The following is a 57,671-nucleotide window of genomic DNA, read 5'->3' on the forward strand; positions in this document are numbered from 1 at the left end:
CGGTGGTGTCGGCGAGTGCCACGAGCTCCACCGACTTCACGTTCAGCTCCTCGCGCAGGATGTCCTCGAACTGCCCCAGCGTCGAGGCGAGCGGCGACACGACGGTGAGGCGCGCGAGCGGAAGACGCACGCGCAGCTTCTCCTTCTTGCGCAGCGCGTTGCCGACGCTCGAGAGTTCGCGGACGGCGTCCATCGCGTCGCGGATCTCGTCGGCGGCGGGGAACGCCGCGGCATCCGGCCAGTCCTGCAGGTGAACGCTGCGCCCGCCCGTGAGTCCCTGCCAGACGCGCTCGCTGATCAGCGGCACGAGGGGCGCGGCGACGCGGGTGAGCGTCTCGAGCACGGTGTAGAGGGTGTCGAAGGCCTCGCGGCTCTTCGGGTCCTCGCTCACACCCACCCAGAAGCGGTCGCGCGAGCGGCGGATGTACCAGTTCGTCAGCACCTCGGCGAAGTCGCGCAGGCGACCGGCTGCGGTGGTCGAGTCGAGTCCTTCGAGGTCGGCGCGCACCTCGCGCACGAGGTCACCGAGGCGCGCGAGGATGTACCGGTCGAGCACGTCGGTCGAATCGGTGCGCCACGACGCCTCGTACCCGTCACCCGACGCATTCGCGTAGGTGGCGAAGAAGTACCACGAGTTCCACAGCGGCAGCAGGAACTCCCGCACGCCCGAGCGGATGCCCTCCTCCGTCACCGCGAGGTTGCCACCGCGCAGCACCGAGCTCGACATGAGGAACCAGCGCATCGCGTCGGAACCGTCTCGATCGAGCACCTCGGAGACGTCCGGGTAGTTGCGCAGCGACTTCGACATCTTGTAGCCGTCGCTGCCGAGCACGATGCCGTGGCAGCTGACGCCGGTGAAGGCCGGGCGGTCGAACAGCGCGGTCGACAGCACGTGCATCACGTAGAACCACCCGCGGGTCTGCCCGATGTACTCGACGATGAAGTCGGCGGGTGCGTGCGTGTCGAACCACTCCTGGTTCTCGAACGGGTAGTGCACCTGGGCGTACGGCATCGAGCCCGAGTCGAACCACACGTCGAACACGTCCTCGATGCGCCGCATCGTGCTCTTGCCGGTGGGGTCGTCGGGGTTCGGACGCGTCAGGTCATCGATGTACGGGCGGTGCAGGTCGATCTCACCCTCGGGATTGCGCGGCAGCGTACCGAAGTCGCGCTCGAGGTCCTCGAGCGAACCGTAGGCATCGACGCGCGGGTACTCGGGGTCGTCGCTCTTCCAGATCGGGATCGGCGATCCCCAGTAGCGGTTACGGCTGATCGACCAGTCGCGCGCGCCCTCGAGCCACTTGCCGAACTGTCCCTGCTTGACGTTCTCGGGCACCCAGGTGATCTGCTCGTTGTTCGCGAGCATGTCGTCCTTGATGTCCGTCACGCGGATGAACCAGCTCGACACGGCCTTGTAGATCAGGGGGTTCCGGCAGCGCCAGCAGTGCGGGTACGAGTGCTCGTAGCTCTGCAGACGCACGAGGCGGCCGTTCTCGCGCACCAGACGCACGAGCGGGGTGTTCGCGTCCATCCAGAGCTCACCGGCGACGTCGGTCACGCTCGGCAGGAAGCGCCCGCCGTCGTCGAGCGACAGGATCGTGGGGATGCCGGCGGCACCCGCGACCCGCTGGTCGTCCTCACCGTAGGCCGGGGCCTGGTGGACGATGCCGGTGCCGTCGCTCGTCGTCACGTAGTCGTCGACCAGGATGCGCCAGGAGTTCTCGGTGCCCCAGACCTCGGCATCCGCGTAGTAGTCGAAGAGCCGGTCGTACGTGACGTCCTGCAGCTCGGATCCGCGAACGGATGCCTCGACCGCGGCGAGCGCCTCCTCGGCGCTCTCGTAGCCGAGATCCTTCGCGTAGCCGCCGAGCAGTTCGCGGGCGAGAAGGTAGCGGTGGGCGGAGGCCTCGACCGCGGCATCCGCGGATCCTGCGACCTGGTGCACGTCGGCCGCGCCGTTCGGGCCGGCGGGCACGACGACGTACTCGATGTCGGGCCCCACGGCGAGCGCGAGGTTGGTCGGGAGGGTCCACGGCGTGGTCGTCCACGCGAGGGCGCGCACGGCGGTGAGGCCGAGTGCTTCCGCCTTCGCGCCCGTGAGCGGGAAGGTGACGGTGACGGACGGGTCCTGACGCATCTGGTACACGTCGTCGTCCATACGCAGCTCGTGGGCGCTGAGCGGGGTCTCGTCACGCCAGCAGTACGGGAGCACGCGATAGCCCTCGTAGGCGAGGCCCTTGTCGTACAGGGTCTTGAACGCCCAGAGCACGCTCTCCATGTACCCGAGGTCGAGCGTCTTGTACCCACGGTCGAAGTCGACCCAGCGGGCCTGGCGGGTGACGTAGTCCTGCCACTCGCGCGTGTAGGCGAGCACCGAGCTCTTTGCCTTGTCGTTGAAGACGTCGATGCCCATCGACTCGATCTCGCTCTTCTCGGTGATGCCGAGCTGCTTCATCGCCTCGAGCTCGGCGGGGAGCCCGTGGGTGTCCCACCCGAACACGCGGTCGACCTTGTGACCGGTCATCGTCTGGAAGCGCGGGAACACGTCCTTGGCGTAGCCGGTGAGCAGGTGGCCGTAGTGCGGCAGGCCGTTGGCGAACGGAGGGCCGTCGTAGAACACCCACTCGGGCGAGCCCTCACGCTGCTCGATCGAGGCACGGAAGGTGTCGTCCGTCTTCCAGAACTCGAGCACCTCCTCCTCGATCCGGGGGAAGCGGGGGCTGGGCGCGACGGAGGCGTCGGCGGCGGGGCCGAAGGAGGAACGCGGGTAGGTCATCGTGTCTCGCAGTGGTCGTCGTGGCGGATGCTCCTGCGAGGACGACCCTGCCGGGCCGCGGTACCACCTCGCGTGCGTTCCCGCCCCTCTCGGTGCGTTCACGCCACTCTCACTGCGGCTGTGACGGGCCTGCCCCGCTCGGTTCTACTGAGCCCGTCGCCGGGCCGTTCTTCCGAGAGCTCCCCGGTGATGCCGGATCGATGCTCGTGCTTCCAGTGTACGCGCCCCGGCGGGCCTGCGGGATCCCGTGAGTGTCGGCGCTCCGCCCTACGCTCGAGGAATGGCCCGCTCCCCCGAGACCCCCGTCGCACCTCGCGTCTCGCCTCCCGACCTCCCCGATCACCTCGACGCCGCCGTCGCCGCGCGCAACGCCGACCTCATCGCCGCACGTATCGAGCTCGCAGGCGACGCCGACCTCGCCTACGCCTCGCTCGAGCAGTGCGTCGTGACCGCGGATGCCGACACGATCGACCTCTCGGGGGCCACCGTGCTCGACGTCGACGTCACCGGCATCCGCGCCGCGTCGGTCAAGCTCCGCGGCGCCGGCATCCGCCGCCTGCGGGTGACCGGCGGCCGCATCGGCACGCTCGATCTCAGCACCACCCGGGTGTCCGAGCTCGAACTCCGCGATCTCCGCATCGACTACCTCAACCTGGGAGCGGCCCGCGTCGAAGACATCGACGTGATCGGATGCCGCATCCGCGCTCTCGACATGCCCCAGGCGGAGCTCACCCGGGTGCGCTTCACCGATTCGGCGAGCGACGAGGTCGACACCCGCGGCATGCGGGCGACCGATGTCGATCTGCGCGGACTCGACGCCCTCGCCTTCCTCGACGCGAACAGCCTGCGCGGCACGACGCTCACGGCTTTCCAGGTGCAGCAGCTCGCCCCCGTGTTCGCCGCGGGGCTCGGCATCCACGTCACCGACTGAGCGACCCGATCAGGGTCGGCGCACGCCGCTCGCCGCGAGCAGCTCCCGGGTGAACGGATGCTGCGGAGCCGCGAACACCTCGGCGACCGCCCCCTGCTCCACGATCCGGCCGCCCTGCATCACGAGGACGTCGTCGGCGACCGCTGCCACGACGTCGAGGTCGTGGGAGACGAAGACCATCGTCAACCGCCTTTCGCGCTGCAGCCGGTGGAGCAGACGCAGCACGCGCTCCCGCACCGAGGGATCGAGCGCCGAGACCGGCTCGTCGAGCACGAGCACGTCGGGATTCGCCGCGAGCGCGCGGGCGATCGCCGCGCGCTGCCTCTGCCCGCCGGAGAGCTCCGACGGGCGACGCCGGGCCAAGGACGGATCGAGATCGACTTCACCGAGAAGGGCCGAGACGCGCTCCCGACGTTCGGCACGCGGCACGCCGCCCGCCGCGAGCGCCTCGTGCAGGGAACGGCCGACGCTCCAGCGCGGATCGAAGGCGCCGAGCGGATTCTGGTGAACGAACTGCACCCGGTGCGTCCCGTTCCAGCGGATGCTCCCGGTATCCGGCGCCTGCACCCCCAACAGCACCCGTGCGAGCGTAGTCTTGCCCGATCCGGATTCCCCGACGATCCCGAGTGTCGTTCCCTGGCGCACGTCGAACGAGGCATCGACGACGGCTGGAACCCCCGCGAACGCCACCGAGACCCGCTCGACCGAGGCGACCGTTTCACCGCCGGCATCGCCCGCCTCACGGGGCTCGTGCAGGGTCGCGGCGATGAGTTGCCGGGTGTACGGATGCTGCGGATCCTCGAGCACCTCGGCGACGGCGCCCTCCTCCACGATCTCTCCGTCGCGCATCACCAGCACCCGGTCCGCGAGCAGGCGCACGGCGGCGAAGTCGTGGCTGATGAAGAGAACGGCGGTACCGGCATCCGCGATCTCCCTCAGCAGACCGAGGATCTTGGCCTGCACGGTGGCGTCGAGCGCCGTGGTCGGCTCATCGGCGATGAGTGCGGCGGGCCCGGCGGCGAGCGCCGAGGCGATGAGCGCTCGCTGGCGCAGACCGCCCGAGAGTTCGTGCGGATACTGGCGCACGCGACGCTCGGGGTCCGGCATCCAGACCCGGCGCAGCAGCGCGAGCACCCGATCCCGCAGGGCGCCGCCCGCCCGCGCGTGCAGGCGCAGAGGCTCCGCGATCTCCGATCCGATGCGCTGCAGCGGGTCGAGGGCCACGAGGGCGTCCTGCGCCACCAGGGCGACGCGCGCCCCGCGCACGCTTCGCCAGCCGCGCTCGTCGAGGCCGCGCACGTCCGTGCCGCCGACGCGCATCGCGTCGGCGGTGACGGCGGCTCGGCGGGGAGCGAGCCCGAGGAGCGCCCGGGCGGTGAGAGACTTCCCCGCTCCCGACTCGCCCACGATCGCGACGCACTCGCCGGGTGCCACGGTGAGCGACACCCCGTCCACGACGGCGGCACCGTCGATCGTGATGCGCAGGCTCTCCACCTCGATGACCGGCACTCTGTTCTCGCTCATCGCCCGCTCCCCTCCGCCCGCGCCCGCAGCACGCGACCGACGATCGTCGCCGCGACCACCGTGACGGTGATGGCGATACCGGGGAACACCGAGATCCACCAGGCCTGGCCGAGCACGTTCCGACCGCCCGCGAGCATGAGGCCCCACTCCGGTGTCGGCTCCGCCGGCCCGAGTCCGAGGAAGCTGAGTCCGGAGGCGGCGAGGATGCTCGACCCGATGCCGATCGTCGCCAGCACGCTCAGCGATCCGAGCACGCCGGGGAGGACATGCCGCCAGAACGCCACCAGACGCGGCACGCCGAGGATGCGGGCGGCCTCCACGTGCTCGGCGACGCGGAGGGTGCGCGTCTGCACGCGGGCGAGTCGGATGTACACGGGCCCGGCGGCGAGCGTCACGGCGATCGCGACGTTCACCGGCCCCGGCCCGAGCACGGCGATCACGACGAGCGCGACCAGGAACTCGGGGAATGCCATGAGCACGTCGTTCACCCGCATCAGCGACACGTCGACCCAACGGGGTGCGAGACCGGCGACCGCTCCGATGGCGAGCCCGGCCACCAGCGCGATCGCCGTGGCGAGCAGCCCGATACCGACCGAACGCGCGGCGCCGAACACGACCCGGGAGTACACGTCGCGGCCGCTCTGGTCCGTGCCGAAGAGGTGGTCGGCACTCGGCGGGAGCAATGCTCCCCGCACATCGGTGAGCACGGGGTCGTGCGTCGCGAGGACTCCGGGAAAGGCGGCGGCGAACGCGATGAGGCACAGCACCCCGACGGCCGCCCACAGCAGCCCCCGCTGCGCGCGGCTCATCGGCTCGCCCCACGGTCGACCGCGCGCACGCGCGGGTCGATGAGCGGATGCACCAGCTCCACCATGACGTTCACGATCACGAACACGAGCGCACTGAGCAGGATGATGCCCGAGATCACGGGGAGGTCGCGGTCGCTGATCGCGGCGAGCGTCACCCGTCCGAGTCCCGGCCGCGCGAAGACGGTCTCGACCAGCACCGCCCCGCCGAGCACCGATCCGGTGAGGTAGGCGGTCAGCGTCACGGCTCCCGCTGCCCCGTGGCGCAGACCGTGCCGGAGAGTGAACCACCCCGCACTCGCACCCCGAGCGCGCACGGTCTCGGCGAACGGCATCCGCTCGGCCTGCACGAGGCCGTCGCGCAGCACCTGCCCGAGCAGTGCCGCGACGGGCAGGGCGAGCGTGATCGCCGGAAGCACGATGGTGGCGGGGTTGCGCGCGCCCGACACGGGGAACCAACCGAGCCCGAACGCGAACACGCTCAACAGCACCAGCCCGATCCAGAACACCGGCGACGAGAGCACGACCAGCTCGACACCCGTCGCGACCGCACGCGCTGTCTCGCCGCGCACGAGCAGCGCGACGGAGAGGGCGAGCACGACGGCGATGAGCAATGCGAGCGCCGAGAGCTGCAGGGTCGCCCCGAGCTGCCGACCGATGACCTCCGCCACCGGCATCCGCAACTGATACGACTCCCCCAGGTCCCCGCGCACCAGCCGGCCGAGATAGTCGACGTACTGCTCGAACGGTGGACGGTTCAGACCGAGGTCTTCTCGAATGCCGTCCTTCACCGCTTCGCTGACCTGCGCCTGGGGGCCGAGCATCACCGACACCGGATCGCCGGGGATCACGCGGAAGGCCAGGAACGCCACCGTCGCGGCGCCCCACAGCACGACCACCACGGATGCGACGAGACCGGCGATCTTCGCGAGCGCAGCCTTCACCGCTCTCCTCTCACCGCCGTGCGTCGACCCGGGTCAGCCGACCGTCACATCGTAGAACAGCGGCCGACCGTAGAGGTCGTACGAGAGTCCGTCGATGCGCTCGCCGACCGCGGTGATCGCTGACGGGCTGTAGAGCGGCACGATCGCCGTGTAGGTCGCGTTCCATTCCTGCAGCTGGGTGTAGATCGCATTGCGCTGGTCCTGGTCGCTGGTGGCCACGGCCTGCTCGAGCAGCCCGTCGACCTCGGGATCGGTGACCTGCGAGGCGTTCTGGAATCCGTCGGTGTGCAGGTGCGCGCGCAGGAAGTCGGGGTCGACACCCGAGAAGCCCCAGTCGGTGAGGTCGAACGTCTTCGGTCCGTACTGCTCGTTGTAGGCGCCCGGCTCGAGCACCTCGCGCTCGATCTCGAAGCCGATCTTCTTCAGGTCGGACTGGATCGCGTTCGCGAGGGCCGCGCGGTCGTCGGGCACCGGCGTCCAGGCGATCCAGCGTGCGGAGAGACGCGCGCCGTCCTTCATGCGGATGCCGTCGGTGTCGCGCTCGGTCCAGCCGGCTTCGTCGAGAAGGCGGTTCGCCTCGTCGGGGTCGAACGCCCAGGTGCCCTCGATGGCGGCGTCGTAACCCGGCGTCGTCGAGCTCAACACGCTCCAGGCGCGGGGGAACTGGCCGAAGAAGATCTCCTCGACCGCGGGGTCGATGTCGATGCCGCGGGCGAACGCCTGGCGCACCTTCTCATCGGCGAACACGCCGTACTTCTCGTTGAGGTAGAGCGAGTACGGGAGGCCCGGGTACTCGACGGAGTCGACGCTCACACCGTCGCCGAGGTCTCCGGCGAGGTTCGGCGGGATGTTGCTCGCGAGGTCGGCCTCGCCGCTGGTCACGACGCCCGCACGGACGGATGCCTCGGGCTGGATCTCGACCCGCAGCGTCTCGAACTTCGGGGCCCCCTCGCCGTGCGGACCCCAGGCGTAGTCGTCGTTGCGCGTGTACACGAGCTCCTGGTCGGGCGTGTACTCGGTGAGCTCGAACGGCCCGGTGCCGACCGTGATCCCGGGGCCACCAGCCTTGAGCTGGTCGGCGGAGTCGGCGAGGACGGCCGGCGAGTAGAACCCGAGCTGGGGCGTGCTGGCCGCTTGCAGGAAGGGAGCGTAGGGCTGGGTGAAGCTCACCGTCACCGTGTGGTCGTCGACGACCTCGGTACCCGCGTAGAAGTCGGCGCCGAGCATGCTCGCCGCCTGCGCGGATGCGGTCTCCGGGTCGACGATGCGGTCGAAGTTCGCCTTGACCGCCGCCGCGTCGAAGGGCTCGCCGTCGGTGAAGGTGACGTCGTCGCGCAGCGTGAAGGTGTACTCCGTGCTGTCGTCCGACACGGTCCAGTCGGTCGCGAGCCACGGGGAGAACGTGCCGTCCTCCTCCTGGAAGACGAGCGAGTCGAGCACCGCGCGCTGCACCGTGCCCGACACGTCGAGCTGGCTGACCTGCGGGTCCATGTGACCGGCGGAGAGGTTCGCACCCTCGATCGACCACACCACCTCGCCGTCACCGTCCTGCCCACCGGGGGTGGCGCAGGCGCTGAGCGCCAGGGCGGTCACGGCGACGATCGCCGCGGCGGGGAGAAGACGGCGCACGGATGCTGCGGGCATGACGATTCCTCAGAACGAAAGATGGGGGTGAGATCAGTCTAGGACTGATTCTTGGACTGGGTCGATTTGCGACGGCATCCGCTCGCGTGTGCCCTCGCTAGACTGGTGGGCACACCCACACTCAGGCACGCTCACACAGTGCCGCATACATCGCTCGAGGAGACCCTTCATGCCTGCTTCCGAAATCGCGCAGAACCAGATTCCCGACAAGCCCGCACTCGAAGGTCTCGAAGCGAAGTGGGATGCCGCCTGGGCGGAGCAGGGCACCTACCTGTTCGACCGCCTGCGGGCGGCGCAGTCCGGCCGCGACGGCGTGTACTCGATCGACACCCCGCCGCCGACGGCATCCGGCAGCCTGCACATCGGTCACGTGTTCTCCTACACGCACACCGACGTCAAGGCGCGCTTCGAGCGCATGCGCGGCAAGACCGTGTTCTACCCGATGGGCTGGGACGACAATGGCCTCCCGACCGAGCGTCGCGTGCAGAACTACTACGGAGTGCGCTGCGACCCGTCGCTGCCGTACACCCCCGACTTCACTCCCCCGTTCGAGGGTGGCGACAACAAGTCCAGCCGCGCCGCCGACCAGCTGCCGATCAGCCGCCGCAACTTCATCGAGCTGTGCGAACGCCTCACCCTCGAGGACGAGAAGCAGTTCGAGGCGCTGTTCCGCCAGCTCGGCCTGAGCGTGGACTGGACGCAGACGTACCGCACGATCTCGGACGACACGATCCGCCAGAGCCAGCTCGCCTTCCTCCGCAACATCGAGCGCGGTGAGGCGTATCAGGCCCTCGCGCCGACGCTCTGGGACATCGACTTCCGATCCGCGATCGCGCAGGCCGAGCTCGAGGACCGCGAGCAGCAGGCCGCCTATCACACGATCGAGTTCCCCTTCGCGGACGGATCGGGGTCGATCGCCATCGACACCACCCGCCCGGAACTGCTCCCCGCATGCATCGCGATCGTGACGCACCCCGAGGGCCCGCACAAGCACCTGATCGGCACGAAGGTGCGCACGCCCTTCTTCGGCGCCGAGATCGAAATCCACGGTCACCACCTCGCTCAGCCCGACAAGGGCACGGGAGCCGCGATGGTCTGCACCTTCGGCGACGTGACCGACATCATCTGGTGGCGCGAACTGCGCACCGCCGCCGGCGAGTCGCTGCCGAACATGACCACGATCGGCCTGGACGGTCGCTTCCTGCCGGAGGCACCCTCGACCGTCGCCGACGCCGAGGCCCGCGCCTGGTACGCCGAGGAAGTCGCCGGCAAGACGGTCTTCAGCGCCCGCAAGGCGATCGTCGAGAAGCTGCAGGAGACCGGCGACATGACCGCGGTCGGCAAGCCGTTCAGCCACGCGGTGAAGTTCTTCGAGAAGGGCGACCGCCCGCTCGAGATCGTGTCGACGCGCCAGTGGTACATCCGCAACGGCGCCCGCGACGGCGACCTGCGCGAGCAGCTGCTCTCGCACGGCACTGAGCTGAACTGGTACCCGGACTTCATGCGCGTGCGCTACGAGAACTGGGTCGGCGGACTCACGGGCGACTGGCTCGTTTCGCGTCAGCGCTTCTTCGGCGTGCCGATCCCGCTCTGGTACGGACTCGACGAGAACGGCGAGCGCGACTACGAGCGCGTGATCGTGCCGGATGCCGCGTCGCTTCCGATCGACCCGACCACCGACGTGCCCGACGGTTACACCGAGGACCAGCGCGGCGTCGCGGGGGGCTTCGACGCCGAGGCCGACATCTTCGACACCTGGGCGACCTCGTCGCTCACCCCGCAGCTCGCCGGCGGCTGGCAGCGCGACGAGGAGCTGTGGAATCTCACGGCCCCGTTCGATCTGCGCCCGCAGGGCCAGGACATCATCCGCACCTGGCTCTTCTCCACCATGCTGCGATCCGTGCTCGAAGACGGCCGCTCGCCGTGGCGCAACGCCGCGATCAGCGGTTTCATCGTCGACCCCGACCGCAAGAAGATGTCGAAGTCCAAGGGCAATGTGGTCACGCCCGCCGACATCCTCGAGACGCACGGATCGGATGCCGTGCGCTACTGGTCCGCATCGAGCCGCCTCGGCGCCGATGCCGCCTTCGACCCGCAGAGCCCGACGCAGGTGAAGATCGGTCGTCGTCTCGCGATCAAGGTGCTGAACGCGGCGAAGTTCGTGCTGTCGTTCCCGGTGCCCGAAGGCGCTCAGGTCACGCACGCCCTCGACGCCTCGATGCTCAGCGCGCTCGACGGAGTGATCGCCGAGGCCACCGCCGCGTTCGAGAACTACGACCAGGCCCGTGCGCTCGAAATCACCGAGGCGTTCTTCTGGACGTTCTGCGATGACTACCTCGAGCTGGTGAAGGAACGTGCCTACAACCAGAACGACGTGGGACAGGCATCCGCCGCCCTCGCGCTGCGCCTCGCCCTGTCGACCCTGCTGCGGCTGCTCGCGCCCGTGCTGTCGTTCGCGACCGAAGAGGCGTGGTCGTGGTTCGAGGAGGGCTCGGTGCACACCGCAGCCTGGCCCGAGGCTCTCGGCATCGAGGGCGACACCGCCGTATTGTCGGCCGCGAGCGAGGCGCTGATCGGTATCCGCCGCGCGAAGACCGAGGCCAAGGCGTCGCAGAAGACTCCGGTGTCACGTGCGGTGATCGCCGCGCATGCCGCGAAGCTCGTCGCTCTCGAAGCCGCCGCCGACGACCTGCGGGCCGTGGGCCGGATCGCTGAGCTGGAGTTCGTGGAGGCGGATGCCTTCGCCGTCACCGCCATCGAGCTCGCACCGACCGAGGCTTCCTGATGCAGCTGGGCACGCGTTGGGCGACCGGTTCCGAGGCTCCCGCATCGGTTCCCGCGGCTCTGCGTCCCGCGATCGCCGAGGTCGAGTCGCGCGGAGTCACCGGTCACTGGACACTCACCTGGCTCGAGGGGCGTGCGATCGCCGAGCTCGACGCCGGCTGGGAGGTCCTGCAGTCGGCAACGGGTGAGGTCATCGCCCGCCCGTTCGAGGACTGACGCCCTGCAGTCATCGTGAGAGGCCCCTCCGCCCACCGGCGGAGGGGCCTCTTGCGGTTTCCGCGGGAAGCCCCGACGATGTGGGCATGACCGCCTTTCCTGACAGTCCGTTCGGCGCGATGGAGCGCCTCACCCTCGATCCCGCTCCTCTGGCGGTGATCCGGCACGAGGGCATCCGCATCGCTGACCTGCGCGACGCCTTCGACACCGGGTACGGGGCGATCGCCGCCTACTTCCACGACGGCACGCTCGTGCCGGCGGGGCCCGCCGTGGCGATCTACTACGGGGACCCGATGGGCGTCTTCGACCTGGAGCTCGGCTTCCCCGTCGCCACGGCGCCGACGGATCCACTGATCACCGCGAGCGGCGCGTCGGTGCAGGCGTCCACCCTTCCATCCGGCGCCGCCGCCGCGACGACGCACATCGGCTCATACGACGGTCTCGGGCGGGCGTGGATGGGTCTCGCCGAGAAAGCCGGCGCGAAGGGCCTGCACCACCGGGGGATCTGGATCGAGGTCTACGTCTCCGACCCGACCGAGGATCCCGAAGAGCTGCGCACCGACCTCATCCTGCCGGTCGCCTGAGGTCCCGTCGTCCGGAGGAACTCCTCCGCCTTGTACCAAGTGAGCTGGTGATAGCTCTGATGCAGGTGCTCGGCGAGGCCCTCGAACGGAACCACATGGACTCTGATGTCCTCGTTCTCGTCGAGCGACTGCTCGGACGTCGGTTGACAGCCGAGCGCCACGAAATGATGGACGCGGTTCGTGTGGTTGCCGAAGTTCGCCCACGTCGCACCGAGCGCGATCATCGACGCCGCCTCGTATCCGGTCTCCTCTCGGAGTTCGCGGGCGGCTGCGACGGCCACGTCTTCGCCCTCGGCTACGCCACCGCCGATCGTGCCCCACGCGACGATGCCGGCCCCGTGACGATACTCCTCGACGATGACGGCGTCGCCGGCGGTGTCGATGGCGAGCACGGACACCCAATCGCCGTATTCGAGAACGTAGTACGGCGCGATCGTCCGTCCTCGGGCATCGACGCAGTCATCGGCACGCACCGAGATCCACCGATCGGAGACGATGGTTTCGGACCGGCGGGTCTCCCAGGGTTCGGGCGACGACGCCCGCTCCGAGGTCACGCGCTCTTGCGCTTGCGCTCCATCACGATGGTGGGCGGCGCGCCTTCTTCGACGGCGGCGCGGGTCACGATCACCTTGGCGACGTCTTCGGCCGAGGGGATCTCGAACATGATCGGACCGAGCACGTCTTCGAGGATCGCGCGCAGGCCCCGAGCGCCGGTCTTGCGCTCGACGGCGAGGTCGGCGATCGAGCGGAGCGCGTCGTCTTCGAATTCGAGCTGCACGCCGTCGAGCTCGAACATGCGCTGGTACTGCTTCACGAGCGCGTTGCGCGGGCCGGTGAGGATGTCGATCAGGGCATCCTGGTCGAGCGGAGACACCGAGGCGATCACGGGCAGACGGCCGATGAACTCGGGGATCAGACCGAACTTGTGCAGGTCGTCGGGCAGCACCTCACTGAAGAGATCGAGGTCCTTGCCCTTGTCGTGCAGCGGGGCGCCGAAGCCGATGCCGTGCTTGCCGACGCGCGCGGAGACGATGTCTTCGAGACCCGCGAACGCTCCGGCGACGATGAACAGGACGTTCGTGGTGTCGATCTGCAGGAACTCCTGGTGAGGATGCTTGCGTCCACCCTGAGGCGGCACCGAGGCGACCGTGCCCTCGAGGATCTTGAGCAGCGCCTGCTGCACGCCCTCGCCCGAGACGTCGCGTGTGATCGACGGGTTCTCGGCCTTGCGGGCCACCTTGTCGATCTCGTCGATGTAGATGATGCCCTGCTCGGCGCGCTTGACGTCGTAGTCCGCCGCCTGGATGAGCTTGAGGAGGATGTTCTCGACGTCTTCACCGACGTAGCCGGCCTCGGTCAACGCGGTCGCATCGGCGACGGCGAACGGCACGTTGAGCCGCTTGGCGAGCGTCTGGGCGAGATAGGTCTTGCCGCACCCGGTCGGCCCGATGAGCATGATGTTGCTCTTCGCGATCTCGACCTCGTCGGCCTTCTGCTCCGCCGGCTGCAGCGTGCTGTGCGCGCGGGTGCGCTTGTAGTGGTTGTAGACGGCGACGGCGAGCGCCTTCTTGGCGGGCTCCTGGCCGACGACGTACTCCTCGAGGAAGGAGAAGATCTCGCGGGGCTTGGGCAGATCGAAGTCCGTCACTCCCTCGGCGGAGGACTCGGCCATCCGCTCCTCGATGATCTCGTTGCACAGCTCGACGCACTCGTCGCAGATGTACACACCGGGGCCAGCGATGAGCTGCTGCACCTGCTTCTGGCTCTTTCCGCAGAACGAGCACTTGAACAGGTCAGCGCTTTCACCGATACGGGCCATGCGCGTCCTCCTATGGGGGATCCAGAGATCGTGCTTCGAGCCTAACCTCTGCATCGGACACCGGGACGCATTGGGACAGGGGCCGTGTCAGACGACGTCAGAACTCACGGCCGGGCACGTGTCCTCTGGAAGTTCTCTGCCGTCTCGGGCGACAACAACCGGAGTTCCAGATCGCCGACGATGCTTGCATCCAGACGTCAGAACGCACCGCGTGTCCAGGTTCCCTCAGGAAGGGTGAAGCAAACCGAGCCTGACGCGATGCGAATCTCGTCAGGTCCAAAGCCCTCGGAGACGATGTAATTCTCCGCTGTGTCCGGCGACGTGAGCTGCACCTCGAAGTGATCCACGATGTCCTGCCGCGTCCCCAGATCGAAGCGACTCCCCTCATAGTGGACCTGAACCGCCCGAACGATCGCCTCGATGTCAGTCCCCTTCCGGACTGTGACCGTCGTCGCCCCCTTCCATCGCCATTCCGTCTCGCTGCAAGAGAACAGCGTTCCCTTCGGCATCTGATCCACCGACACCACCACTTCTGAGGGAACCAGACCGGCGATCTCCAGCTCCATCGCCTGCGCCGTCTCCTTCGCCTCGTCCAACGACACCTTAGACACCACCGTCGATGGCGCCCCGGCTGATGACGACGCTCCATCTGTGGGCGTTCCCGCGAGCGCGCCGACGCACCCCGTCAAGAGCACGGCACCGATAAAGACTCCAACACTCGACCGGATCGTGCTCGTGACATCAGAACGACCCACGGGTCCACGTGCCTTCCGGCAAGGTGAAACACGCAGATCCTGAATCGATCCGAATTTCCGTCGACACGAACCCCTCACCGACAAGGTAGTTCTCGGCCGTATCCGGAGACATCAACTGCACCTCGAAATGATCCGCGATATCCCGTCGCGTCCGCAGATCGAAGCGGCTTCCCTCGTAGTGAGCCTGGATCGACCGGACGATCGCCTCGATATCCGTCCCCTCGACGACGGTCACCGTCGTCGCCCCATACCATGTCCACTCGACGTCACTACAGGAAAAGAGTGTGCCCTTCGGCATCTGGTCCACCGACAACACCGACTCCGAAGGCACCAAACCCGCGATCTCCAGCTCCATCGTCTGCGCTTGCGCCTTCGCCTGTTCCAACGACACCTCTGAAACTGCCACTGGCGTCGTCCCCTTCTCGTCGTTCTTTACGTTTGCATCGTCGATCGGACCGCAAGCGCTCAGGAGCACTGCAGCGAACCCCGCGACTGCGAGTACACGCATGTTCCTTTCAAGGCTCCTCATCGCTCCACCAACTTCGTGAGGTCTTTCAGCAACTGCCGGTTGTCGTCCACGTTCTGCGAGATCAGGTTGTGGTTCTCGCCCAACACCTGCAGGTCGTTCGTCGTGAACTTCCCATCGTCAAGCACCGCATCATCGGGTCCGCGATAGAAGTCACCATGATCGAACGCGGGAATCACACGTGGATAGCGCCCCTCCCACACGGCGCCGCCCTCTTGAGCCCTCTGGAGCAGGTCGCGGTAGGAGAGATCGGTGTACTCGGTGTCGGGGTTCGCCCGCCATTCCTCGGGCACACCTGCGCCGGCGAGGGAGATCACCTGGTCGTATTCCGTGCCCGCAATTTCCGAGGCGGTGATGTGGGTCAGACCCCAGCTGTGCCCGATACCGATCTGCTCGGCGGTCGCGAACGAAGGATCGGTACGCATCCCCGCCTCGAACGCCGCGAGCTCCGTCCCCGCGACAGTGGCGCGGTCGGGATCATTGTCTTCGCCGATGCGCAGCATGTTCATCCCACCTCTGTCGAGGTTCTCGCCCGGGAACTCCCCCTCCTTGACGACGAACACAACGGTTCCGGGCGCACCCTCCGTGAGGTAGTCGGCGATCTGCTGCACTCCTCCCTGGTAGAAGTCGTTCATGCTCGTGAAGGTTCCGGGCGAGTACGTGACGACGTCGGTCGTGTCCGCCGAGGGCGTACCGACCATCTCGACGACCCGCGAGGCATCCCGGTCGTAGAGGTACAGCTGAACGTCCCCCGCGATCGAGTGTTCCAGATAGGCGATCTCGTTGAGGAGGAATGCGCGCTTCGCCGCATCCAGGTCCGGGTCTTGCAGATCTTCCCGTGCGGCGGTGATCCAGTCCGGCGCAGCCGTGCGGTTGGCCGTGACACGGTCGAGGGCCGGCACGCCGTTGAGCGAACCGATCAACGCGGGCACGGCCACCGTGAGCGCCGCAACCGGTCCGGATTCCCACGCTCCCGGTACGCCCTTCGACCGCGATGCCAGATCTGCCCACCACTGCGCGATCTGATCCGGATCGACCATCTCGACGTTGTTCCAGAAGTCCGGGTTGTCGTCGAGCCACTGTCTCGCCTCCGCGGCCGAGACCGAGAGCATCCAGTCCAACCGTTCGGTCACGGAGTCCGCGAGCAGGCGCTCCAGCACGTCGGTCGCCGATCCGGGCTCGCCTGCCGGTGACCATTGCGACACTCGCGCCGTGAACGGTGTGCCGTCGAGAGCGGGGATGACGTCGTCGACCGCGACACGGCTCAGGTCGGTCTCGAACGCGTCTTCGGCATCGTCGAGATCGCGATGGAACTTCGCGATATCGGCGAGAAGGTCATCCGCGGCCGATTGGGCTGCGAGCAGATCGGACTCCGCGACCATCCCGAACTCCGACGAGACCTGTGACGTGGCCGAACTCTCTTCTGCGTCAGCGAGCCGCTTTCGCATCGCTGCAACGCGTTCGACCAGCGCCTTCCGCCGACGGCTCAGCGCCTCGTACTCATCGGCGAGATAGCCCAGCGCGGTGCACCCACGACCGATGTTCGCCGCGAAGAGAGCGGTCGACAGCTCCGGCCCGGCCATGGCCTGATTCACCGTCTCCGCTCCGCTCACCGAGAAGACGAGGTCGACATTGCCCCAGAGACGCTTCACGCCGGTCATGGCAGCGAGAACTCCCGCCGCGCGCGCGTCGATCCGATCGCAGGCCTCGCGCAGCACGACGGCGTCCGGCACCTCCTCGATGCCCCAGGCGTAATCCGAGAACGTCATCCCTTCCCTCCGATCCGGCTCACGGCATCGTCGAGATTCCAGAACGACGCCATCTCCGCCGCTCGGGCATCCAGCGCCATCGTCGCGTCACCATCGTCGATCGTGGCGGTCGCAGCGCTGAGCGCCCCACTCGCGTCGGAGATGTAGGCGAGGAGGTTCTCCGGGATCTGCACGCGCACGTCGAAGAAGCCCGTGAGCAGTCGAGCGGCGCGAACACGCCCCGCGCCGTCCAGCTCTGCGACCGCCTCGTCGACCGCACTCGAGAGTCCCTCACCCTCGGTATCGGTCTCCACAGCATCCTGATCGACGAGGCGGAGCAGATCGCGCACCCCGACCACATCCACCGACCATGTGTCCATCCCCGCGCACCTTACCGTCGCATACGTCCGGAGAAGAATAGGACAGAACGCCGGAACCGCGTTCGAGTTATCCACAGGCCCTCGAACACGACGAAGGGCCGGCCCGCAGCATCCTGCGAACCGGCCCCTCGAAGAACAATCAGGTCAGATCATGCTCTTGGTGTGCCACACGGTCTTGACCTCGGTGAACGCCGCGATGCGCTCGGGCGAGGCGACGACCTCACCCGGTGCGATCACGCGCTTGAGCGTCTCGGCGGCCGCGATCTGCAGGTCGACCCACTCCAGCGCACCGGCACCCGCGAGGTCGAGCGCGTTCACGTCCTGATGCGAGGCGAGCCACGGCGCGATCTCGGCCGGCGAGCCGGTGAGCACGTTCACCACGCCCCCGGGCACGTCGCTGGTCGCGAGCACCTCGGCGAGGCTGATGGCAGAGAGCGGATGCCGTTCACTCGCGATCACGACGACCGTGTTGCCCGCGACGAGCGCCGGTGCCACGACCGAGACGAGACCGAGCAGTGCCGAGTCCTGCGGTGCGACGATCGCGACGACACCCGTCGGCTCGGGAACGGTGATGTTGAAGTACGGACCCGCCACGGGGTTCGCGTTGCCGGCGACCTGCGCGTACTTGTCGCACCATCCCGCGTACCAGACCCAGAGGTCGATCGCCTCGTCGACCTGCGAGGCTGCGGCCGATGCCGACAGCCCTTCCTGGGCGACGATCTCATCGATGAACTGCGCGCGACGTCCCTCGAGCACCTCGGCGACGCGGTAGAGCACCTGGCCGCGGTTGTACGCGGTGGCGCCCGACCAGCCCTTCACCGCGGAACGCGCCGCGACGACGGCATCCCTGGCGTCCTTGCGCGAACCCTGCGCCGCGTTCGCGAGGAAGGCTCCCTTGGGCGAGACGACCTCGTAGGTGCGTCCCGACTCGCTGCGCGGGAAGGCGCCGCCGATGGCCAGCTTGTACGTCTTCGGCACGGTCAGTCGCTTGCTCATGCTGCCGATCCCTTCAGGTAGGCGGTGAGACCCTGGCGGCCGCCCTCGCGGCCGTAACCGGACTCCTTGTATCCGCCGAACGGGCTCGACGGATCGAAACGGTTGAACGTGTTCGCCCACACCACTCCCGCGCGCAGGCGATCGGCGACGGCGAGGATGCGCGATCCCTTGTCCGACCAGATGCCCGCGGAGAGGCCGTAGGGGGTGTTGTTGGCCTTGGCGATCGCCTCGGCCGGCGTGCGGAAGGTCAGCACCGAGAGCACCGGGCCGAACACCTCGTCACGCGCGATGCGGTGCGAGGCCTCGACGCCGGTGAAGATCGTCGGGGCGAACCAGAAGCCCTTCTCCGGGATCGCGCAGTCCGCGGTCCAGCGCTCGGCGCCCTCCGCCTCGCCGATGTCGCTGAGCTCGCGGATGCGTGCCAGCTGGGCTGCGGAGTTGATGGCGCCGATGTCGGTGTTCTTGTCGAGCGGGTCACCCAGACGCAGCGTCGACAGGCGCGTCTTGAGCCGGTCGATGACCTCGTCGTGGATCGACTCCTGCACGAGCAGGCGGCTCCCGGCGCAGCACACGTGCCCCTGGTTGAAGAAGATGCCGTTGACGATCCCCTCGACCGCCTGGTCGATCGGCGCGTCGTCGAACACGATGTTCGCAGCCTTGCCGCCGAGCTCGAGCGTGAGCTTCTTGTTCGTGCCGGCCACCGCCTTCGCGATGTCGCGGCCGACGCCGGTCGAACCGGTGAAGGCGACCTTGTCGACGTCGGGGTGGCGCACGAGGGCCGCGCCCGTGGACCCGGCACCGGTGATGATGTTGACGACACCGGCGGGCAGATCCGCCTGCTGCAGGATCTCCGCGAAGATCAGCGCGGTGAGCGGCGTCGTCTCGGCGGGCTTCAGCACGACCGTGTTCCCGGCCGCAAGGGCAGGGGCGAGCTTCCACGCGAGCATCAGCAGCGGGAAGTTCCACGGGATGACCTGACCGGCCACGCCGAGCGCACGCGGGTTCGCACCGAGGCCGGCGTGATCGAGCTTGTCGGCCCATCCGGCGTAGTAGAAGAACCAGGCGGCGACCAGCGGGACGTCGACGTCGCGGCTCTCCTTGATCGGCTTGCCGTTGTCGAGGCTCTCGGCCACGGCGAGCTCGCGGGCGCGCTCCTGCACGAGGCGGGCGATGCGGAAGAGATACTTGCCGCGGTCGCGACCACTCATCCGCGACCACGTCTTCTCGTAGGCACGGCGTGCAGCGGCGACGGCGCGGTCGACGTCGTCATCGCTCGCGGTCGCGATCTCGGCGATGCGCTTCTCGGTCGCGGGCGAGATGGTGGTGAAGCTGTTGCCGGATCCATCGACGAACTCACCGTCGATGAAGAGGCCGTAGCTGTCCTTGAGGTTCAGCAGCGCCGTGGATTCCGGCGCGGGGGCGTATTCCAGAAATGACATTTTGCGTATCCCAGTCAGTCGATCGTGACGTAGTCGGGGCCGGAGTAGTGGCCGGTGGTGAGCTTCTGACGCTGCAGCAGCACGTCGTTGAGGAGGCTCGAGGCGCCGAAGCGGAACAGGTGCGGCTGGAGCCACTCCTCCCCCACGGTCTCGGCGACGGTGACGAGATACTTGATCGCGTCCTTCGAGGAGCGGATGCCGCCGGCCGGCTTCACACCGATCTTCTCGCCGGTCGCGCGGTGCCAATCGCGCACCGTCTCGAGCATGAGCAGCGTCGTCGGGAGAGTCGCCGCCGGCTGCACTTTTCCGGTCGAGGTTTTGATGAAGTCGCCTCCGGCGAGGATGCCGAGCCACGACGCCCGCTTGATGTTGTCGTACGTGTTCAGCTCACCGGTCTCGAGGATGACCTTGAGCGAGGCGTAGCTGCCGTCCTCGCGGCGGCAGGCTTTCTTCACGCGCGCGATCTGGTCGAACACGAGCCCGTAGCGCCCGGAGAGGAATGCTCCCCGGTCGATGACCATGTCGATCTCGTCGGCTCCGGCGGCGACGGCCTCGGCCGTGTCGGCGAGCTTGATCTCGAGCGACGAACGGCCGCTCGGGAACGCCGTCGCGACGGCAGCGACCGAGATCAGCCCCTCGTCGGGATCGCCGTGCAGGGCACCGAGTGCGGTCACCGCATCTCCGACCATGTCGCCGTAGACGCACACCGCTGCGACCTTCGGGGTCGTGGGGTCCGCAGCATCCGGGTTCTTGGCCTTGGCGACCAGAGAACGCACCTTGCCGGGGGTGTCGGCCCCCTCGAGAGTGGTGAGGTCGATCAGCTTGATGATGGTGTCGAGAGCCCAGGCCTTCGACGTCGTCTTGATCGATCGCGTGCCCAGGCCCGCGGCGCGCTGCTCGAGGCCGACGGCGTCGACGCCGGGGAGGCCGTGCAGGAAGCGGCGGAGCGTCGCGTCGTCGGGATCTCCGCCGAGCACGTCCACCGCCGTTCTGCGGGTCAGTTCATTGGTCGTCATCGTTCCTCCAACAATGCTCGTGCTGTGGTCTCATCTGTCACCAGTACCCCGCACAGGCCGCTGGTGACGACGGTGCGGGCGATGTCATGCTTCGCGGGGCCGGCGGTGACGAAGATCGCCTTCTTCGCTCCGCGCAGGCGGTCGAGGCTCACGCCGACCGTACGGGCGTCGAGCTGCGCGTCGACGATGTTGCCTTCGGCATCGACGTAGCGGCCGAGCACGTCTCCGACGGCTCCGCGTCGGGCGAGTTCATCGACGTCCTCGGCGCTGAGGTAGCCGTTCTCGACGTGCGCCGACGAGGCGTCGCACGGACCGGCCGTGAACAGGAAGGCCTGCGCGTCGGCGGCCTCCTCGAGGATGCCGGCGACGGTGCGATCGGACTCGATCGCCTGCTTGGTCTCGACGCGCTCGAGGATCGCGGGGCTCGGCAGCAGCGACACCTGCCCGTTCGCGCGCTGCGCGATCGTGACCGCGAGCCCCGCGGCACCGCCCGAGCGGCGGTTCAGGCTCACTCCCCCGTTGAGCTGGACGACGGTGACGCCGTTCGCCCACCCGTCGGGAAGAGCTTCGGCCACCGCGCGGAGAGTGCGCCCCCAGCTCACTCCGAGCGTGCGGGGAACGGGACGGAGCGCAGTCAGGAAGTCTGCCGCGGCTTGGGCGACGCGTTCCAGCGTGCCGTCATCGCCCTCGGGGGCGGGCACCACGACCGCGTCGCTCAATCCGAAGCGCTCGACGAGTTCCCGCTCGAGGCCGAGACGCCGGGCGCGCGGGTGGATGATCTCGATGCGAACGATGCCACGCTCGCGCGCCTGGGTCAGCAGACGGCCGACCTTCCAGCGCGAGATCTTGAGGAGTCCGCCGATCTCGTCTTGCGTCTTGTCCTCGTCGTAGTACAGCTCGGCGACCCGGACCATGAGCAGTTCGTCTTCCACGGCATCCTCCTTCCGTGATCCAGCGTACGACGCTTCCCGCGTTGGTGCACGCTCATGCTCATATGAGCAGCGAGAGGCATCCGTCCGCACATCTGCCGGGTACGACGAAGGGGTGTCGGTCAGATGACCGACACCCCTTCGAAGAGAGTGACTCAGGCGCGCTTGCGCGAGGTGAGCACCTGATCGACGATCCCGTACTCCCGAGCCTGCTCGGCCGAGAGGATGTTGTCGCGATCGATGTCGCGGTTGATCTGCTCGACCGGCTTGCCGGTGTGCTTCGCCATGGTCTCTTCGAGCCAGGTGCGCATGCGGAGGATCTCCGCCGCCTGGATCTCGATGTCGGATGCCTGCCCCTGACCCGCCTCGCCCATCGCGGGCTGGTGGATCAGAACGCGAGCGTTCGGAAGCGCGAGACGCTTGCCCGGCGCGCCGGCTGCGAGCAGCACGGATGCCGCGGAAGCCGCCTGGCCCAGGACGACGGTCTGGATCTGCGGGGCTACGTACTGCATCGTGTCGTAGATCGCCGTCATCGCGGTGAACGAGCCACCGGGCGAGTTGATGTACATCGTGATGTCGCGCTCGGAGTCCTGGCTCTCGAGAACGAGGAGCTGCGCCATCACGTCATCGGCGGATGCGTCGTCGACCTGCACGCCGAGGAAGATCACGCGATCTTCGAACAGCTTGTTGTACGGGTCCTGGCGCTTGAAGCCGTAGGCCGTGCGCTCCTCGAACTGCGGGAGCACGTAGCGGCTGGAGGGCAGGTTGCCTGCGGATTGGAAAGTGGGCGTGTACATGGTGTCCTTTCGAATCCGGATTACGCGGCGTCGTCGGCCGTGCCGCCGCCACCGGTGACGTCGCTGGCGTGCTCGCGGATGTGGTCGACGAAGCCGTACTCGAGCGCCTCCTCCGCCGTGAACCAGCGGTCGCGGTCGCCATCGGCGTTGATCTGCTCGACGGACTTGCCCGTCTGGCCGGCGGTGATCTCGGCGAGGCGCTTCTTCATCGAGAGGATGAGCTGCGCCTGGGTCTGGATGTCGCTCGAGGTTCCGCCGAAGCCGCCGTGCGGCTGGTGCAGCAGCACGCGTGCGTTCGGGGTGATGTAGCGCTTGCCCTTGGTGCCGCTGGTGAGCAGCAGCTGTCCCATGGAAGCGGCCATGCCGATGCCGACGGTGACGATGTCGTTCGGCACGAACTGCATCGTGTCGTAGATCGCCATTCCCGCGGTGATCGAGCCACCGGGCGAGTTGATGTAGAGGTAGATGTCCTTTTCCGAGTCCTCTGCGGCGAGAAGAAGGATCTTCGCGCAGATCTCGTTGGCGTTCTGGTCACGCACCTCTGAGCCCAGCCAGATGATGCGATCCTTCAGCAGCCTGTCGAAGACGCTCGTCGCGACAAGGGGTTCTGCAGCCATTTCAGCTCCTGTTTCCGTGTTCGTGCTTCGAATCTACCGGCGACCGCGCAGCCTCCAGGCCGTTGTTCGCCGTCGGCATATCAGCGTGGCGGATCGACCAGTTCGCGGGCATATCCGGTGACCGAGCGCGTGTACCGCGGCAGGTGCGGCGCGAGCGCCTCCAGCGCGATGGCGGCGCCGCGCACGGGATCGCCGCTCGACACCAGTGCGAGGGCGTAGAAGGCCGACGCCGCATCGCCGAACGCGCCGCCTCGCTCCCGCTCCGCCCGGAGCATGTCCAGCGCCTCGTCGGTGTGCCCGAGGTTCCGCAGCGTACTCGCGAGCTGGATGACGGCCTGGGGCCGATGCTCCTCATCGAGACCTTCGGCGAGAGCACGTCGGTAGAGCACCTCGGCCTCCGCCTCGATACCGGCGGAGTCACGGGCCCCCGCCCGCTCGAACAGAGCACGGGCATCGTCGTCGCTCCGCTCCGCCGCGAGGGCGTCGATGCGCACGATCCGCTCCGCATCGGTCAGGGCGTCGTCCGCCCACACGGCATCGATCCGCGTGTCCCAGTCATCCATCGGTTACTCCTTCGCTGATGAGAAAGGGGCGGATGCCGCAGCATCCGCCCCTTTCATCGTGATCGTGAGATCACTCGGCCTTGTCGGCCGCCTTCTTGGCCGGAGCCTTCTTGGCGGCGGGCTTCTTCGCAGCCGGCTTCTCGTCGGCGTCGGCGTCGGCCGCCTTCTTGGCGGGAGCCTTCTTCGCCGGAGCCTTCTTCGCCGGAGCCTTCTTCTCGGCGGGGGCCTCCTCGGCCTCCGCTGCCTCTGCCTCGTCATCGGTCACGATGAAGTCCGACAGATCGACCGGCTTGCCGTTGGTGTCGACGACCTTGACCTTGCCCAGGGCGACGGCCAGCGCCTTGTTGCGCGCGACCTCTCCGACGAGGGCGGGGAGCTGGTTCGACGACTGCAGAGCCTCGACGAACTCCTGCGGGGCCATGCCGTACTGCGCAGCGGACTGCACGAGGTACTGGCTGAGCTCCTCCTGCGAGACCTGCACGTCGGCCTGCTCGGCGATCGTGTCGAGCAGCACCTGCGTGCGGAACTGCTTCTCGCTCGCCTCGGTGACCTCGGCACGGTGGACGTCGTCCTCGAGGCGGTTCTCGCCCTCGAGGTGGTTGTGCACCTCATCCTCGATGAGCTGCGGCGGAACCGGGATCTCGATCTGCTCGAGCAGCGTCTCGACGAGCTTGTCGCGCGCGGCCGACCCTTGGGTGAAGACGCCCTGCTGCGACACGCGCTCGGCGAGGCTGGCACGCAGCTCGGCGATCGTGTCGAACTCGCTCGCGATCTGCGCGAAGTCGTCGTCGGCCTCGGGGAGCTCGCGCTCCTTGACGGCCTTGACGGTCACGGCGACCTCTGCCTCGGAACCGGCGTGGTCGCCGCCCACGAGAGCCGAACGGAAGGTGGTGTCCTCACCGGCGGTGAGCGACTCGATCGCGTCGTCGATGCCCTCGAGCAGCTCGCCCGAACCGACCTCGTAGGACACGCCCTCGGCGCGGTCGATCTCGGCGCCGTCGATGGTGGCGACCAGGTCGAGCTCGACGAAGTCGCCCTTCGCTGCGGGGCGGTCCACCGGGACCAGCGTGCCGAAGCGCGCGCGCATGTTCTCGAGCTCGGCATCGAGAGCGGCGTCATCCGCCTCGACGGCGTCGACCGTGAGGGTGATGCCCTCGTAGGAGGGGAGCTCGATCTCGGGGCGCACGTCGACCTCGACGTCGACGAGCAGGTCGCCGGAGAAGTCCTTCTCGCTCGGCCACTGGGTGATGTCGGCCGACGGACGACCGACGATGCGCAGCTTGTGCTCGGCGCTCGCCTCGCGGAAGAACTTGTCGAGACCCTCGTTGACCGCGTGCTCGATGACGGCACCGCGTCCGACGCGCTGGTCGATGATGGGAGCAGGGACCTTGCCCTTGCGGAAGCCGGGGATCTGGACGTCCTGAGCGATGTGCTCGTAGGCGTGAGCGATGCTCGGCTTGAGGTCGTCCGGGGTGACCGTGATGGTGAGCTTGACCCGGGTCGGGGTCAGCTTCTCGACGGTGCTGTTCGCCATGCTTGTGTGTCTCCTTGTGATTTCCGCGGTGCACCGCGGCCGTGAGCCTTGGGGGCCGTGTCGGGGCGACAGGAGTTGAACCTGCGACCTCCCGCTCCCAAAGCGGGCGCTCTACCAAACTGAGCTACGCCCCGGGGAATCCGCACGCAGATTCAGCCCCACCGAGTCTAACGGACAGGAGCATGCCTCAGAGTCCGGTATAGTCGATGAGTCGGCAACCGAGCTTCCGGGCTCGTTTTCCGGGGCTGTAGCTTAGTGGTAAAGCCTTAGTCTTCCAAACTAATGATGCGGGTTCGATTCCCGTCAGCCCCTCCATATCACGAAGGCCCTCGTCGCGAGACGAGGGCCTTCGTCGTCCGCGGCATCTCCTAGACTCGAGGGCATATCCACGTGGTGCCACGACGAGGGGGATGCCGGTGAGCGACGGGAATCGACCTCCGAACGGGCTTGCCCCCCTGAACGGCCACCACCATCTCCCGTTCCGGTTCTCCGGCGGAACCGAGGCGGTCGTCCGTCGCCGCCGCTCCGCACCGAAGGCCCTCGTCTTCGGAATCGTCGGAGCAGCCCTCGCCGTCGGGGCGTTCACGACGGTTCACATCGGCGCCAATCTCCGGTTCGATGATGCGGCCGATTCGTACCAGGCGATCCGCACCGACACGATCTCTGCGCGCACGGCGCTCGACTCGGGTGTCGACGGGCTGACCGCGACCACCACCTCCGCCGATCAGCTGCTCGCTGCCGACACCGGCGTGTTGATGGACGGCATCCCGCTCGACGATCTCACCACGGCGATCGCTGACGCGAAGGACGAGACCGCGACCGCCCAGGAGCTGACGGCGCAGGACCCGCCGCGACTCGGCGAGAAGCCGGGGTGGTTCTGGGAGCTGTTCGGCACCGCGGATCTTCTCGATGCGCAGGCCGACGACGCCGACGCGCTCCGGACCGACCTCGACGCGCAGCTCCCCGTGGTGGAGCAGGCCGACGCCGCGATGGTCGACGCCGCCAGCACGATCGTCACCGGTGCCGCCGCCGCCGTTCCCGCTTTCGAAGCCGCGCACCTCTCCGCGAAGAACCTCGACATCATCTCGATGCGCACGGCCGCCGAGGACATCGCTCCGCTCACGACGCTCGACGAGGATGCCGTGGCTCGCTTCACCGCTCTCCAGGCGTCCGCCGCCCAGGTCGTCGTCTCTCAGGATGCGGAGATGGCGGAGAAGGCCGGCCCGCTGCTCGGCGCCCGGCTCGAGATCGAGGCGTTCGCTCGTTCGCTCGCCCCGGGCGTGCTGCTCGAGTTCGACTGGGCCCCGATCGTGAACGGCGCGGGCGACAACGGGAGCATGGGCGGCTACACGACCTGGTGGTGGGACGAGCCCGACCGCTCCGTGATCCTGCTGTCGAACTCGGTCGCCGAGCAGTGGCCTGCCGATCGGAGCAAGGCGCTCGTCGCGCATGAGGTCGGCCACGCGATCAGCGTGAAGTGCGAGGACATGTACGACTCCTCCACCCAGGACAGCATCGAGAAGTGGGCGACCGCCTGGGCGATCAGCATGGGATTCTCCGATGATGCGAACGGCGTCTGGGCCTACGGCTACCCGCCGGAGAGCTACATCGCCGCGGCCGCCGGTTGCCGCTGACGCTGCGGCGCGGGGCGAGAGACGACGAAGCCCCCGCGATTCGATCGCGGGGGCTTCGTGATGTCTGTCTGCGGAACTACTGCCCGCGACGCTCGCGCAGCTGAGTGAGCGCATCGTCGAGGAGCTGGACGGCCTCCTCGTCGGTGCGACGCTCCTTCACGTAGGCGAGGTGCGTCTTGTACGGCTCCGTCTTCGCCAGCGCAGGCGGGTTCTCACGATCGCGCCCGGCCGGCAGACCGGACTGCGGGTGATCGATCGTGTCGGGAATCTCCTCTTCGGGCAGGCCTGCCGCAAAGTAGCGAACCGTCTCGTTGCCGAGGCCGTCCCAGTACGAGACCGCGATGCGGTCGGCGTGGTAACCGTGGTCCTGCTCGCCCATGGGGCCGGAGCCGACGCGGGTGCCACGAATGGCGTTGCCACCGGTAGCCATCAGATCACCTCGAACTTCGTGATGAGTCCCAGCGCGACGATCGCCACGAACCAGGCCAATGCCAGAACGACCGTGAAGCGGTTCAGGTTGCGCTCGGCGAGACCGGACGAGCCGACCGCCGAGGACATCCCTCCACCGAACATGTCGGAGAGGCCGCCACCGCGACCCTTGTGAAGAAGGATGAGAAGGGTCAGCAGAACGCTGGTGATGCCCAGCACGACCTGCAGGACGAACTCGAGAATTGCCACGAGGAAGAGCCTTTCGCTGGGGCAGGAGTGCCCCCGTAACGGTCAAGTATACGGTGCAGCGGGGCCGAAGCCCCGCTGCACTCACACTCCGACGTGCTTCTCGAAGCGGATGATCGCAGCGAACTCGTCCACGACGAGGCTCGCGCCGCCGACCAGTGCACCATCGACGTCGGGCTCGCGCATGAAGCTCGCGATGTTCGCGGACTTCACCGAACCGCCGTAGAGGATGCGCGTGCGGGCGGCCGCATCGTCGCCGAGGACCTTCGCGATGACACCGCGCAGCGCGGCGCAGACATCCTGCGCCTGCTGCGGCGTCGCGGCCTGTCCGGAGCCGATGGCCCAGACGGGCTCATATGCGACGACGATGTCGGCGGATGCCGGCACGTTCTGCAACGCGACCTCGAGCTGACCGGCCGGAACGGCGCTGGCCCCGAACTTCTCGAGGTCCTCCGCGGTCTCGCCGACGCAGATCACCGGCACGAGACCGTGCTTGAGCGTCGCCTGCACCTTCGCCGCGACGACCTCGTCGGTCTCAGCGTGGTACTCACGACGCTCCGAGTGGCCGAGGATGACGTACTTCGCATCCAGCTTGGCAAGGAACGCACCGGAGATCTCACCGGTGTACGCACCCGAGTCGTGCGCCGAGACGTCCTGCGCGCCCAGGGCGAACGGGATCTTGTCGGCGTCGATCAGCGTCTGCACGCTGCGGATGTCGGTGAAGGGCGGGAAGACCGCCACCTCCACGGAGCCATCCTCGTGCTTGGCGTCCTTCAGCGTCCAGTGCAGCTTCTGCACGAACGCGACCGCCTGCAGGTGGTCGAGGTTCATCTTCCAGTTTCCCGCGATCAGCGGGGTACGGGCGTTCAGGCCCATCCGAGCACCTCCAGGCCGGGTAGTTTCTTTCCCTCGAGGAACTCGAGGCTGGCGCCGCCGCCGGTCGAGATGTGGCCGAAGCGGTCATCGGCGAATCCGAGCTGCCGCACGGCCGCGGCGGAGTCTCCCCCACCGACCACGCTGAGCCCGTCCACCTCGGTCAACGCCTGCGCGACGGTCTTCGTACCGTTCGCGAAAGCGGGGAACTCGAACACGCCCATCGGGCCGTTCCAGAACACCGTCTTCGATCCACGGATGACCTCCGCGAACCGTGCGGCGGTCTCGGGACCGATGTCGAGGCCGATGCCCGACGAACCGAACGCCGTCGACTCGATCGCATCGGCGGCCGTGATCTCGTGCGCCGCGTCTGCGGAGAACGAGGCAGCCACCACCACGTCGGTCGGGAGCACGAGCTCCACGCCGCGCTTCTCGGCCTCGGCGATGTAGCCGCGCACGGTGTCGAGCTGATCTTCTTCCAGAAGACTCGAGGCCACGTCGTGGCCCTGCGCCTTGAGGAAGGTGAACAGCATGCCGCCACCGACGAGGATCCGATCGACGCGCGGCAGCAGGTGCGAGATGACGCCCAGCTTGTCGCTGACCTTCGACCCGCCGAGCACGACCGCGTACGGGCGCTCGGGGTTTTCCGTGAGGCGATCGAGCACGTCGAGCTCGGTCGCGATCAGCAGACCGGCGGCCGAGGGCAGGATCTCTGCGAGGTCGTAGACGCTCGCCTGCTTGCGGTGCACGACACCGAAGCCGTCGGAGACGAGGACGTCGCCCAGCTCCGCCAGCTCGGCCGCGAACGCAGCACGGGTCGCGTCGTCCTTCGAGGTCTCCCCCGGGTTGAAACGCAAGTTCTCGATCACGACGACGTCGCCGTTCTCGAGCGACTCCACGGCATCCTTCGCGGACTCGCCGACCGTGTCACGCGCGAAGGCGACCGGCTTGCCGAGCAGCTCGGACAGTCGCTGAGCGACCGGCTCGAGGCTGTACTGGGGGTCGGGCGCGCCGTCGGGGCGTCCGAGGTGCGAGCACACGACGACGCGGGCGCCGGCGTTGATGAGGGCGTTGAGGGTCGGCAACGAGGCGCGTACACGGCCATCGTCCGTTATGACCCCGTCCCGCAGGGGGACGTTCAGGTCACAACGGACGATGACGCGCTTGCCCTCGAGCGAACCCAGTGAGTCCAGGGTGCGCAGAGTCATGGGGCGATGCTCAGAGACGCTCTGCCACGTACTCGGTCAGGTCGACGAGACGGTTGGAGTAGCCCCACTCGTTGTCGTACCAGCTGGAGAGCTTGACCTGGTTGCCGATGACGCGGAGCAGGCCGGCGTCGAAGATCGACGAGTGCGGATCGGTGACGATGTCGCTCGAGACGATCTCGTCCTCCGTGTACTTGAGGATGCCCTTGAGGGGGCCCTCGGCGGCAGCCTTGTACGCGGCCTTGATCTCGTCGACCGTGACCGGGGTCTTGGTCGTGATCGTGAGGTCGGTGATCGAGCCGGTCGGCACCGGCACGCGCAGCGCGAAGCCGTCGAGCTTGCCCTTGAGCTCCGGGAGGACCAGGCCGATGGCCTTCGCCGCACCCGTGGAGGTCGGGACGATGTTGATCGCTGCCGCGCGAGCACGGCGCAGGTCGCTGTGCGGGCCGTCCTGCAGGTTCTGGTCGGCCGTGTAGGCGTGGACCGTCGTCATGAGGCCGGTCTCGATACCGAACGCGTCGTTGAACACCTTGGCGAGCGGCGCGAGGCAGTTCGTGGTGCAGGAGGCGTTCGAGATGATGTGGTCGGTCGCCGGGTTGTAGGTGTCCTCGTTCACGCCCATCACGATGGTCGCGTCGTCGCCCGTGGCGGGAGCCGAGATGAGAACCTTCTTGGCGCCGGCGTCGATGTGCTTCTTCGCGAGCTCCGCCTTGGTGAAGAAGCCGGTCGACTCGATGACGATGTCGACACCCAGCTCGCCCCACGGGAGGTTGGCGGGGTCGCGCTCGGCGAAAGCCTTGATGACGTTGCCGTTGACGGTGATGCTGTTCTCGTCGTAGCTCACCTCGGCGTCGAGGCGACCGGTGATCGAGTCGTACTTCAGCAGGTGCGCCAGGGTCTTGTTGTCGGTGAGGTCGTTGACCGCGACGATTTCGATGTCTGCTCCCTGCGCGAGAGCCGCGCGGAAGTAGTTGCGTCCGATACGGCCGAAGCCGTTGATACCGATCTTGACAGACACTCAGGTCTCCTGATTTCTCGTGCGCTTGCGCGCGGTTTCTACTAGAGAAGCGTGGACAACGGCGTCCCGACGGGCGAATCGTCCGTCGGGACGCCCGTCTTGTTTACGACAGTACCAGCAGGCCAGCGGTCTTCTCGCGGGCCACCTCGAAGCGCTGGGCGACGTTCTCCCAGTTGGCGATGTTCCACGCGGCCTTGACGTAGTCGGCCTTCACGTTGAGGTAGTCGAGGTAGAAGGCGTGCTCCCACATGTCGAGCTGGAACAGCGGCACGGTGCCCTGCGCGGTGTTCGCCTGCTGGTCGAACAGCTGCTGGATGATCAGGCGGGCGCCGATCGGGTCCCAGCTCAGCACGGCCCAGCCGGAACCCTGGATGCCGGTGGCCGCCGCCGTGAAGTGAGCCTGGAACTTCTCGAACGAACCGAAGTACTCGTCGATCGCAGCCTTCAGCTCGCCCTCGGGCTGGCCGCCACCGTTCGGCGAGAGGTTGGTCCAGAAGATCGAGTGGTTGACGTGCCCACCGAGGTTGAACGCGAGGTCCTTCTCGAGCTTGTTGACGTTCGCGAGGTTTCCGCTGTCGCGCGCCTCGGCGAGCTGCTCGAGCGCGGTGTTCGCGCCGGTCACGTACGCCTGGTGGTGCTTGTCATGGTGCAGCTCCATGATCTTTCCACTGATGTGCGGCTCGAGAGCTGCGAAGTCGTAGGGGAGGTCGGGGAGCGTGTAGGTCGCCATATCGCTTTCATCCAATCCGCGCCGCGCCGCGGCGCTTGCCGATCCTCCGCGCCGCCGAGATGCGGCGAGGAGCGGACGTAACTCATCCTACTGACGCCAACGCCCGACGGCATCGGATCCTTCCGCTGAATGACGAAGAGAGCCGACCCTTGACAGGGTCGGCTCTCTTGTGTGCGAGGAACGGGTCAGACGTCGAGCCCGGCGGGCACCGCCGCCTCGGTCCCGGGGATCCCGTCCTGCTGCGCCTTCTTGTCGGCCATCGCCAGAAGACGACGGATGCGACCGGCGACGGCATCCTTCGTCAGCGGCGGATCGGCATGGTGTCCGAGTTCGTCGAGACTCGCATCGCGGTGTGCGAGACGCAGCTCCCCCGCCACGCGGAGATGGTCGGGGACCTCGTCGGCGAGGATCTGGAGCGCGCGCTCGACGCGCGCGCAGGCGGCGACGGCGGCCTGCGCCGAACGACGCAGGTTCGCGTCGTCGAAGTTGACGAGACGGTTGACGCCGGCGCGCACCTCGCGACGCTGGCGCAGTTCCTCCCAGGCCACGGCGGTGCGGTGGGCGCCCATCTCGCTGAGGATGGCACGGATCGCCTCACCCTCGCGCACGACCACGCGCGGCATCCCGCGGACTTCACGGGCCTTCGCGGCGACGCCCAGACGATGCGCGGCACCGACGAGCGCCATCGCGGCCTCCGACGACGGGCAGACGACTTCGAGCATGGCGGAGCGGCCGGGTTCACTGAGCGAGCCGGCGGCGAGGAACGCCCCGCGCCAGAGACCGGCGAGCTCCGAGCGCGAACCGGTCGTCAGGCGGTTCGGGAGTCCGCGCACCGGACGACGACGCTGATCCAGGAGACCGGTCTGACGGGCGAGGGTCTCCCCCGAGTCGATGACGCGCACGGCCCAACGGGCGCCTTCATTGGCGGTGCTGGACTGCACCTGGGCGATCTCGGGACGAACACCGTAGATCTCGGCGAGATCCCGGGCCACGCGACGCGCGAGGGTCTCGGCATCCACTTCCGCTTCGACGGCCACCCGGCCGGCGATCGAGTGCAGGCCGCCGGCGAACCGCAGGATGGCGGTCACCTCCGCGACTCGCACCGTCGGGGGTGCATTTCGGATGCTGACCAGCTCGGCCTTGACGTCGGTGGTGAGTGCCACGGGGCTCCTTCTACGTTCACGCGTCGGGTCGCGACGCAAACGTCCAGCTTACCGGCTGGGCGCTCCCCTACTCGCGCCCGAGGTCGCGATGACGGACGTTGACGGCCACCCCGGGGATCGCCGCGAGACGCCGAGCGAGCTCCTCCGACATGGCGACGGAGCGGTGCTTGCCTCCGGTGCATCCGATCGCGATGGTGGAGTGGCTCTTGTTCTCGCGCTGATACCCCTCGAGCACCGGAGTGAGAGCCGCAGCGTAGGCCTCGAGGAACTCCCCCGCCCCCTCGCGAGACAGCACGTACTCGCGCACGGGCTCGTCCTGCCCGGTGAGACCGCGCAACTCCTCGTTCCAGAACGGGTTCGGCAGGAATCGCATATCGGCCACGAGATCGACGTCGGTCGGCAGGCCGTACTTGAACCCGAAGCTGAGCAGCGTCACGCGATGACGAGCCTGCCCCTCTTCGGAGAACAGCTCGGAGACCTGTGTCGCCAACTGGTGGATGTTCAGTGTCGAGGTATCGATCACCATGTCGGCGGACTCGTGGATCGGCGCGAGTCGGGCGCGTTCGCGCCGGATGCCGTCGAGGAGCGTGCCGTCGTTCTGGAGCGGGTGCGGCCGGCGGACGGCTTCGAAGCGCCGGACGAGCACGTCATCGGACGCTTCGAGGAACAGCACCCGCACGGAGCCGCGCGAGCGGAGCAGGCGCGCGACCTCCGGGAAGTCGTCGAAGAGGCTGCGTCCGCGAACGTCGACGACGGCTGCGACCTTGGGCAGGGCATCCCCGCCCATGTCGGTGAGGTCGATCAGCGGTCGGAGGATCTGCGGCGGGAGATTGTCGACGACATACCAGCCGAGGTCTTCGAGGGCGTTCGCCACCGTCGTCCGGCCTGCACCGGACATACCTGTGACGATGAGGAACTCGCCCTTCTCGGACTCGGTCATCTCTCGCTCATCCCTTTCGCCTGGGACACCAGCCTATCGAGTGGCGAGGTGCGTGTGGATGTTCTGCGCCAGCACCGGTCCGATGCCCTGCACCTCCTCGATCTGTCCCGGCTCGGCCGCCCGCAGGGCCGTCACGGATCCGAAGTGCTTGAGCAGCACCTTGATGCGAGCGGCGCCGAGCCCCGGGACCTCGGCGAGCACCGTGGTGATGTCGTTGCGGCGCTTCTTTCGCTGATGGACGATCGCGAACCGATGCGCCTCGTCGCGCAGGCGCTGGAGCAGGTAGAGCGCCTCGCTCGTGCGCGGGAGGATCACGGGGAAATCCTCGCCGGGAAGCCAGACCTCCTCGAGGCGCTTCGCGATGCCGCACACGCTGATCTCCGGGTGCCCCGCGTCGCGCAGGGCACGCGCGGCCGCTTCGACCTGCGGCTTGCCGCCGTCGACGAGGAGCAACTGCGGCCGATAGGCGAAGCGAGGCTTCTTGCGACCGGGCTCGCCCTCGACCTCTCCCTCGACGCCGTCGAGCAGCGGGTCGCTCACGACGACCGGGTCCGGGCGGTCGAGATACGCCAGCCGACGGCGCAGGACCTGGTACATCGAGTCGGTGTCATCCGTGGTCTCGGCGATGCCGAAGGAGCGGTACTGGTCCTTGCGCGGGAGGCCGTCTTCGAAGACCACCATCGAGGCTACGACGTTCGTCCCGCCCAGATGCGAGATGTCGAAGCACTCGATGCGCAGCGGAGCCTCGTCCATGCCGAGAGCTTCCTGCAGGTCGGTGAGCGCCTGCGTTCGGGCGACGTAGTCGCTGGTGCGCCGCGTCTTGTAGCGGATGAGGGCTTGCTGCGCGTTCAGCGTGGCGGTGCGCATGAGATCCGCTCGCTGGCCACGCTGGGCGACGGCGATCTCGACCTTCTTGCCGCGACGCTCGCGGAGCCACTCCTCCATCTCGGGAGCGTCGTCCGGCAGCGAGGGCACCAGGATCCGCCGTGGCACGTCGGCGGCATCGCCGTAGGCACGCTGGAGCACCTGATCGACCAACTCGGCACCCGAGATGTCGATCTCCTTCTCGATCGTCATCGCCCGGACGCCGCGCACACGACCCCCACGGATCACGAAGTGCTGAACCGCCGCGGCGAGCTCGTCCTCGGCGATACCGAAGAGGTCGGCGTCCTCATCGGATGCCAGCACGAGGGCGCTCTTCCCGAGCACCGCCTCGATCGCGGAGAGCTTGTCGCGGTACTTGGCCGCCGCTTCGTAGTCCATGGCCGCGGAGGCATCGAGCATCCGCTTGCGGAGGTCGCGAGTGAATCGCTCGTCGCCTCCGGCCATGAACGCCACGAAGTCGTTCACCATCGCGCGGTGCTCCTCGATGGTCACCGTCATCGAGCACGGCCCGCCGCACTTGCCGATCTGCCCGGGGAAACAGGGGCGTCCCGTCTGCATGGCGCGCTTGTAACTCGCGTCGCTGCAGGTGCGGATCGGAAACGCCTTGATCATCAGGTCGATCGTCTCGTGCACCGCCCAGACCTTCGGATACGGGCCGAAGTACCGCGCCCCCGGAATCTTGCGATTTCGGGTGACGAGCACGCGCGGCGCCTCGTCGCCGAGGGTCACCGCCATGAACGGGTAGGACTTGTCGTCCTTATAGCGGACGTTGAACGGCGGATCGAACTCCTTGATCCACATGTACTCGAGCTGCAGTGAGTCCACATCGGTCGAGACGACGGTCCATTCGACCGAGGAGGCGGTCGTGACCATGCGCCGTGTGCGCTCATGGAGCGTGCGCAACGGCGCGAAGTAGTTCGAGAGCCGCTGGCGGAGGTTCTTCGCCTTCCCGACGTAGAGCACCCGCCCATCGGCGTCACGAAAACGGTACACACCGGGATCGGTCGGGATCTCTCCCGGCCGCGGCTTGTACGGAAGCACGTCGGCCATCAGCTGGCCTTGCGCGCGGCGCGCCCATCCCCGAGGATCTCGGCGAGGAACTGCCCGGTGTGACTCTCCTCCACCCGGGCGATCTGCTCCGGGGTGCCCGTCGCCAGGATCTCGCCACCGCCGGAACCACCCTCGGGACCGAGGTCGATGACCCAGTCGGCGGACTTGATGACGTCGAGGTTGTGCTCGATGACGATCACGGTGTTGCCCTTGTCGACGAGTCCGTTCAGCACCTCGAGGAGCTTGCGCACGTCTTCGAAGTGCAGACCGGTGGTCGGCTCGTCGAGCACGTAGATGCTTCGACCGTTGCTGCGGCGCTGGAGCTCGGTGGCGAGTTTCACGCGCTGCGCCTCTCCGCCCGAGAGCGTCGTAGCCGACTGACCCAGGCGCACGTATCCGAGTCCCACGTCGACCAAGGTCTTCATGTAGCGGTGGATCGCCTGGATGGGCTCGAAGAACTCCGCAGCCTCTTCGATCGGCATCTCGAGGACCTCGGCGATGTTCTTCCCCTTGTAGTGCACGGCGAGCGTGTCGCGGTTGTACCGCTTGCCGTGGCACACCTCGCAGTCCACGTACACGTCGGGGAGGAAGTTCATCTCGATCTTGATCGTGCCGTCGCCCGAGCACGCCTCGCAACGGCCGCCCTTGACGTTGAAGCTGAAGCGACCCGGCTGGTAGCCGCGCACCTTGGCCTCGGGGGTCTCGCTGAAGAGCGAACGGATGCGGTCGAACACACCGGTGTAGGTCGCCGGGTTCGAGCGCGGCGTGCGTCCGATCGGTGCCTGATCGACATGCACCACCTTGTCGAGATTGTCGAGACCGGTCACGCGGGTGTGCTTGCCGGGCACGGTACGGGCACCGTTCAGCCGGGACGCGAGCACCTGGAAGAGGATGTCGTTGACCAGCGACGACTTGCCCGAGCCGCTGACGCCGGTGACAGCCGTGAGTACACCCAGCGGGAAGCTCGCATCGACGTTCTTGAGGTTGTTCTCGCGAGCCCCGATCACGTTGAGCATGCGCTTGCGGTCGAGTTTGCGCCGCTTGGTCGGTGTCGGGATCTCACGACGACCGGAGAGGTACTCCCCCGTCATCGACGACCGGTCGTCGAGCAGAGCCTCATAGGGACCCGAGTGCACGACCTCGCCACCGTTGACACCGGCTCCCGGGCCGATGTCGACCACCCAGTCGGCCGCCTCGATCGTCTCCTCATCGTGCTCCACCACGATGAGCGTGTTGCCCAGGTCGCGCAGCTTGAGCAGGGTGTTGATCAGACGCCGGTTGTCGCGCTGGTGGAGACCGATGGACGGCTCGTCGAGCACGTAGAGCACACCGGTCAGACCCGATCCGATCTGCGTCGCCAGCCGGATGCGCTGCGCCTCACCGCCGGAGAGAGAGCCGGCGGACCTGCTCAGGTTGAGGTACGAGAGCCCCACCTGAAGCAGGAAATCGAGTCGCAGACGGATCTCGCGCAGGACCTGAGCGGCGATCTTCGCCTCTCGCTCCGTGAGGGTCAGCGTCTGCATGAAGGACTGCGCATCGCTCAGGCTGAGGTGCGAGACCTCGGCGATGGAGTGGCCCTGCACCTGAACCGCGAGGACCTCCGGCTTCAAGCGATCGCCGTCGCAGACGGGGCACGGCACCTCGCGGAGGTACTCGCCCCACCGACCGCGCTGCGTGTCGGACTCGGCCTGCAGGTACTGCCGCTCGATGTAAGGGACGACGCCCTCGAACCCGGAGGCGTACCGCATCTCGCGCCCGTACCGGTTCTTCCACTTGACGGTGACCTTGTAGTTCTCGCCGCGCAGCACCGCGTCCTGGATATCGGAGTGGAGCTCGCGCCAGGGGGTGTCGAGCGAGAAGTCGAGATCGCGGGACAGACCTTCGAGCAGGCGCTCGTAGTACTGGAAGAGACCCTTGCCCTGCGTCGTCCAGGGGATGATGACGCCTTCGCGGATCGAGAGATCCTCGTCGCCGAGCATCAGGTCGACATCGACCGACATGCGCGTGCCCAGACCGGAGCACGCGGGGCAGGCGCCGAACGGTGCGTTGAACGAGAAGGTGCGGGGCTCGATCTCGGTCAGGCTGAGCGGGTGCCCGTTCGGGCAGGCGAGTTTCTCGGAGAAGGACTGCCACGCGTCGTCGCCCTCTTCGTCGACGAAATTGACCTGGACGACGCCTCCGGCAAGGCCCAGAGCCGTCTCGACGGAATCCGTCACGCGCCCGAGGATGTCATCCGACGCGACGAGGCGGTCGACGACCACGGCGATGTCGTGCTTGTAGCTCTTCTTGAGGGTGGGCGGCTCGGCGAGCTGGATGAGATCGCCGTCGACGATCGCACGGGAGTATCCCTTGGCGCCGAGCTCGCGGAAGAGGTCGACGAACTCGCCCTTCTTCTGCGACACGATCGGAGCGACGATCTGGTAGCGGGTACGCTCGGGCAGCTCCATGAGCTGATCGGCGATCTGCTGCACGGTCTGCCGCTGGATCTTCTCGCCGCACTCCGGGCAGTGAGGAATGCCGATGCGCGCCCAGAGCAGTCGCATGTAGTCGTAGATCTCGGTGATCGTGCCGACCGTCGAGCGCGGGTTCCGGTTGGTCGACTTCTGGTCGATCGACACCGCCGGACTCAGCCCCTCGATGAAATCGACGTCGGGCCTGTCGACCTGACCGAGGAACTGGCGCGCGTAGGCGCTCAACGACTCGACGTAACGGCGCTGCCCCTCTGCGAAGATCGTGTCGAACGCGAGACTGGACTTGCCGGACCCGGACAGGCCGGTGAACACGACGAGCGAGTCACGGGGAATGTCGATGTCGACGTTCTTGAGATTGTGCACGCGCGAACCGCGAACACTGAGTTTTCCGGGGGTGGCGACGGGGACGATAGGCACCGGACAAGTCTACGAGGGGCCACCGACATTGGCTCCGCAGGGCCCGGATGCTCAGGCGCCTCCGAGGCGCCGCCCCGCGAACGGCCCCAGCCCGTCACGGAGCGCCGACACTTCGTGCACGTCCATCCCGACCGCGGACATCACCTGCGCCGGCACCTCCAGCGCCCGCTCGCGCAGAGCGCGTCCCGCATCGGTGAGGGTGATGTCGAGACGCCGCTCGTCCTCCGCGCTGCGCTCCCGCGCGACGAGCCCGTCGGCCTCCAGCCGCTTGACCAGCGGCGACGCCGTGGCCGGCTCCATCGCGAGATCGGCGGCGAGATCGTTCAGGGTGCGAGGCGATCGTTCCCAGAGCGCCAGCATCACCAGGTACTGCGGGTGGGTCAGCCCCAGCGGCTCGAGGATCGGTCGGTAGATCGCCACGACGTTGCGCGCCGCGGTCACCAGCGCGAAGCACAGCTGGTTCTCGAGCCGGAGGAGTTCGTCGGATGCGTTCATCCGGCCAACTATACAACTGCCCTAATCGTTAGTACACTAATCAACATGGCACATGATCCGGAACGGGCTCCCCTGCGCACGCGCATTCGCGAGGCGGGAGGGCTGTACGCCTGGGTGAACACCAACCTCATCCGCTTCGCCGGACCGGCGTCCGTCGGCCCCTACGAGAAGACGCCCCCGCCGAGCGCCGCAGAGCGCGCCGAGCGCGCGTGCCCCCTGTGCGGAGCGCCGATGACGGCGCACGAGATCGACCGGTCCGGACCCAAGCCCCTCATCCACTGCCCCTGAGCCGAGGAAGCGCCTGCGGCCGGCGCGCGAACGGTCGACTCGCCTCAGTCGGCTCCGGCCCGCGCCGCATCGATCCAGAACAGCAGTCCGTCATCGTCGGCGATCGCGGATGGGGCGACGTCGATCCATCGCGCACTCATGGTCCGCGGGCCCATCACGGCACGCTCGGCTCCCTCGCGCAGGAGTAGCACTGCCTCGTCTTCGGCTGCGACCTTGATCAGCAGCACACCTCCCGGCCGGGCCCCGGCGAGGATCCGGCCATCGAGCAGGAATGCTCGGGTCCCGAACATCCTCCGCTCCTCGATGCCGGATGCGGGCGCGACGATCGCGCGAATCCGGTCGGCGAGTTCTTCGCCCGCAGCATCCATCCGCGCCGCCTTCACCTACCGAACGCCCTCAGGCGTGGCCGGCCCGCTCCATGGCGCGCAGTTCCTTCTTGAGGTCCTGCACCTCGTCGCGGAGTCGCCCTGCCAGCTCGAACTTGAGCTCGGCGGCAGCCGCCAGCATCTGATCCGAGAGGTCTTGGATCGTCGCCTCCAGCTGCTGTGCTCCCTCCGCGGCGATCCCCGTACGTCGGAGGTTCGGCGTGGGCGACTTACCCTTGCCGGTCGCACGCCCCCTCCCCGACATCAGCTCGGCGGTGTCCGCCCCCTCGCGTGCCAGAACGGCGGTGATGTCGGCGATCTTCTTCCGCAGCGGCTGCGGGTCGATCCCGTGCTCCTTGTTGTACGCGACCTGCTTCTCGCGACGACGATCGGTCTCCTCGATCGCCTTCGCCATCGAGTCGGTCATCTTGTCGGCGTACATGTGGACCTCGCCCGACACGTTTCGCGCCGCACGCCCGATGGTCTGGATGAGCGACGTCCCGGAGCGCAGGAAGCCCTCCTTGTCGGCATCGAGGATCGCCACGAGCGAGACCTCGGGGAGATCGAGACCCTCACGCAGGAGGTTGATTCCGACCAGCACGTCGTACACCCCGGAACGCAGCTCGCTCAGCAGCTCGACACGACGCAGGGTATCGACATCGGAGTGCAGGTAGCGGACGCGAACCCCGTGCTCGCCGAGGAAGTCCGTCAGCTCCTCGGCCATCTTCTTCGTCAGAGTCGTGACGAGGATGCGCTCGTCACGCTCCACACGCAGACGGATCTCCTCGAGCAGGTCGTCGATCTGCCCCTTCGAGGGCTTCACGATGATCTCGGGATCGACCAGGCCCGTCGGGCGGATGATCTGCTCGACGATCCCGTCGGCGATCCCCATCTCGTACTTCCCAGGCGTCGCGGAGAGGTAGACGGTCTGCCCGATGCGGTTCTTGAACTCGTCCCATCGGAGCGGACGGTTGTCCATCGCACTCGGCAGACGGAATCCGTGGTCGACGAGCGTGCGCTTGCGCGAGGCGTCGCCCTCGTACATCGCACCGATCTGGGGCACGGTGACGTGCGACTCGTCGATGACGAGGAGGAAGTCGTCCGGGAAGAAGTCGAGCAGCGTGTGCGGCGGCTCCCCCGGAGCGCGACCGTCCATGTGGCGCGAGTAGTTCTCGATGCCCGAGCAGAATCCGAGCTGCTGCAGCATCTCGAGATCGAAGGTGGTGCGCATGCGCAACCGCTGCGCCTCGAGCAGCTTCCCCTGCTTCTCGAACTCGGCGAGCCGCTCTTCCAGCTCTGTCTCGATCGTGCCGATCGAGCGCTGGATCACATCGGTTCCCGCGACGTAGTGCGACGCGGGGAAGATCGGCACGGCGTCGAGCTTCTCGATCACCTCGCCGGTGAGCGGGTGGAGGGAGTACAACGCTTCGATCTCGTCACCGAAGAGTTCGATGCGGATCGCGTGCTCCTCGTAGACGGGGATGATCTCGATCGTGTCGCCCCGCACGCGGAAGTTGCCCCGCGAGAAGTCGACGTCGTTGCGGTTGTACTGCATCGCGATGAACTGACGGATGAGCGCGTCCCGGTCGTACCGCTCCCCCACCTGCAGGGCGACCATCGCACGGAGGTACTCCTCGGGAGCACCGAGTCCGTAGATGCAGGAAACGGTCGAGACCACCACGACGTCACGGCGGCTGAGCAACGAGTTCGTCGTCGAGTGCCGCAGCCGTTCGACCTCGGCGTTGATGGACGAGTCCTTCTCGATGAAGGTGTCGGTCTGCGGGACGTACGCTTCGGGCTGGTAGTAGTCGTAGTAAGAGACGAAGTACTCGACCGCGTTGTTCGGCATGAGCTCGCGGAACTCGTTCGCGAGCTGAGCCGCGAGCGTCTTGTTGTGCGCGAGGACGAGAGTGGGGCGCTGCACCTGCTCGACGAGCCATGCGGTCGTCGCCGATTTTCCCGTACCCGTCGCCCCCAGCAGCACGACGTCGGTCTCCCCGGCGTTGATGCGCGCGGCGAGCTCGGCGATGGCCTGGGGCTGATCACCGGCGGGCGCGTATTCGCTGATGACCTCGAACGGGCGAACGCTACGGGTGGGTTCCATACGTCCAGCGTAGGCGGGGCCACCGACATCGGGGCCCGCTTCCCCTTCGGGCGAACGGCTCTCAGACTCTTCCGGAAGGAGACGCGCGCAGAGCGAGCGCCGCGATCGCCGCGGATGCGGCGCACATCGTGAGGATGCCGGCGATGAACCACTCCCATCCCAGCCCTCCGAAGACGAGACCGAGGATCCATCCGAACAGGCTCGATCCGGCGTAGTAGCCGAAATAGTAGAGCGACGATGCCTGCGCGCGCACCGCCGGATCGGCATCCGTCGGCACCCACCCGGAGGCGATCGCATGGGCACCGAAGAACCCGGCGGTGAACAGCACGAGTCCGGTGAGCACCAGTCCCGTGGTCGGCATCGCCAGGAGTACCGCGCCCGACGCGGTGACGCCGATCGAGACCAGCAGCACGGGGTAGCGTCCGAACCTGCTGGCGAGCGATCCCGCCCAGGGCGAGGAGACCGTGCCGGCGAGGTAGGCCACGAACAGCAGTGTCACCAGCCAGGCCGGGAGCAGGAACGGTGGAGCCGCGAGATGGAAGCCGAGATAGTTGTAGACCGCGACGAAGGCACCCATCAGAAGGAAACCCTGCGCGTAGAGGGCGAGCTGTGGCGCGGAACGCAGCGGACGCAGAAGTCGCGCGAGGATCCCCGGGCCGCCGCCTCGCGCCGCAGGAAGGAAGCCGCGGGCGCGCGGCGTGAGCCAGAGGAACAGAACGGCGCAGACGATGCAGACCGCGGCGACGCCCCAGACCCCCGCACGCCACCCGCCCGCCTCTCCGATGCCGCCGGCCACGAGGCGCCCCGTCAGCCCACCGAGCGTGGTGCCCGCGATGTAGCTGCCCGCGGCCGCCGCCGCGTGCGAGGAGCGGACCTCTTCGCTCAGGTAGGCGAGGGCGACGGCAGGCACGGCGCCCAGCGCGATGCCCTCCCCCAGCCGCAGGATCAGCAGCGGGAGGATGCCGTCGCTCAGCGGCGCGCAGATGCCGAGCACGGTGGCGATGATCACCCCCGTCGCCATCGCGGGGATCCGTCCGATCCGATCGGCGACCATCGACCAGGGGACGACGGCCGCCGCCAGCCCGAGCGTTGCGGCGGACACGCTCAGGGCCGCCGACGCCGGTCCGATCCGGAGGTCGGAGGCGATCTGCGGAAGGACGGCCTGGGTGGCGTAGAGCTGGGCGAATGTCGCGACGCCGGCGAAGAAGAGCCCGATGATCAGTCGGCGATACTCCCGTGATCCCGGAGCATGGCCGGTGAACGGTTCGCTCACCGCGCGCGGATCCGCTCCCACAGGGCGTCGGTGCGGGCTTCGGTCTCGTCGAGAGATCCGGACGTGTCGATCACCGCGTCGGCGATCGCGAGACGCTGATCGTCGGACACCTGGGCGTCGATGCGCTCCTTCGCCGACTTCGGGTCCATTCCGCGGATCTCGACGAGGCGACGCAGCCTCTCCGTCTCGGGAGCGTGCGCCACGACAATGAGGTCCCAGGGGTCGTCGACGCGCGCCTCCACCAGGAGCGGGACGTCGTAGACGACGACCGCGTCCTCATCGGCTGCGAAAGCCTCTTCGAAGCGCCGCTGGGACTCGGCGCGAACGGCCGGGTGCACGATCGCGTTCAGGGCGCGGAGCCGCTCGGGGTCTCCGAAGACCTGCGCACCCAACGCCGGGCGGTCCAGCGACCCGTCGTCGGCGATGACGCCGTCACCGAACTCCGCGGCGATCCGACGGAGCACGGGACTCCCCGGCGTCTGGACGTCCCGCACGATCTGATCCGCATCGACGAGGATCGCACCGTGCGAGGCGAGCCGTCGGGCGATGGTCGACTTCCCGGACGCGATGCCGCCGGTGAGCGCGATGAGGGGCATGGTCTCCATCCTGTCACGCGCGAGAACGCGGAACGGGCCGCCACCCGAAGGTGACGACCCGTTCCTGACGTGATGCTGCTTAGGCGTTGCCACCCGAGAGCTTCTCGCGGAGAGCCGCGAGAGCCTCGTCGTCGGCAAGCGTGCCCGCACCAGCGGTCTCGCTCGAGAACGACTGTCCGCCGAAGTCCTCGCCGGCCGCCGCCTCGGCCTCGGCCGCCTTGGTGACCTGAGCCTTGTGCGCCTCCCAGCGAGCCTGGGCAGCAGCGTACTCCTGCTCCCATGCCTCGCGCTGGGCGTCGAAGCCTTCCTTCCACGCACCGGTCTCGGCGTCGAAGCCCTCCGGGTACTTGTACTCGCCGTTCTCGTCGTACTCGGCGACCATTCCGTAGAGGGCCGGGTCGAACTCGGTGCCGTTGGGGTCGACCGACTCGTTGGCCTGCTTCAGCGACAGCGAGATGCGACGACGCTCGAGGTCGATGTCGATGACCTTGACGAACACCTCTTCGCCGACGGAGACGACCTGCTCGGCCAGCTCGACGTGCTTGCTGGAGAGCTCGGAGATGTGGACGAGGCCCTCGATGCCGTCTGCGACGCGCACGAACGCACCGAACGGAACGAGCTTCGTGACCTTACCCGGGGTGACCTGACCGATCGCGTGGGTACGGGCGAAGACCTGCCACGGGTCCTCCTGCGTCGCCTTCAGCGACAGGGAGACGCGCTCGCGGTCGAGGTCGACCTCGAGGATCTCGACGGTGACCTCCTGGCCGACCTCGACGACCTCGGAGGCGTGCTCGATGTGCTTCCAGGACAGCTCGGAGACGTGCACGAGGCCGTCCACGCCGCCCAGGTCGACGAACGCACCGAAGTTGACGATCGACGAGACGACACCCTTGCGGACCTGGCCCTTGTGGAGGTTGTTCAGGAACGTGGTGCGCGACTCCGACTGCGTCTGCTCGAGCAGCGCGCGGCGGCTGAGCACGACGTTGTTGCGGTTCTTGTCGAGCTCGAGGATCTTGGCCTCGATCTCCTGGCCGAGGTACGGCGTGAGGTCGCGGACGCGGCGGAGCTCGATGAGCGAAGCCGGGAGGAAGCCACGGAGGCCGATGTCGACGATGAGGCCACCCTTGACGACCTCGATGACGGTGCCGGTGACGACGCCGTCGTTCTCCTTGATCTTCTCGACGTCTCCCCAGGCGCGCTCGTACTGCGCACGCTTCTTGGAGAGGATCAGACGGCCTTCCTTGTCCTCCTTCTGGAGGACGAGGGCCTCGACCAGGTCGCCGACGGCGACGACCTCGTTGGGGTCGACGTCGTGCTTGATGGAGAGCTCGCGCGAGGGGATGACACCCTCGGTCTTGTAGCCCACATCGAGGAGGACCTCGTCGCGGTCGATCTTGACGATCGTGCCCTCGATGATGTCGCCATCGTTGAAGAACTTCAGGGTCTTCTCGACCGCGGCCAGGAAGTCCTCAGCAGATCCGATGTCGTTGATGGCGACCTGCTTGGTGGCCGGGGCGGTCGTTGCGGTAGTCATGTAGTGGGTTGTCCTTGTGAATGGAAACTCAGGCCGTGAACAGCGACCGCGCACGGCCGATATCCTGCTTCACAGCGATTGGATTGGATTGATCGTCACGAGAGCATGCGTATGCACGCCACGAGTGACGCTTCAGATTACCAGATCTCGGGATGCTGCGGGGGCTCGGGCGTCGGATGCCCGTGCGAGACTGTCCCGGTGACCGATCGCCTGATGCTGCTCGATACCGCCAGCCTCTACTTCCGTGCGTTCTACGGGGTGCCTGACAAGGTCACCGCACCGGACGGCTCCCCCATCAACGCCGCCCGTGGGTTGCTCGACATCGTCGCGAAGCTCGTCACGCTCTACGAGCCCACCCAGGTCATCGCCTGCTGGGACGACGACTGGCGTCCGCAGTGGCGCGTCGACCTCATTCCCAGCTACAAGGGTCACCGCGTCGTCGAGGTCGTCGCGGACGCCCCGGACGTCGAAGAGGTGCCCGATCCGCTCGAGGCGCAGATCCCTCTCATCCGTCAGACGCTCGCGGCTCTCGACATCCCCATCATCGGCGTCGCGGCGCACGAGGCCGATGACGTGATCGGCACGCTCGCCACGGCATCCGCCCTTCCGGTCGACATCGTCACCGGGGATCGCGACCTCTTCCAACTCGTCGACGACGCGAGCGACGTCCGCGTGATCTACACCGCCCGCGGCATGAGCAACCTCGAGATCGTGACCGACGCGACCGTCGTCGCCAAGTACGGAGTACTCCCCAGCCAGTACGCCGACTTCGCGACGATGCGCGGCGACGCCTCGGACGGCCTTCCCGGCGTCGCCGGCGTCGGCGAGAAGACCGCGGCGACGCTCCTCCAGACCCATGCCGATCTCGACGGCATCCGTGCGGCGGCCGCCGCGGGCGAGGGGATGAGCGCCGGCGTCCGTGCGAAGATCCTCGCCGCCAGCGACTACCTCGATGTCGCCCCCACGGTCGTCGCGGTGGCCACCGGACTCGACATCTCCGCGCCGGGCACGCCGCTGCACCCGCTCGACGACGTCGCCCGCGACGCGGCCGATTCTCTCGCCGCGAAGTGGAATCTGACCTCCTCGATGAACCGCGCGATCGCCGCGATCGAGAAGGTCACCGGTTCCGCCTGACCCTCATTCCGCCCACGCGAGCAGACGCTCGAGCCCCCAGGTCGTCACGATCCGGGATGCCGGCACCCCCGCGCGCTCCGCTCGCTCGGCGCCGTGGTCGAGAAGCGACAGCTGACCGGGGGCGTGCGCATCCGAGTCGATCGAGAAGAGGCATCCGGCTTCGAGAGCGAGCGCGATCAGCTCGTCCGGAGGATCCTGACGCTCCGGGCGGGAGTTGATCTCGACGGCGACGCCGTTCTCGGCGCAGGCCGCGAACACGGCGGCCGCGTCGAACTCCGACGGCGGGCGGGTGCCGCGCTCACCCTGCACCAGGCGCCCCGTGCAGTGGCCGAGCACGTTCACCCGCGGGTGCGCCACCGCCGCGAGCATCCGACGGGTCATGGAGCGGGCATCCATCCGCAACTTCGAGTGCACGGACGCGACGACGATGTCCAGATCGCCGAGAAGCCCGTCCTCCTGGTCGAGCACGCCGTCGTCGAGGATGTCGACCTCGATGCCGGCCAGGAGCGTGAAGCCGTCGCCGGACTCGGCCCGGACGAGAGGGATCTGCTCGCGCAATCGCTCCGCCGAGAGCCCGCGTGCCACCCGCAGGCGCGGCGAATGATCGGTGATCGCCTGATACTCGTGTCCCTGCGCTCGCGCTGCGGCCGCCATCACCGCGATCGACGTCGCCCCGTCCGACCAGTCGGTGTGCGCGTGGAGATCGCCGCGCAGCTTCCGCCGCAGGTCGGAGAGGCGCTCCGGCTCCACGTCGCCACGGAGCTCGACCAGATAGTCGGGGACCATGCCCTCCTGCGCCTGACGGATCACCGAGAAGGTCGACGCACCGATCCCCGGGGCCGCACGGAGACGGTTCGGATCTGTGCGCACGTCCGCGGGTAATGACTCGAAGACCGCGGCTGCCTGTCGGAAGGCCTTGGCCCGATATCTCGACGCCCGCTCGCGCTCGAGCAGCGAAGCGATCTCGAGCAGTGCGGCGACCGGTTCCATGATGCGCCTCAGCCGGCGGCGAGCTCGCGGCTCACGCCGATCCACTCGTCGAGCTTCGACAGCGCCCGCCCGTCGTCGATCGCGGCGGCCGCACGCTCGTACGCGCTGCGCAGCCGTTCGAGGATCGGACGCTGCACCTGAGCCGCGTCCTGGGAGAGCTCGAAGGCGACGATGCCCGCGGCGGCGTTCAGCAGCACGATGTCGCGCACCGCTCCGCGCTCCCCCTCGAGCGTGCGACGCAGGATGGTCGCGTTGTGCTCCGGCGACCCTCCGAGAAGGTCCGAGAGTTCGGCGAGCGGGATGCCGAGGTCACGCGGATCCAGATCGTGCTCGTGCACATCTCCTCGGGTGACCTCCCAGATCCGGCTGTGTCCGGTGGTGGTGAGCTCGTCGAGTCCGTCATCGCCGCGGAAGACCAGCGCGGTGGCGCCGCGCGTGCGGAACACTCCGGTGATCAGGGGCACGCGCTCGAGCTGCGCCACGCCCACGGCGTTCGCCTCGGCACGAGCCGGATTGCAGAGAGGGCCGAGCATGTTGAACACGGTGGGCACGCCGAGCTGCGATCGCACGGCTCCCGCGTGCTTGAAACCGGGGTGGAACGCACCCGCCCAGGCAAAGGTGATCCCCGTGCGGTCGAGGATGGACGCCACGGCGGCCGGATCGAGCGTGAGCTCGAGCCCGAGAGCGCCGAGCACATCCGAGGAGCCGGACGCCGAACTCGCCGCCCTGTTGCCGTGCTTCACGACCGGGATGCCCATCGCACCGATAATGATGGCGGCGGTCGTCGAGACGTTCACGGTGCCGACACGGTCCCCACCCGTGCCGACGATGTCGAGGACGTCCGGCGACACCGGGAGCGGGACGGCCGCTTCGAGGATCGCATCGCGGAAACCGACGATCTCGTCGATCGTCTCGCCCTTCGCACGCAACGCGATGAGGAATCCCGCCAGTTGGGCTTCACTGACATCGCCCCGCATGATCTGACGCATGGCCCACGTCGACTCCCAGACGCTGAGGTCGCGACGCTCCAGGAGAGTGGTGAGCACATCGGACCAGGTCAGGGATTCAGCCATGTGTGCGATCCTATCGGCGCCGAGAAAACGTGCATCTCGTCTGTCACGGATGCCGACGGCCGGAGCACCCGCGATTTCCCGCGGATTCACCGACGATTCGCAGTGTTTTCTTAGGGTTACCTAAGTGAAAAGCGGGCGAAACGAGGTGTCCGGGTGCAAGAATCACCCCCGGGAATCGGCCATAATGGAACGGTGACGACCTCAGCGACGTATGCCCCGGCGGCGAGAACCATCAAGCGGCCCAACCCGGTAGCTGTCGGCACCATTGTGTGGCTCGGCAGTGAAGTGATGTTCTTCGCGGGACTCTTCGCGATCTACTTCACGCTCCGAAGCACCTCCCCCGAACTCTGGGCCGACCGGACCGAACTGCTGAACGTGCCGTTCGCATTCGTGAACACCGCGATCCTCGTGCTCTCGTCGTTCACCTGCCAGATGGGCGTCTTCGCAGCCGAGGACCTCCAGGCCTACAAGATCGGCAAGGGCCAGAAGAACGGTGCAGGCCGTCGCCGCCTGTTCGGCTGGGGCATGGTCGAGTGGTTCTTCCTCACCTTCGCCCTCGGCGCGGTCTTCGTCTCGGGTCAGGTCTGGGAGTACGCCCAGCTCGTCGCCGAGGGAATGCCCATCAGCGCCGACTCGTACACTTCCGCGTTCTACCTGACCACCGGCTTCCACGCACTGCACGTGACGGGCGGGCTCGTCGCGTTCCTGCTCGTCATCGGACGCGCGTTCGCCGTCAAGAACTTCCGGCACAAGGAGGCGACCTCCTCGATCGTGGTGTCCTACTACTGGCACTTCGTCGACGTCGTCTGGATCGTGCTGTTCGTCGTAATTTACTTCCTGAAATAAGAGCGGAGCTGATCCCCGAGATGGCACGAGAGAAGAAGCGCCGTTCTGGCGGTCGCCGCAGCCCCCTGGCTGCCGCGGCCCTCATCGGAGCAGGCCTGATGATCACCGGCGCCGTGTACGCCGGCGCATCCGCGGCCTTCGCCGCGACCGACACGCAGACCGCGGCGACCACGCTGACCGTCGAGGACGGCGAGAAGCTGTTCCAGGCGAACTGCGCCACCTGCCACGGCCTCGACCTGCAGGGCACGCCCAACGGGCCGAGCCTCTACGGTGTCGGCGAGCTCGCCACCGAGTTCCAGCTCTCCACGGGCCGCATGCCCCTGCAGATGCAGGGACCGCAGGCTCCCCAGAAGGAGCCGCAGTTCACCGAGGACCAGATCCTCGCGATCTCGTCGTTCGTGCAGTCCACGGCCCCCGGCCCGACCTTCCCCGAGGAGCGCATCCTCGACGGTGAGGGCGACGTGGCTCACGGAGCCGAGCTCTTCCGCGTCAACTGCGCGATGTGCCACAACGTGGCCGCCGCCGGTGGAGCGCTCACCGAGGGCAAGTACGCCCCGGCCCTGACCGAGACCAGCGCGCTGCACATGTACGCGGCCATGGTGACGGGCCCCCAGAACATGCCCGTCTTCGGCGACATGAACCTGTCGGACGAAGACAAGCGCGACATCATCTCGGCTCTCCTGTACCAGCAGCAGTCCGTGCAGATCGGCGGGTTCTCCCTCGGATCGCTCGGACCGGTCTCGGAGGGCCTGTTCGTCTGGATCTTCGGCATCGGCGCACTCGTCGCCATCACCGTGTGGATCACGGCGAAGTCCAACTGACGCTTAATCATCGAAGAGGAACGTACGAGGAGCACCATGGCACACGACGACGACTCGCAGGCTCTTGACAGGGCCTACCAGCCCTCTCCGGGGCTGGGCGTCGCAGTCAGCGACCCTGTGCAGAACCCGGGCCTGCCGCCGCACCGCGAGCGGATGACCGACAAGGACCCGCGCGCGGAGAAGGCAGCGGTCCGCACTGTCTACACGCTGTTCTACCTGTCTCTCGCGGGCAGCATCTGGGCGGTCGCCGCCTACATGCTGTTCCCGATCGAGAGCGGCGCTCTCATCGACATCCGTCAGAACAACCTCTTCATCGGACTCGGCATCGCCCTGGCGCTGCTGTCCCTCGGCCTCGGAGCGATCCACTGGTCGAAGGCGCTCATGTCCGACAAGGAGCACATCGAGCACCGTCACCCGACGCGCGGCAAGGACTCGACCCGCGAGGCCGCGATCAAGGCGTTCTCCGACGCCAACGAGGAGTCCGGCTTCGGACGCCGCACGATGATCCGCAACTCGCTGTTCGCAGCGCTCGTCGCGTCGATCATTCCCGGCGTGACGCTGTTCCGCGGCCTGGCCCCGCATGCCACCCCGGAGGACCCCTACGCGGGCGACCCGGTGCACCTGCTCAAGCACACCATGTGGGAAGAGGGAATGCGCCTCGTCCGCGACCCGGACGGCACGCCGATCCGCGCCGCCGACGTCACGCTCGGTTCCGCCTTCCACGTGATCCCGGCCGACCTGGCCGAGCTGAGTCACCACGACGGCTACCTCGAGGAGAAGGCGAAGGCCATCGTGCTGATGATGCGTCTGCGCCCCGAGCAGCTGATCGAGGCCGAGGACCGCAAGGACTGGTCGTACGACGGCATCGTCGCTTACTCCAAGGTGTGCACCCACGTCGGATGCCCGGTCGCGCTCTACGAGCAGCAGACCCATCACCTCCTCTGCCCCTGCCACCAGTCGCAGTTCGATGTGACGGATCACGCCAAGGTCATCTTCGGACCGGCCGCGCGCCCGCTGCCTCAGCTGCCCATCACCGTCGACGACGAGGGCTACCTCGTCGCGCGCAGTGACTTCACCGAGCCCGTCGGCCCGAGCTTCTGGGAGCGCCATTGAGCACCGCAACGCTGTCCAAAGAGGACAAGGACACCAAGGCGCCTCTCGGCGGCCGATTCGTCGGCGCCGCGTCGAACTACATCGATGAGCGCACCAGCCTCTCCGGCTTCGTCAAGGAGCTGGGGCGCAAGATCTTCCCCGACCACTGGTCGTTCATGCTGGGTGAGATCGCCCTGTGGAGCTTCGTCGTCGTGTTCCTGTCCGGAACCTTCCTGACGTTCTTCTTCCAGGCGTCGATGGTCGAGACCCACTACACCGGTGCGTACGCTCCGATGCGCGGCATCGAGATGTCCGCGGCGCTCGAGTCGTCGCTCCACATCTCGTTCGACCTCCGTGGCGGTCTGCTCGTCCGTCAGATCCACCACTGGGCCGCCCTGGTCTTCGTGGCCGGTATCGGCGTGCACATGCTCCGCGTGTTCTTCACCGGCGCATTCCGCAAGCCGCGCGAGCTCAACTGGGTGATCGGCTTCGTGCTGTTCATCCTCGCTCTCGCCGAGGGCTTCACGGGATACTCCCTCCCCGACGACCTGCTCTCGGGTAACGGTCTCCGCATCATCGACGGCATGGTCAAGGGCCTCCCGCTCATCGGCACCTGGACCTCGTTCCTCCTCTTCGGCGGCGAGTTCCCCGGTACCGACATCGTCGGGCGCCTGTACTCGCTGCACATCCTGCTGCTGCCGATGCTCGTGATCGCCCTGATCGTCGTGCACCTCATGCTCATGATCATCAACAAGCACACGCAGTTCGCCGGCCCCGGCCGCACGAACGACAACGTCGTGGGCTACCCGATGATGCCGGTGTACATGTCGAAGATGGGCGGATACCTGTTCATCGTCTTCGGCACCATCGTGTTGATCGCGACCTTCTTCCAGATCAACCCGATCTGGAACTACGGCCCCTACGACCCCTCCCCCGTGTCCGCCGGAACCCAGCCCGACTGGTACATCGGCTTCGCGGACGGCGCGCTGCGTCTGGCGCCCTCGAACTGGGACGTCGTCTTCCTCGACCACACCTGGTCGTTCGGCATCCTCGCTCCGGTCGCCGTGCTCGGACTCTTCATCGTCGCCGTCGCGATCTACCCCTTCATCGAAGCGTGGATCACCGGTGACAAGCGCGAGCACCACATCGCGCAGCGTCCGCGCAACGCGGCGACCCGCACCGCCATCGGCGTGGCCGGCGTCATCTTCTACGCCGTGCTCTGGGCTGCAGCCTCTTCGGACCTCATCGCGACGCACTTCATGCTCACGATGGAGGGTGTCATCCACACGCTCCAGGCGCTGCTGTTCCTCGGGCCGATCCTCGGTTACTTCGTGACCAAGCGCATCTGCATCGCGCTGCAGAAGAAGGATCGTGAGATCGTTCTCCACGGCTTCGAGTCGGGACGCATCGTCCGCCTTCCCGGTGGCGAGTTCATCGAGGTGCACCAGCCGGTCGATCAGTACGACCGGTGGAAGCTCATCGACGTCGACGGCTACGAGCCGCTCGTCGTGCGCCCCAACGCCAAGGGCCGCATCCCGTGGACGGAGAACCTCCGGTCGTCGATGTCGCGCTGGTTCTTCGAGGACCGTCTCGCGCCGCTCACTCAGGCCGAGGTCGCAGCCGCGGATGCACACCAGCACCACGTCACGGCTCACAACGAGGAGACCGAGGTCGCCGAGATCCAGGGAGCTCACGAGCGCGCCGGATTCCCGGATGCCCCGCTCGAGGCGACCGAGGACCACGTCGACGAGACGCCGAACACCCCGAGCACGGTCATCGCGACCGAGCCCGTGAAGAAGCCTCGCAAGAAGAAGTCGGAGGACGGCGAGTAACGTCCCGCCGCTCCCCCTCTCGAAGGGCCCTGTCCACGCGGACAGGGCCCTTCGATGTTCCCATGGGAGGATCGAAGCATGACGTCCGTAGTGCGACTCATCCGTTCCGACTCCCTCGCCGACACCCCGTACGCCTATGCCGCGACGGCTCCCGCCGGCTCCCGCCTCATCTTCCTGGCCGGCGCCTGCCCGCTCGAAGACGATGGCTCCACGACCGCCCCGGGCGACTACGCTGCACAGGCAGCGCGCTGCGTCGAGACCCTGCGGGGCGCTCTCGCCGCGTCGGGCGCCGCACTGACAGACGTCATCAGCACGCGCGTGCTGGTGGCCTCCACACGCCGAGCTGACCTCGTCACCGCCTGGAACGTCGTAGAAGCGGCATTCGGATCCCACGATGTCCCGAGCGCCCTTCTCGGTGTCACGGTGCTCGGGTACGACGACCAGCTGGTCGAGATCGAGGCGATCGCCGCGGTGCAGGGAGACTGACGGTGAGCGGCACAATCCGCCCTGCGCTCTCGACCGACGCCGAACACCTGCAGGCGATCGAGTCGGCAGCGGATGCCCTCCTCATCGACGCTCTCGGCGCCTGGGAGTGGCCCGACGCAGAGGACGGCGCGGCCCGCCTCGCGGCTCCCGGGTTCACCCTGCTCATCGAAGACGAGGACACGCGCTCCCCCGTCGGATTCGTGCATGTGCTCGACGCGGACGGACACGCGCACCTCGAACAGCTGTCGGTGACTCCCTCGGCGGGACGGCAGGGGCACGGGCGCGCTCTGGTGCGCGCCGCCCTGCGTGAGGCGCACGAACGTGGCTACTCCCGTGTCACACTGCGTACGTACGCCGAGGTGCCCTGGAACGCACCGTTCTACGCCACCTGCGGATTCCTCGAGAGCCTCCCCGAGACGGCTTTCCAGCGGGCTCTGATCGACACCGAAGCAGAGCTCGGGATCGATCGCTACGGTCGCCGGGTGCAGATGACGGCCGAGGTCGACGACCGGACGCACCTGGCCGGAAAAGACCCACGAGCGACCGAATGATGAGCGCGGACCGACCTGTGCCTCTCCTACTCTGAGAGACATGATCGATCGCGCCGACTACTTCGCCGCCAAGCTCGCCTACGAGACCGACGCCAGTGACGTCCATGCCGACCTTAGAGCGGGGAAGCCGCTGGTCGTGATCGACGTGCGCTCCGCCGAAGCCTGGGCCCAGGGACGCGTCGCCGGCGCGACGCACATGCACTACAGCGAGATCGAGACCCGAGCGCCTGCAGAGCTCCCTGCCGACAGCGAGGTCGTCGTCTACTGCTGGAGTCCCGGATGCAACGCCGGCGCGAAGGCGGCCCTCGCCTTCGCCCGCCTCGGCTACGCGGTGCGCGAGATGATCGGTGGATTCGAATACTGGGCTCGAGAAGGTTATCCGGTGGAGGACGCGGATGGCGTGCACCGCCGGCCCGTCGACCCGCTCACCGGAATCCCTCGGATACGCAGCCGTTCGTGACGCAGAAGAGGCCCCCGGGATTCCCGGGGGCCTCTTCGTTCGTTCGCCCGATCAGCGAGCGAAGTTACCGCGGTAGTACTCGTACACCCAGCCGACGATCGCGACGACGAAGATCGCCAGGCCGATCGGCAGGAGGAAGTGTCCGACAGCCAGACCGACCACGAAGACACCGGCGGAGGCCGCCAGCACCAGCGGCCACCACGACCACGGGCTGAACTCGCCGAGCTCGGGGTCGCCGTCGTCGATGTCCGACGTCAGGATGTCTTCCGGCAGCTCACCACCCTGCGCATTGTGCGTGCGGTCGAGGTAGAACGCGATCATCGCGCCCATGAAGGCGGCGAAGAACAGTGCGGTCGTGCCGACCCACTCGATCCGCATCGCGAAGTTGTCGTCCGGCGTCGCGAGGATGTGCCAGCCGGTGTAGATCACTCCGACCAGGGCGAAGAAAGCGGTGAGAATCCACCAGAGGATGACGTTGTCGCGCATGGCTCAGTGGACCTCTCGCTCGCCCGGAGCCGTGGTGGCGAACTCCGCTGCTTCGGGGTGATTCAGGTCGAAGGCCGGGCGCTCGCTGCGGATGCGCGGGATCGACGTGAAGTTGTGACGCGGCGGCGGGCAGGAGGTCGCCCACTCGAGCGATGCTCCGTAGCCCCACGGGTCGTTGACGGTGACCTTCGGCGCCTTGCGGGCCGTGATCCAGACGTTCAGGAAGAACGGCAGCATCGACGCGCCGAGGATCATCGCACCGATCGTCGAGACCTGGTTCTGCCAGGTCCAGCCATCGGCCGCGGAGTAGTCCGCGTAACGACGCACCATGCCGTCGACGCCCAGCCAGTGCTGGATGAGGAAGGTCATGTGGAAGCCGATGAACAGCATCCAGAAGTGGACGTAGCCGAGACGCTCGTTGAGCATGCGTCCGGTCCACTTCGGCCACCAGAAGTAGAAGCCGGCGAACATCGCGAACACGACGGTTCCGAAGACGACGTAGTGGAAGTGCGCCACGACGAAGTAGGAGTCAGACAGAGCGAAGTCCAGCGGCGGGGCCGCCAGGATGACACCCGTCAGACCGCCGAAGACGAACGAGACGAGGAAGCCGAGCGAGAAGACCATCGGAGTCTCGAAGGTCACGGACCCTCGCCACATCGTGCCGATCCAGTTGAAGATCTTCACACCCGTCGGCACGGCGATGAGCATCGTCATCAGCGCGAAGAACGGGAGAAGCACGGATCCGGTGACGTACATGTGGTGAGCCCACACGGCCACGGAGAGAGCGGCGATCGCGATCGTCGCGTAGACGAGCGTCTTGTAACCGAAGATCGGCTTGCGGCTGAACACCGGGAAGATCTCCGAGACGATGCCGAAGAACGGCAGCGCGATGATGTAGACCTCGGGGTGCCCGAAGAACCAGAACAGGTGCTGCCAGAGCAGGACGCCGCCGTTGGCCGGGTCGTAGATGTGGGCACCGAGCACGCGGTCGGCGCCGGCGGCGAAGATCGCGGCGGCGAGGACCGGGAATGCCATCAGGATCAGGAGGCTCGTGACGAGCGTGTTCCAGGAGAAGATCGGCATGCGCCACATCGTCATGCCTGGTGCGCGCATCGTGATGATCGTGGTGATGAAGTTCACCGCACCGAGGATGGTGCCGAATCCGGAGATTCCGAGTCCGAGCATCCACAGGTTTCCACCCGCTCCCGGCGAGAACGAGGCGCTCGCGAGGGGCTGGTAGGCGAACCATCCGAAGGACGCCGCACCCTGAGGGGTGAGGAAGCCGGCGACGGCGATCGTCGATCCGAACAGGAAGAGCCAGAAGGCGAAGGCGTTCAGGCGCGGGAACGCGACGTCGGGCGCGCCGATCTGCAGGGGCAGGATCGCGTTGGCGAAGCCCGCGAACAGCGGCGTCGCGAACATCAGCAGCATGATCGTGCCGTGCATCGTGAACAGCTGGTTGTACTGCTCCTTCGTCGGGATGATCTGCATACCCGGAGCGAAGAGCTCGGCGCGGATGACGAGGGCCATCACGCCTCCGAGGAGGAAGAACAGCACCGAGGCGATGAGGTACATGTACCCGATCGTCTTGTGGTCGGTGGAGGTGATCCACTTGACGACGATGTTGCCCTTCTGCTCGACGCGCGAAGAGCTCATGAGCGAGGCCTGGCGCGGGGGCAGAGTCGTGGGACGGGAGCGGTTCGCCTCGTCGGTGCGGGGTGCTTCAGTCGTCGACATGGCTTACTCCTCTCCTTCTTCGGAGTCGTTCTTCGGGGTCGTTCCGGGGTAGTTCGACAGACGGTCGTAAGCGTCCGTGATGTCTCCCGTGTTGCCCTTGTCCTTGAGGGTCTCGAGGTACGCGTCGTACTCGTCCTGCTCGACGACCTTCACGTTGAAGAGCATCATCGAGTGGTACTCGCCGCAGAGCTCGGCGCACTTCCCGGCGTACTCCCCCACGCGGGTGGGGATGAACGACCAGGAGTTGTCCTTGCCGATGTACATGTCCTTCTTGTAGAGGAAGTCGATGATCCAGAAGGAGTGGATGACGTCGCGGGACTGCAGCTTGATCGTGACCTTCTGGTCGACCGGGAGCACCAGGGTCGGCAGCTGCGACTGGTCGATGTTGCCCTCGGCGTCGGGCTGGGCCTGAATACCCATCGTCCAGACGGTGTCGTCCTCGGAGTCGGCGTCGTACTGGAAGTCCCACGCCCACTGCTTCGCGATCGCGGTGATCTCGACGTCGGGGTCGTCCCACTGCGTCTCGATCGCGGCCTGGTCGCGGGCGGTGAAGAAGAACATCCCGAGCACGAGGATCAGCGGCACGATCGTGTAGAAGATCTCGATCGGCATGTTGTAGCGCATCTGGACGGGAAGACCCGTCTGGCCCTTGCGACGGCGGTATGCGATCGCGGCCCAGGCCATGAGGCCCCAGGTGATGACACCGACGGCGAGAAGGACGATCCAGGAGTTCACCCAGAGCGACGACACGCGCTCGGTCTGGTTGGTGGCAGCGGGACCATCATCGACGAAGCCGGGGAGATAGCCGTTCAGCTCGGCGGTGGTACATCCCGCCAGGGCCACAGCTGCCGCGACTCCCAGAGGGAGTGCGGCCCAACGAAGGCGGCGGCGTTTCGAGGGCACGATGCACCTTTCAGATTGCGGATAGGGCACACCCAAGTCTAGAGCAACCTCACACCCGATTCATGCCAACCACGCAGGTTGACGGGGTGGTTCCGCTCAGTGGAAGCTGTCGCCGCAGGCGCAGCTGCCGGCCGCGTTGGGGTTGTCGATCGTGAAGCCCTGCTCCGAGATCGAATCCTTGAAATCGATGGATGCACCATCGAGGTACGGCACGCT

Annotated in this window: 55 protein-coding genes and 2 tRNA genes (2 of these 57 only partly in view); 15 read left to right on the plus strand and 42 right to left on the minus strand. The window is 67.4% G+C overall.

Features of this window, described 5'->3' with window-relative positions; all coding sequences use genetic code 11:
- Positions 1–2,776: the 5' portion of an isoleucine--tRNA ligase gene (gene ileS, locus KV396_RS16340; RefSeq protein WP_247956371.1), read on the minus strand. Its footprint begins 575 nt before the window's first position; 2,776 of the gene's 3,351 nt are visible here — the first part of the coding sequence; its start codon is at positions 2,774–2,776; the stop codon falls past the left edge of the window.
- Between the two features lie 280 nt (positions 2,777–3,056).
- Here ileS and KV396_RS16345 point away from each other — a divergent pair, with 280 nt between their 5' ends.
- Entirely contained in the window at positions 3,057–3,707 is a 651-nt protein-coding gene (locus KV396_RS16345) for a pentapeptide repeat-containing protein (RefSeq protein WP_247956372.1), read from the plus strand.
- Positions 3,708–3,716: 9 nt separating this feature from the next.
- Here the strand turns inward: KV396_RS16345 and KV396_RS16350 are convergent, their stop codons facing one another.
- The 4 genes from KV396_RS16350 to KV396_RS16365 are packed head-to-tail and all read right to left on the minus strand — an operon-like array spanning position 3,717 to position 8,625.
- Entirely contained in the window at positions 3,717–5,231 is a 1,515-nt protein-coding gene (locus tag KV396_RS16350; RefSeq protein ID WP_247956373.1) for an ATP-binding cassette domain-containing protein, read from the minus strand.
- Entirely contained in the window at positions 5,228–6,040 is an 813-nt protein-coding gene (locus KV396_RS16355; protein ID WP_247956374.1) for an ABC transporter permease, read from the minus strand. Before KV396_RS16355 ends, KV396_RS16350 begins: the two co-directional genes overlap by 4 nt.
- Entirely contained in the window at positions 6,037–6,981 is a 945-nt protein-coding gene (locus tag KV396_RS16360) for an ABC transporter permease (RefSeq protein ID WP_247956375.1), read from the minus strand. Before KV396_RS16360 ends, KV396_RS16355 begins: the two co-directional genes overlap by 4 nt.
- A gap of 33 nt (positions 6,982–7,014) precedes the next feature.
- Entirely contained in the window at positions 7,015–8,625 is a 1,611-nt protein-coding gene (locus KV396_RS16365) for an ABC transporter substrate-binding protein (RefSeq protein WP_247956376.1), read from the minus strand.
- A 169-nt stretch (positions 8,626–8,794) separates the two neighbouring features.
- On the opposite strand from KV396_RS16365, the gene valS reads away from it, so the two are divergent.
- From valS to KV396_RS16380, 3 genes are all read left to right on the plus strand, one after another.
- Positions 8,795–11,410: a valine--tRNA ligase gene (gene valS, locus KV396_RS16370; RefSeq protein WP_247956377.1), complete on the plus strand. Its 2,616-nt coding sequence runs from the start codon at positions 8,795–8,797 to the stop codon at positions 11,408–11,410.
- Entirely contained in the window at positions 11,410–11,625 is a 216-nt protein-coding gene (locus tag KV396_RS16375; protein WP_247622146.1) for a hypothetical protein, read from the plus strand. The genes valS and KV396_RS16375 overlap by 1 nt, the downstream gene beginning before the upstream one ends.
- An 86-nt stretch (positions 11,626–11,711) precedes the next feature.
- Positions 11,712–12,209 (plus strand): GyrI-like domain-containing protein, encoded by a 498-nt coding sequence (locus KV396_RS16380; RefSeq protein ID WP_247956378.1) that lies wholly within the window; start codon positions 11,712–11,714, stop codon positions 12,207–12,209.
- Here KV396_RS16380 and KV396_RS16385 read toward each other — a convergent pair.
- From KV396_RS16385 to KV396_RS16455, 15 genes are all read right to left on the minus strand, one after another.
- A complete protein-coding gene (locus tag KV396_RS16385) occupies positions 12,143–12,763 on the minus strand; it encodes an NUDIX hydrolase (protein ID WP_247956379.1) in 621 nt (206 codons plus the stop codon). The genes KV396_RS16380 and KV396_RS16385 overlap by 67 nt on opposite strands.
- A complete protein-coding gene (clpX, locus tag KV396_RS16390) occupies positions 12,760–14,028 on the minus strand; it encodes an ATP-dependent Clp protease ATP-binding subunit ClpX (RefSeq protein WP_247956380.1) in 1,269 nt (422 codons plus the stop codon). Before clpX ends, KV396_RS16385 begins: the two co-directional genes overlap by 4 nt.
- Before the next feature lie 197 nt (positions 14,029–14,225).
- Positions 14,226–14,624: a hypothetical protein gene (locus tag KV396_RS16395; RefSeq protein ID WP_247956381.1), complete on the minus strand. Its 399-nt coding sequence runs from the start codon at positions 14,622–14,624 to the stop codon at positions 14,226–14,228.
- Between the two features lie 145 nt (positions 14,625–14,769).
- Positions 14,770–15,291 carry a hypothetical protein gene (locus KV396_RS16400; protein WP_247956382.1) on the minus strand — a complete coding sequence of 174 codons (522 nt, stop codon included), beginning with the start codon at positions 15,289–15,291 and terminating at the stop codon, positions 14,770–14,772.
- 17 nt (positions 15,292–15,308) lie between these two features.
- A complete protein-coding gene (locus KV396_RS16405) occupies positions 15,309–17,078 on the minus strand; it encodes a DivIVA domain-containing protein (RefSeq protein ID WP_247956383.1) in 1,770 nt (589 codons plus the stop codon).
- Positions 17,075–17,437, minus strand: a complete 363-nt coding sequence (locus KV396_RS16410) for a hypothetical protein (protein WP_247956384.1) — start codon at positions 17,435–17,437, stop codon at positions 17,075–17,077. The genes KV396_RS16405 and KV396_RS16410 overlap by 4 nt, the downstream gene beginning before the upstream one ends.
- Before the next feature lie 144 nt (positions 17,438–17,581).
- Positions 17,582–18,433: an aldehyde dehydrogenase family protein gene (locus tag KV396_RS16415; RefSeq protein ID WP_247631986.1), complete on the minus strand. Its 852-nt coding sequence runs from the start codon at positions 18,431–18,433 to the stop codon at positions 17,582–17,584.
- On the minus strand, positions 18,430–19,872 hold the full coding sequence (locus KV396_RS16420; RefSeq protein WP_247956385.1) for an aldehyde dehydrogenase family protein: 1,443 nt from the start codon (positions 19,870–19,872) through the stop codon (positions 18,430–18,432). The genes KV396_RS16415 and KV396_RS16420 overlap by 4 nt, the downstream gene beginning before the upstream one ends.
- 14 nt (positions 19,873–19,886) lie before the next feature.
- On the minus strand, positions 19,887–20,888 hold the full coding sequence (gene deoC, locus KV396_RS16425; protein WP_247956386.1) for a deoxyribose-phosphate aldolase: 1,002 nt from the start codon (positions 20,886–20,888) through the stop codon (positions 19,887–19,889).
- Positions 20,885–21,820 (minus strand): sugar-binding transcriptional regulator, encoded by a 936-nt coding sequence (locus tag KV396_RS16430; RefSeq protein WP_247956387.1) that lies wholly within the window; start codon positions 21,818–21,820, stop codon positions 20,885–20,887. The genes deoC and KV396_RS16430 overlap by 4 nt, the downstream gene beginning before the upstream one ends.
- A 152-nt stretch (positions 21,821–21,972) precedes the next feature.
- On the minus strand, positions 21,973–22,614 hold the full coding sequence (locus KV396_RS16435) for an ATP-dependent Clp protease proteolytic subunit (protein ID WP_247622138.1): 642 nt from the start codon (positions 22,612–22,614) through the stop codon (positions 21,973–21,975).
- 20 nt (positions 22,615–22,634) lie between these two features.
- Positions 22,635–23,231 carry an ATP-dependent Clp protease proteolytic subunit gene (locus KV396_RS16440; protein WP_247622137.1) on the minus strand — a complete coding sequence of 199 codons (597 nt, stop codon included), beginning with the start codon at positions 23,229–23,231 and terminating at the stop codon, positions 22,635–22,637.
- A gap of 80 nt (positions 23,232–23,311) precedes the next feature.
- The gene (locus tag KV396_RS16445; RefSeq protein WP_247956388.1) at positions 23,312–23,794 is read right to left on the minus strand and encodes a tetratricopeptide repeat protein; all 483 of its coding nucleotides are present in this window, start codon (positions 23,792–23,794) and stop codon (positions 23,312–23,314) included.
- A gap of 70 nt (positions 23,795–23,864) precedes the next feature.
- Entirely contained in the window at positions 23,865–25,328 is a 1,464-nt protein-coding gene (gene tig / locus KV396_RS16450; protein WP_247622135.1) for a trigger factor, read from the minus strand.
- Between the two features lie 60 nt (positions 25,329–25,388).
- Positions 25,389–25,462 (minus strand) — tRNA-Pro (locus KV396_RS16455).
- Positions 25,463–25,569: 107 nt separating this feature from the next.
- Here KV396_RS16455 and KV396_RS16460 point away from each other — a divergent pair.
- Positions 25,570–25,643, plus strand: a tRNA-Gly gene (locus KV396_RS16460).
- A gap of 101 nt (positions 25,644–25,744) precedes the next feature.
- Complete coding sequence (locus KV396_RS16465; protein WP_247956389.1) at positions 25,745–26,962, plus strand: hypothetical protein; 1,218 nt, start codon at positions 25,745–25,747, stop codon at positions 26,960–26,962.
- Positions 26,963–27,038: 76 nt separating this feature from the next.
- On the opposite strand, the gene KV396_RS16470 is transcribed toward KV396_RS16465, so the two are convergent.
- From KV396_RS16470 to KV396_RS16520, 11 genes are all read right to left on the minus strand, one after another.
- Positions 27,039–27,392, minus strand: coding sequence for an RNA polymerase-binding protein RbpA (locus KV396_RS16470; protein ID WP_247622133.1), 354 nt, complete (start codon positions 27,390–27,392; stop codon positions 27,039–27,041).
- Complete coding sequence (gene secG / locus KV396_RS16475) at positions 27,392–27,640, minus strand: preprotein translocase subunit SecG (protein ID WP_247622132.1); 249 nt, start codon at positions 27,638–27,640, stop codon at positions 27,392–27,394. The genes KV396_RS16470 and secG overlap by 1 nt, the downstream gene beginning before the upstream one ends.
- 81 nt (positions 27,641–27,721) lie before the next feature.
- The gene (tpiA, locus tag KV396_RS16480) at positions 27,722–28,513 is read right to left on the minus strand and encodes a triose-phosphate isomerase (RefSeq protein ID WP_247622131.1); all 792 of its coding nucleotides are present in this window, start codon (positions 28,511–28,513) and stop codon (positions 27,722–27,724) included.
- A complete protein-coding gene (locus KV396_RS16485; protein WP_247622130.1) occupies positions 28,504–29,718 on the minus strand; it encodes a phosphoglycerate kinase in 1,215 nt (404 codons plus the stop codon). The genes tpiA and KV396_RS16485 overlap by 10 nt, the downstream gene beginning before the upstream one ends.
- Before the next feature lie 10 nt (positions 29,719–29,728).
- Positions 29,729–30,733, minus strand: coding sequence for a type I glyceraldehyde-3-phosphate dehydrogenase (gap, locus tag KV396_RS16490; protein ID WP_247622129.1), 1,005 nt, complete (start codon positions 30,731–30,733; stop codon positions 29,729–29,731).
- A 103-nt stretch (positions 30,734–30,836) separates the two neighbouring features.
- The gene (locus tag KV396_RS16495) at positions 30,837–31,463 is read right to left on the minus strand and encodes a superoxide dismutase (RefSeq protein WP_247622128.1); all 627 of its coding nucleotides are present in this window, start codon (positions 31,461–31,463) and stop codon (positions 30,837–30,839) included.
- Between the two features lie 185 nt (positions 31,464–31,648).
- A complete protein-coding gene (gene whiA / locus KV396_RS16500) occupies positions 31,649–32,626 on the minus strand; it encodes a DNA-binding protein WhiA (RefSeq protein WP_247631977.1) in 978 nt (325 codons plus the stop codon).
- Between the two features lie 67 nt (positions 32,627–32,693).
- Complete coding sequence (gene rapZ, locus KV396_RS16505) at positions 32,694–33,566, minus strand: RNase adapter RapZ (protein WP_247622126.1); 873 nt, start codon at positions 33,564–33,566, stop codon at positions 32,694–32,696.
- 33 nt (positions 33,567–33,599) lie between these two features.
- Positions 33,600–35,501 carry an excinuclease ABC subunit UvrC gene (uvrC, locus tag KV396_RS16510; protein WP_247956390.1) on the minus strand — a complete coding sequence of 634 codons (1,902 nt, stop codon included), beginning with the start codon at positions 35,499–35,501 and terminating at the stop codon, positions 33,600–33,602.
- Positions 35,501–38,389, minus strand: a complete 2,889-nt coding sequence (uvrA, locus tag KV396_RS16515; RefSeq protein WP_247631975.1) for an excinuclease ABC subunit UvrA — start codon at positions 38,387–38,389, stop codon at positions 35,501–35,503. The genes uvrC and uvrA overlap by 1 nt, the downstream gene beginning before the upstream one ends.
- A 51-nt stretch (positions 38,390–38,440) precedes the next feature.
- Entirely contained in the window at positions 38,441–38,884 is a 444-nt protein-coding gene (locus KV396_RS16520) for a MarR family winged helix-turn-helix transcriptional regulator (protein ID WP_247956391.1), read from the minus strand.
- Between the two features lie 45 nt (positions 38,885–38,929).
- On the opposite strand from KV396_RS16520, the gene KV396_RS16525 reads away from it, so the two are divergent.
- On the plus strand, positions 38,930–39,172 hold the full coding sequence (locus KV396_RS16525) for a hypothetical protein (RefSeq protein ID WP_247622122.1): 243 nt from the start codon (positions 38,930–38,932) through the stop codon (positions 39,170–39,172).
- Positions 39,173–39,216: 44 nt separating this feature from the next.
- Here the strand turns inward: KV396_RS16525 and KV396_RS16530 are convergent, their stop codons facing one another.
- The 5 genes from KV396_RS16530 to rpsA all read right to left on the minus strand — a co-directional run bounded on the left by KV396_RS16530 (position 39,217) and on the right by rpsA (position 45,044).
- Positions 39,217–39,540, minus strand: a complete 324-nt coding sequence (locus tag KV396_RS16530) for a TfoX/Sxy family protein (protein WP_247622121.1) — start codon at positions 39,538–39,540, stop codon at positions 39,217–39,219.
- A 28-nt stretch (positions 39,541–39,568) separates the two neighbouring features.
- Positions 39,569–41,641, minus strand: coding sequence for an excinuclease ABC subunit UvrB (uvrB, locus tag KV396_RS16535; protein ID WP_247622120.1), 2,073 nt, complete (start codon positions 41,639–41,641; stop codon positions 39,569–39,571).
- A 61-nt stretch (positions 41,642–41,702) separates the two neighbouring features.
- Entirely contained in the window at positions 41,703–42,914 is a 1,212-nt protein-coding gene (locus KV396_RS16540) for an MFS transporter (RefSeq protein ID WP_247956392.1), read from the minus strand.
- A complete protein-coding gene (gene coaE, locus KV396_RS16545) occupies positions 42,911–43,510 on the minus strand; it encodes a dephospho-CoA kinase (protein WP_247956393.1) in 600 nt (199 codons plus the stop codon). The genes KV396_RS16540 and coaE overlap by 4 nt, the downstream gene beginning before the upstream one ends.
- Positions 43,511–43,589: 79 nt before the next feature.
- The gene (gene rpsA / locus KV396_RS16550) at positions 43,590–45,044 is read right to left on the minus strand and encodes a 30S ribosomal protein S1 (protein WP_247622117.1); all 1,455 of its coding nucleotides are present in this window, start codon (positions 45,042–45,044) and stop codon (positions 43,590–43,592) included.
- Between the two features lie 198 nt (positions 45,045–45,242).
- On the opposite strand from rpsA, the gene KV396_RS16555 reads away from it, so the two are divergent.
- A complete protein-coding gene (locus tag KV396_RS16555; RefSeq protein WP_247956394.1) occupies positions 45,243–46,178 on the plus strand; it encodes a 5'-3' exonuclease in 936 nt (311 codons plus the stop codon).
- 3 nt (positions 46,179–46,181) lie between these two features.
- Here the strand turns inward: KV396_RS16555 and KV396_RS16560 are convergent, their stop codons facing one another.
- Together KV396_RS16560 and trpD are read right to left on the minus strand one after the other, a co-directional pair.
- Positions 46,182–47,168 (minus strand): PHP domain-containing protein, encoded by a 987-nt coding sequence (locus KV396_RS16560; protein WP_247956395.1) that lies wholly within the window; start codon positions 47,166–47,168, stop codon positions 46,182–46,184.
- Positions 47,169–47,176: 8 nt separating this feature from the next.
- On the minus strand, positions 47,177–48,241 hold the full coding sequence (trpD, locus tag KV396_RS16565) for an anthranilate phosphoribosyltransferase (RefSeq protein ID WP_247631968.1): 1,065 nt from the start codon (positions 48,239–48,241) through the stop codon (positions 47,177–47,179).
- Positions 48,242–48,433: 192 nt separating this feature from the next.
- Here trpD and ctaE point away from each other — a divergent pair, with 192 nt between their 5' ends.
- The 7 genes from ctaE to KV396_RS16600 all read left to right on the plus strand — a co-directional run bounded on the left by ctaE (position 48,434) and on the right by KV396_RS16600 (position 54,329).
- Positions 48,434–49,087 (plus strand): cytochrome c oxidase subunit 3, encoded by a 654-nt coding sequence (ctaE, locus tag KV396_RS16570; RefSeq protein ID WP_456085723.1) that lies wholly within the window; start codon positions 48,434–48,436, stop codon positions 49,085–49,087.
- 20 nt (positions 49,088–49,107) lie between these two features.
- Positions 49,108–49,908, plus strand: a complete 801-nt coding sequence (gene qcrC, locus KV396_RS16575; protein WP_247622113.1) for a cytochrome bc1 complex diheme cytochrome c subunit — start codon at positions 49,108–49,110, stop codon at positions 49,906–49,908.
- A 36-nt stretch (positions 49,909–49,944) separates the two neighbouring features.
- The gene (qcrA, locus tag KV396_RS16580) at positions 49,945–51,021 is read left to right on the plus strand and encodes a cytochrome bc1 complex Rieske iron-sulfur subunit (RefSeq protein ID WP_247631967.1); all 1,077 of its coding nucleotides are present in this window, start codon (positions 49,945–49,947) and stop codon (positions 51,019–51,021) included.
- A complete protein-coding gene (qcrB, locus tag KV396_RS16585; RefSeq protein ID WP_247956396.1) occupies positions 51,018–52,832 on the plus strand; it encodes a cytochrome bc1 complex cytochrome b subunit in 1,815 nt (604 codons plus the stop codon). The genes qcrA and qcrB overlap by 4 nt, the downstream gene beginning before the upstream one ends.
- A gap of 78 nt (positions 52,833–52,910) precedes the next feature.
- Positions 52,911–53,318, plus strand: coding sequence for a RidA family protein (locus KV396_RS16590; protein ID WP_247956397.1), 408 nt, complete (start codon positions 52,911–52,913; stop codon positions 53,316–53,318).
- A 2-nt stretch (positions 53,319–53,320) separates the two neighbouring features.
- Positions 53,321–53,869: a GNAT family N-acetyltransferase gene (locus tag KV396_RS16595; protein WP_247956398.1), complete on the plus strand. Its 549-nt coding sequence runs from the start codon at positions 53,321–53,323 to the stop codon at positions 53,867–53,869.
- A gap of 40 nt (positions 53,870–53,909) precedes the next feature.
- Positions 53,910–54,329 (plus strand): rhodanese-like domain-containing protein, encoded by a 420-nt coding sequence (locus tag KV396_RS16600; protein WP_247631963.1) that lies wholly within the window; start codon positions 53,910–53,912, stop codon positions 54,327–54,329.
- A gap of 51 nt (positions 54,330–54,380) precedes the next feature.
- Here KV396_RS16600 and KV396_RS16605 read toward each other — a convergent pair whose 3' ends face one another.
- From KV396_RS16605 to erpA, 4 genes are all read right to left on the minus strand, one after another.
- The gene (locus KV396_RS16605) at positions 54,381–54,815 is read right to left on the minus strand and encodes a cytochrome c oxidase subunit 4 (RefSeq protein WP_247622107.1); all 435 of its coding nucleotides are present in this window, start codon (positions 54,813–54,815) and stop codon (positions 54,381–54,383) included.
- Positions 54,816–54,818: 3 nt separating this feature from the next.
- Positions 54,819–56,552 (minus strand): aa3-type cytochrome oxidase subunit I, encoded by a 1,734-nt coding sequence (gene ctaD, locus KV396_RS16610; RefSeq protein ID WP_247622106.1) that lies wholly within the window; start codon positions 56,550–56,552, stop codon positions 54,819–54,821.
- A gap of 3 nt (positions 56,553–56,555) precedes the next feature.
- The gene (gene ctaC, locus KV396_RS16615; RefSeq protein WP_247622105.1) at positions 56,556–57,455 is read right to left on the minus strand and encodes an aa3-type cytochrome oxidase subunit II; all 900 of its coding nucleotides are present in this window, start codon (positions 57,453–57,455) and stop codon (positions 56,556–56,558) included.
- Between the two features lie 96 nt (positions 57,456–57,551).
- Positions 57,552–57,671, minus strand: partial view of an iron-sulfur cluster insertion protein ErpA gene (gene erpA / locus KV396_RS16620; RefSeq protein WP_247622104.1) — the 3' portion only. 243 nt of this gene lie beyond the right edge of the window; only the last 120 of its 363 coding nucleotides appear in the window; the start codon falls outside the window, past its right edge; the stop codon is at positions 57,552–57,554.

Source organism: Microbacterium galbinum, assembly GCF_023101185.1.
Classification (GTDB): Bacteria; Actinomycetota; Actinomycetes; order Actinomycetales; family Microbacteriaceae; genus Microbacterium; species Microbacterium galbinum.

Coding starts and splice junctions, on each gene's coding strand:
- KV396_RS16415 (WP_247631986.1), bottom strand. CDS start 18,433: ATGAGCAAGCGACTGACCGTGCCGAAGACGTACAAGCTGGCCATCGGC.
- KV396_RS16350 (WP_247956373.1), bottom strand. CDS start 5,231: ATGAGCGAGAACAGAGTGCCGGTCATCGAGGTGGAGAGCCTGCGCATC.
- KV396_RS16525 (WP_247622122.1), top strand. CDS start 38,930: ATGGCACATGATCCGGAACGGGCTCCCCTGCGCACGCGCATTCGCGAG.
- deoC (WP_247956386.1), bottom strand. CDS start 20,888: ATGACGACCAATGAACTGACCCGCAGAACGGCGGTGGACGTGCTCGGC.
- coaE (WP_247956393.1), bottom strand. CDS start 43,510: ATGCCCCTCATCGCGCTCACCGGCGGCATCGCGTCCGGGAAGTCGACC.
- KV396_RS16410 (WP_247956384.1), bottom strand. CDS start 17,437: ATGGACACATGGTCGGTGGATGTGGTCGGGGTGCGCGATCTGCTCCGC.
- ctaD (WP_247622106.1), bottom strand. CDS start 56,552: ATGTCGACGACTGAAGCACCCCGCACCGACGAGGCGAACCGCTCCCGT.
- tpiA (WP_247622131.1), bottom strand. CDS start 28,513: ATGGGCCTGAACGCCCGTACCCCGCTGATCGCGGGAAACTGGAAGATG.
- KV396_RS16560 (WP_247956395.1), bottom strand. CDS start 47,168: ATGGAACCGGTCGCCGCACTGCTCGAGATCGCTTCGCTGCTCGAGCGC.
- KV396_RS16485 (WP_247622130.1), bottom strand. CDS start 29,718: ATGACTCTGCGCACCCTGGACTCACTGGGTTCGCTCGAGGGCAAGCGC.
- trpD (WP_247631968.1), bottom strand. CDS start 48,241: ATGGCTGAATCCCTGACCTGGTCCGATGTGCTCACCACTCTCCTGGAG.
- KV396_RS16600 (WP_247631963.1), top strand. CDS start 53,910: ATGATCGATCGCGCCGACTACTTCGCCGCCAAGCTCGCCTACGAGACC.
- KV396_RS16345 (WP_247956372.1), top strand. CDS start 3,057: ATGGCCCGCTCCCCCGAGACCCCCGTCGCACCTCGCGTCTCGCCTCCC.
- uvrB (WP_247622120.1), bottom strand. CDS start 41,641: ATGGAACCCACCCGTAGCGTTCGCCCGTTCGAGGTCATCAGCGAATAC.
- KV396_RS16400 (WP_247956382.1), bottom strand. CDS start 15,291: ATGCGTGTACTCGCAGTCGCGGGGTTCGCTGCAGTGCTCCTGAGCGCT.
- KV396_RS16470 (WP_247622133.1), bottom strand. CDS start 27,392: ATGGCTACCGGTGGCAACGCCATTCGTGGCACCCGCGTCGGCTCCGGC.
- uvrC (WP_247956390.1), bottom strand. CDS start 35,501: ATGGCCGACGTGCTTCCGTACAAGCCGCGGCCGGGAGAGATCCCGACC.
- KV396_RS16530 (WP_247622121.1), bottom strand. CDS start 39,540: ATGGATGCTGCGGGCGAAGAACTCGCCGACCGGATTCGCGCGATCGTC.
- KV396_RS16520 (WP_247956391.1), bottom strand. CDS start 38,884: ATGAACGCATCCGACGAACTCCTCCGGCTCGAGAACCAGCTGTGCTTC.
- qcrC (WP_247622113.1), top strand. CDS start 49,108: ATGGCACGAGAGAAGAAGCGCCGTTCTGGCGGTCGCCGCAGCCCCCTG.
- KV396_RS16375 (WP_247622146.1), top strand. CDS start 11,410: ATGCAGCTGGGCACGCGTTGGGCGACCGGTTCCGAGGCTCCCGCATCG.
- KV396_RS16440 (WP_247622137.1), bottom strand. CDS start 23,231: ATGGCTGCAGAACCCCTTGTCGCGACGAGCGTCTTCGACAGGCTGCTG.
- KV396_RS16355 (WP_247956374.1), bottom strand. CDS start 6,040: ATGAGCCGCGCGCAGCGGGGGCTGCTGTGGGCGGCCGTCGGGGTGCTG.
- clpX (WP_247956380.1), bottom strand. CDS start 14,028: ATGGCCCGTATCGGTGAAAGCGCTGACCTGTTCAAGTGCTCGTTCTGC.
- KV396_RS16605 (WP_247622107.1), bottom strand. CDS start 54,815: ATGCGCGACAACGTCATCCTCTGGTGGATTCTCACCGCTTTCTTCGCC.
- rpsA (WP_247622117.1), bottom strand. CDS start 45,044: ATGACTACCGCAACGACCGCCCCGGCCACCAAGCAGGTCGCCATCAAC.
- KV396_RS16420 (WP_247956385.1), bottom strand. CDS start 19,872: ATGTCATTTCTGGAATACGCCCCCGCGCCGGAATCCACGGCGCTGCTG.
- KV396_RS16590 (WP_247956397.1), top strand. CDS start 52,911: ATGACGTCCGTAGTGCGACTCATCCGTTCCGACTCCCTCGCCGACACC.
- tig (WP_247622135.1), bottom strand. CDS start 25,328: ATGGCGAACAGCACCGTCGAGAAGCTGACCCCGACCCGGGTCAAGCTC.
- KV396_RS16365 (WP_247956376.1), bottom strand. CDS start 8,625: ATGCCCGCAGCATCCGTGCGCCGTCTTCTCCCCGCCGCGGCGATCGTC.
- KV396_RS16445 (WP_247956388.1), bottom strand. CDS start 23,794: ATGGATGACTGGGACACGCGGATCGATGCCGTGTGGGCGGACGACGCC.
- KV396_RS16380 (WP_247956378.1), top strand. CDS start 11,712: ATGACCGCCTTTCCTGACAGTCCGTTCGGCGCGATGGAGCGCCTCACC.
- rapZ (WP_247622126.1), bottom strand. CDS start 33,566: ATGACCGAGTCCGAGAAGGGCGAGTTCCTCATCGTCACAGGTATGTCC.
- valS (WP_247956377.1), top strand. CDS start 8,795: ATGCCTGCTTCCGAAATCGCGCAGAACCAGATTCCCGACAAGCCCGCA.
- KV396_RS16495 (WP_247622128.1), bottom strand. CDS start 31,463: ATGGCGACCTACACGCTCCCCGACCTCCCCTACGACTTCGCAGCTCTC.
- qcrA (WP_247631967.1), top strand. CDS start 49,945: ATGGCACACGACGACGACTCGCAGGCTCTTGACAGGGCCTACCAGCCC.
- KV396_RS16435 (WP_247622138.1), bottom strand. CDS start 22,614: ATGTACACGCCCACTTTCCAATCCGCAGGCAACCTGCCCTCCAGCCGC.
- KV396_RS16405 (WP_247956383.1), bottom strand. CDS start 17,078: ATGACGTTCTCGGATTACGCCTGGGGCATCGAGGAGGTGCCGGACGCC.